Annotated in this window: 51 protein-coding genes, 1 pseudogene and 1 CRISPR repeat array; of the genes and pseudogenes, 32 read left to right on the top strand and 20 right to left on the bottom strand. The window is 38.0% G+C overall.

Features of this window, described 5'->3' with window-relative positions:
- Positions 1 to 527 precede the first annotated feature (527 nt).
- A complete protein-coding gene (locus VB713_RS09035; RefSeq protein WP_323311223.1) occupies positions 528 to 842 on the top strand; it encodes a hypothetical protein in 315 nt (104 codons plus the stop codon).
- Positions 843 to 987: 145 nt separating this feature from the next.
- On the opposite strand, the gene menB is transcribed toward VB713_RS09035, so the two are convergent.
- Complete coding sequence (gene menB, locus VB713_RS09030) at positions 988 to 1821, bottom strand: 1,4-dihydroxy-2-naphthoyl-CoA synthase (RefSeq protein WP_323311222.1); 834 nt, start codon at positions 1819 to 1821, stop codon at positions 988 to 990.
- 322 nt (positions 1822 to 2143) lie between these two features.
- On the opposite strand from menB, the gene VB713_RS09025 reads away from it, so the two are divergent.
- Together VB713_RS09025 and VB713_RS09020 are read left to right on the top strand one after the other, a co-directional pair.
- Positions 2144 to 2332: an RNA-binding S4 domain-containing protein gene (locus VB713_RS09025; protein ID WP_323311221.1), complete on the top strand. Its 189-nt coding sequence runs from the start codon at positions 2144 to 2146 to the stop codon at positions 2330 to 2332.
- A gap of 247 nt (positions 2333 to 2579) precedes the next feature.
- Positions 2580 to 2840 (top strand): hypothetical protein, encoded by a 261-nt coding sequence (locus tag VB713_RS09020; protein ID WP_323311220.1) that lies wholly within the window; start codon positions 2580 to 2582, stop codon positions 2838 to 2840.
- A 161-nt stretch (positions 2841 to 3001) separates the two neighbouring features.
- Here the strand turns inward: VB713_RS09020 and VB713_RS09015 are convergent, their stop codons facing one another.
- Together VB713_RS09015 and ctpB are read right to left on the bottom strand one after the other, a co-directional pair.
- Positions 3002 to 3970: a glycosyltransferase gene (locus VB713_RS09015; RefSeq protein ID WP_323311219.1), complete on the bottom strand. Its 969-nt coding sequence runs from the start codon at positions 3968 to 3970 to the stop codon at positions 3002 to 3004.
- Positions 3971 to 4169: 199 nt separating this feature from the next.
- Positions 4170 to 5507, bottom strand: coding sequence for a carboxyl-terminal processing protease CtpB (ctpB, locus tag VB713_RS09010; RefSeq protein WP_323311218.1), 1338 nt, complete (start codon positions 5505 to 5507; stop codon positions 4170 to 4172).
- A 308-nt stretch (positions 5508 to 5815) separates the two neighbouring features.
- Here ctpB and VB713_RS09005 point away from each other — a divergent pair, with 308 nt between their 5' ends.
- On the top strand, positions 5816 to 6550 hold the full coding sequence (locus VB713_RS09005) for a YdcF family protein (protein WP_323311217.1): 735 nt from the start codon (positions 5816 to 5818) through the stop codon (positions 6548 to 6550).
- Between the two features lie 507 nt (positions 6551 to 7057).
- A complete protein-coding gene (locus tag VB713_RS09000; RefSeq protein ID WP_323311226.1) occupies positions 7058 to 7798 on the top strand; it encodes an Rpn family recombination-promoting nuclease/putative transposase in 741 nt (246 codons plus the stop codon).
- A 288-nt stretch (positions 7799 to 8086) separates the two neighbouring features.
- Here VB713_RS09000 and recJ read toward each other — a convergent pair whose 3' ends face one another.
- The 4 genes from recJ to def form a co-directional block, all read right to left on the bottom strand.
- On the bottom strand, positions 8087 to 10390 hold the full coding sequence (recJ, locus tag VB713_RS08995; RefSeq protein ID WP_323311216.1) for a single-stranded-DNA-specific exonuclease RecJ: 2304 nt from the start codon (positions 10388 to 10390) through the stop codon (positions 8087 to 8089).
- A 60-nt stretch (positions 10391 to 10450) separates the two neighbouring features.
- The gene (locus VB713_RS08990; RefSeq protein ID WP_323311225.1) at positions 10451 to 11254 is read right to left on the bottom strand and encodes a PD-(D/E)XK nuclease family protein; all 804 of its coding nucleotides are present in this window, start codon (positions 11252 to 11254) and stop codon (positions 10451 to 10453) included.
- Positions 11255 to 11801: 547 nt separating this feature from the next.
- Entirely contained in the window at positions 11802 to 12008 is a 207-nt protein-coding gene (locus VB713_RS08985) for a hypothetical protein (protein ID WP_323311215.1), read from the bottom strand.
- Between the two features lie 12 nt (positions 12009 to 12020).
- Positions 12021 to 12584: a peptide deformylase gene (def, locus tag VB713_RS08980; RefSeq protein WP_323311214.1), complete on the bottom strand. Its 564-nt coding sequence runs from the start codon at positions 12582 to 12584 to the stop codon at positions 12021 to 12023.
- A gap of 179 nt (positions 12585 to 12763) precedes the next feature.
- Between def and VB713_RS08975 the strand changes: the two genes are divergently transcribed.
- Positions 12764 to 13666, top strand: a complete 903-nt coding sequence (locus VB713_RS08975) for an ABC transporter permease (RefSeq protein ID WP_323311213.1) — start codon at positions 12764 to 12766, stop codon at positions 13664 to 13666.
- A gap of 188 nt (positions 13667 to 13854) precedes the next feature.
- Positions 13855 to 14673 carry a DUF3598 family protein gene (locus VB713_RS08970; protein ID WP_323311212.1) on the top strand — a complete coding sequence of 273 codons (819 nt, stop codon included), beginning with the start codon at positions 13855 to 13857 and terminating at the stop codon, positions 14671 to 14673.
- 21 nt (positions 14674 to 14694) lie between these two features.
- Here the strand turns inward: VB713_RS08970 and aat are convergent, their stop codons facing one another.
- Positions 14695 to 15270, bottom strand: coding sequence for a leucyl/phenylalanyl-tRNA--protein transferase (aat, locus tag VB713_RS08965; protein WP_323311211.1), 576 nt, complete (start codon positions 15268 to 15270; stop codon positions 14695 to 14697).
- 115 nt (positions 15271 to 15385) lie between these two features.
- On the opposite strand from aat, the gene VB713_RS08960 reads away from it, so the two are divergent.
- Complete coding sequence (locus VB713_RS08960; protein WP_323311210.1) at positions 15386 to 15715, top strand: hypothetical protein; 330 nt, start codon at positions 15386 to 15388, stop codon at positions 15713 to 15715.
- Between the two features lie 72 nt (positions 15716 to 15787).
- Here VB713_RS08960 and rpsN read toward each other — a convergent pair whose 3' ends face one another.
- Positions 15788 to 16090: a 30S ribosomal protein S14 gene (rpsN, locus tag VB713_RS08955; protein ID WP_015213685.1), complete on the bottom strand. Its 303-nt coding sequence runs from the start codon at positions 16088 to 16090 to the stop codon at positions 15788 to 15790.
- Between the two features lie 431 nt (positions 16091 to 16521).
- On the opposite strand from rpsN, the gene VB713_RS08950 reads away from it, so the two are divergent.
- Both VB713_RS08950 and VB713_RS08945 read left to right on the top strand, forming a co-directional pair.
- Positions 16522 to 17046, top strand: coding sequence for a hypothetical protein (locus VB713_RS08950; RefSeq protein WP_323311209.1), 525 nt, complete (start codon positions 16522 to 16524; stop codon positions 17044 to 17046).
- Positions 17047 to 17069: 23 nt separating this feature from the next.
- Positions 17070 to 17891 carry a hypothetical protein gene (locus VB713_RS08945; protein WP_323311208.1) on the top strand — a complete coding sequence of 274 codons (822 nt, stop codon included), beginning with the start codon at positions 17070 to 17072 and terminating at the stop codon, positions 17889 to 17891.
- A 286-nt stretch (positions 17892 to 18177) separates the two neighbouring features.
- On the opposite strand, the gene nth is transcribed toward VB713_RS08945, so the two are convergent.
- A complete protein-coding gene (gene nth / locus VB713_RS08940; protein WP_323311207.1) occupies positions 18178 to 18858 on the bottom strand; it encodes an endonuclease III in 681 nt (226 codons plus the stop codon).
- A gap of 266 nt (positions 18859 to 19124) precedes the next feature.
- A complete protein-coding gene (rseP, locus tag VB713_RS08935; RefSeq protein ID WP_323311206.1) occupies positions 19125 to 20225 on the bottom strand; it encodes an RIP metalloprotease RseP in 1101 nt (366 codons plus the stop codon).
- Between the two features lie 210 nt (positions 20226 to 20435).
- On the opposite strand from rseP, the gene VB713_RS08930 reads away from it, so the two are divergent.
- The 3 genes from VB713_RS08930 to VB713_RS08920 all read left to right on the top strand — a co-directional run bounded on the left by VB713_RS08930 (position 20436) and on the right by VB713_RS08920 (position 22656).
- Entirely contained in the window at positions 20436 to 21842 is a 1407-nt protein-coding gene (locus tag VB713_RS08930; RefSeq protein WP_323311205.1) for an aspartate ammonia-lyase, read from the top strand.
- Positions 21843 to 22060: 218 nt separating this feature from the next.
- Positions 22061 to 22240 (top strand): DUF29 family protein, encoded by a 180-nt coding sequence (locus VB713_RS08925; protein ID WP_416242421.1) that lies wholly within the window; start codon positions 22061 to 22063, stop codon positions 22238 to 22240.
- 131 nt (positions 22241 to 22371) lie between these two features.
- Positions 22372 to 22656, top strand: a complete 285-nt coding sequence (locus VB713_RS08920; RefSeq protein WP_323311224.1) for a DUF29 domain-containing protein — start codon at positions 22372 to 22374, stop codon at positions 22654 to 22656.
- 50 nt (positions 22657 to 22706) lie between these two features.
- Here VB713_RS08920 and VB713_RS08915 read toward each other — a convergent pair whose 3' ends face one another.
- Positions 22707 to 23075: a DUF5615 family PIN-like protein gene (locus VB713_RS08915; protein ID WP_323311204.1), complete on the bottom strand. Its 369-nt coding sequence runs from the start codon at positions 23073 to 23075 to the stop codon at positions 22707 to 22709.
- Positions 23072 to 23368, bottom strand: a complete 297-nt coding sequence (locus tag VB713_RS08910) for a DUF433 domain-containing protein (RefSeq protein ID WP_015213678.1) — start codon at positions 23366 to 23368, stop codon at positions 23072 to 23074. The genes VB713_RS08915 and VB713_RS08910 overlap by 4 nt, the downstream gene beginning before the upstream one ends.
- Before the next feature lie 81 nt (positions 23369 to 23449).
- Between VB713_RS08910 and VB713_RS08905 the strand changes: the two genes are divergently transcribed.
- From VB713_RS08905 to VB713_RS08885, 5 genes are all read left to right on the top strand, one after another.
- The gene (locus tag VB713_RS08905) at positions 23450 to 24421 is read left to right on the top strand and encodes a DUF362 domain-containing protein (protein WP_323311203.1); all 972 of its coding nucleotides are present in this window, start codon (positions 23450 to 23452) and stop codon (positions 24419 to 24421) included.
- Positions 24422 to 25393: 972 nt separating this feature from the next.
- The gene (locus VB713_RS08900) at positions 25394 to 25582 is read left to right on the top strand and encodes a hypothetical protein (protein WP_323311202.1); all 189 of its coding nucleotides are present in this window, start codon (positions 25394 to 25396) and stop codon (positions 25580 to 25582) included.
- 359 nt (positions 25583 to 25941) lie between these two features.
- On the top strand, positions 25942 to 26454 hold the full coding sequence (locus VB713_RS08895; protein ID WP_323311201.1) for an inorganic diphosphatase: 513 nt from the start codon (positions 25942 to 25944) through the stop codon (positions 26452 to 26454).
- A 306-nt stretch (positions 26455 to 26760) separates the two neighbouring features.
- Positions 26761 to 27144, top strand: a complete 384-nt coding sequence (gene panD / locus VB713_RS08890) for an aspartate 1-decarboxylase (protein ID WP_323311200.1) — start codon at positions 26761 to 26763, stop codon at positions 27142 to 27144.
- An 11-nt stretch (positions 27145 to 27155) separates the two neighbouring features.
- The gene (locus VB713_RS08885) at positions 27156 to 28058 is read left to right on the top strand and encodes an MBL fold metallo-hydrolase (protein ID WP_323311199.1); all 903 of its coding nucleotides are present in this window, start codon (positions 27156 to 27158) and stop codon (positions 28056 to 28058) included.
- A 185-nt stretch (positions 28059 to 28243) separates the two neighbouring features.
- On the opposite strand, the gene VB713_RS08880 is transcribed toward VB713_RS08885, so the two are convergent.
- The gene (locus VB713_RS08880; RefSeq protein WP_323311198.1) at positions 28244 to 29104 is read right to left on the bottom strand and encodes a transcriptional regulator; all 861 of its coding nucleotides are present in this window, start codon (positions 29102 to 29104) and stop codon (positions 28244 to 28246) included.
- Positions 29105 to 29265: 161 nt separating this feature from the next.
- Between VB713_RS08880 and VB713_RS08870 the strand changes: the two genes are divergently transcribed.
- The 10 genes from VB713_RS08870 (at position 29266) to cas2 (ending at position 40192) form a co-directional block, all read left to right on the top strand.
- Positions 29266 to 29922, top strand: coding sequence for a PDDEXK nuclease domain-containing protein (locus VB713_RS08870; protein WP_416242420.1), 657 nt, complete (start codon positions 29266 to 29268; stop codon positions 29920 to 29922).
- Between the two features lie 109 nt (positions 29923 to 30031).
- The gene (locus VB713_RS08865; protein WP_323311197.1) at positions 30032 to 30271 is read left to right on the top strand and encodes a DUF433 domain-containing protein; all 240 of its coding nucleotides are present in this window, start codon (positions 30032 to 30034) and stop codon (positions 30269 to 30271) included.
- Between the two features lie 63 nt (positions 30272 to 30334).
- Complete coding sequence (locus tag VB713_RS08860) at positions 30335 to 32761, top strand: hypothetical protein (protein WP_323311196.1); 2427 nt, start codon at positions 30335 to 30337, stop codon at positions 32759 to 32761.
- A 2-nt stretch (positions 32762 to 32763) separates the two neighbouring features.
- Positions 32764 to 33687, top strand: a complete 924-nt coding sequence (locus VB713_RS08855; RefSeq protein ID WP_323311195.1) for a hypothetical protein — start codon at positions 32764 to 32766, stop codon at positions 33685 to 33687.
- Positions 33688 to 33753: 66 nt separating this feature from the next.
- On the top strand, positions 33754 to 34539 hold the full coding sequence (locus VB713_RS08850) for a hypothetical protein (protein WP_323311194.1): 786 nt from the start codon (positions 33754 to 33756) through the stop codon (positions 34537 to 34539).
- The gene (cas3, locus tag VB713_RS08845) at positions 34532 to 37228 is read left to right on the top strand and encodes a CRISPR-associated helicase Cas3' (RefSeq protein ID WP_323311193.1); all 2697 of its coding nucleotides are present in this window, start codon (positions 34532 to 34534) and stop codon (positions 37226 to 37228) included. Before VB713_RS08850 ends, cas3 begins: the two co-directional genes overlap by 8 nt.
- Before the next feature lie 9 nt (positions 37229 to 37237).
- Positions 37238 to 38059, top strand: a complete 822-nt coding sequence (gene cas6, locus VB713_RS08840; RefSeq protein WP_323311192.1) for a CRISPR-associated endoribonuclease Cas6 — start codon at positions 37238 to 37240, stop codon at positions 38057 to 38059.
- A gap of 133 nt (positions 38060 to 38192) precedes the next feature.
- The gene (cas4, locus tag VB713_RS08835) at positions 38193 to 38801 is read left to right on the top strand and encodes a CRISPR-associated protein Cas4 (protein WP_323311191.1); all 609 of its coding nucleotides are present in this window, start codon (positions 38193 to 38195) and stop codon (positions 38799 to 38801) included.
- Positions 38802 to 38884: 83 nt separating this feature from the next.
- Positions 38885 to 39886 carry a type I-D CRISPR-associated endonuclease Cas1d gene (gene cas1d / locus VB713_RS08830; protein WP_323311190.1) on the top strand — a complete coding sequence of 334 codons (1002 nt, stop codon included), beginning with the start codon at positions 38885 to 38887 and terminating at the stop codon, positions 39884 to 39886.
- 33 nt (positions 39887 to 39919) lie between these two features.
- Complete coding sequence (cas2, locus tag VB713_RS08825) at positions 39920 to 40192, top strand: CRISPR-associated endonuclease Cas2 (protein ID WP_015213660.1); 273 nt, start codon at positions 39920 to 39922, stop codon at positions 40190 to 40192.
- A gap of 226 nt (positions 40193 to 40418) precedes the next feature.
- Positions 40419 to 41404: direct repeats of the CRISPR family, unit length 37 nt; unit sequence ATTGCAATTTCTATTACTCCCTATTAGGGATTGAAAC.
- A gap of 48 nt (positions 41405 to 41452) precedes the next feature.
- Here cas2 and VB713_RS08820 read toward each other — a convergent pair.
- Entirely contained in the window at positions 41453 to 41893 is a 441-nt protein-coding gene (locus tag VB713_RS08820) for a ubiquinol-cytochrome c reductase iron-sulfur subunit (RefSeq protein WP_323311189.1), read from the bottom strand.
- Between the two features lie 511 nt (positions 41894 to 42404).
- Between VB713_RS08820 and VB713_RS08815 the strand changes: the two genes are divergently transcribed.
- The 3 genes and pseudogenes from VB713_RS08815 (at position 42405) to VB713_RS08805 (ending at position 44964) form a co-directional block, all read left to right on the top strand.
- Entirely contained in the window at positions 42405 to 42863 is a 459-nt protein-coding gene (locus VB713_RS08815; RefSeq protein WP_323311188.1) for a phosphate-starvation-inducible PsiE family protein, read from the top strand.
- 38 nt (positions 42864 to 42901) lie between these two features.
- Positions 42902 to 43312 (top strand): annotated as a pseudogene (locus VB713_RS08810) (nitrate reductase associated protein).
- 281 nt (positions 43313 to 43593) lie between these two features.
- Positions 43594 to 44964 carry a PrsW family glutamic-type intramembrane protease gene (locus tag VB713_RS08805; RefSeq protein ID WP_323311187.1) on the top strand — a complete coding sequence of 457 codons (1371 nt, stop codon included), beginning with the start codon at positions 43594 to 43596 and terminating at the stop codon, positions 44962 to 44964.
- 277 nt (positions 44965 to 45241) lie between these two features.
- Here VB713_RS08805 and VB713_RS08800 read toward each other — a convergent pair whose 3' ends face one another.
- From VB713_RS08800 to VB713_RS08785, 4 genes are all read right to left on the bottom strand, one after another.
- Positions 45242 to 45865 (bottom strand): hypothetical protein, encoded by a 624-nt coding sequence (locus tag VB713_RS08800; protein ID WP_323311186.1) that lies wholly within the window; start codon positions 45863 to 45865, stop codon positions 45242 to 45244.
- A gap of 136 nt (positions 45866 to 46001) precedes the next feature.
- Positions 46002 to 47579, bottom strand: a complete 1578-nt coding sequence (locus VB713_RS08795; protein WP_323311185.1) for a CHAT domain-containing protein — start codon at positions 47577 to 47579, stop codon at positions 46002 to 46004.
- Positions 47580 to 47782: 203 nt separating this feature from the next.
- Positions 47783 to 49750: a protein phosphatase 2C domain-containing protein gene (locus tag VB713_RS08790; RefSeq protein ID WP_323311184.1), complete on the bottom strand. Its 1968-nt coding sequence runs from the start codon at positions 49748 to 49750 to the stop codon at positions 47783 to 47785.
- Between the two features lie 89 nt (positions 49751 to 49839).
- Entirely contained in the window at positions 49840 to 50196 is a 357-nt protein-coding gene (locus VB713_RS08785; RefSeq protein WP_323311183.1) for an NAD(P)H-quinone oxidoreductase subunit M, read from the bottom strand.
- 1256 nt (positions 50197 to 51452) lie between these two features.
- On the opposite strand from VB713_RS08785, the gene VB713_RS08780 reads away from it, so the two are divergent.
- On the top strand, positions 51453 to 51731 hold the full coding sequence (locus VB713_RS08780) for an Npun_R1517 family heterocyst differentiation transcriptional regulator (RefSeq protein WP_323311182.1): 279 nt from the start codon (positions 51453 to 51455) through the stop codon (positions 51729 to 51731).
- A gap of 715 nt (positions 51732 to 52446) precedes the next feature.
- Here VB713_RS08780 and VB713_RS08775 read toward each other — a convergent pair.
- Entirely contained in the window at positions 52447 to 53142 is a 696-nt protein-coding gene (locus tag VB713_RS08775; RefSeq protein WP_323311181.1) for a response regulator transcription factor, read from the bottom strand.
- Between the last annotated feature and the right edge of the window lie 312 nt (positions 53143 to 53454).

Here is a 53454-nt window from a genome sequence, read left to right as displayed (position 1 = left end):
CAGGAGTTCAGGAGTCAGGAGTTCAGGAGTTCAGGAGTTCAGGAGTTCAGGAGTTTAGGAGTCAGGAGTTCAGGAGTCAGGAGTTCAGGAGTTCAGGAGTTTAGGAGTCAGGAGTTCAGGAGTTCAGGAGTCAGGAGTTCAGGAGTCAGGAGTTAGGAATTTTTTTTTAGAGATGAGAAAATTATCTGCTATCATATCCAGCCTTGAGCTATGAAACTGATGAATTATTCTCCTAAAGTGTGATTTAAGAGTATGTGAAGAAATAGTTTAAAAACCGGGCTAAATGTAAAGTTAAACTTTTAACTTTGATCCCCAATACGTTTTAGCCAAAAACAAGTATGTAAGCACTCCGGTAATTATTTACATATATAACAAGATTCTAAAGACATCCTAAAGTTTATTTTTTAATAAAAATAGCTAGAACCCAGATAAAATAATACGTTTTTGGCTCTTATACCTATTTTGTCATAGAAGGAAAATATTTAAGTGTGATAACCAGCCCTAAATGGCACTAAAGATGAACCCAAATGAAACCTAATAACCATTTAACATCTGCCTGTCGATATTGCCGTCATTACCAACCAGAGGGTCGTCGAGGTGGAATGTGTCAGAAATTGGGCGCACCAGTGCAAAGTACTTGGAAAGCCTGTCATTTAGCACTACCAGCCTTTGCACCTCCTTGGGAAACTTTAGAAGATTCTTGGAGTTTACCAGTAGCAAAACCAGTTTTACCTGTTGCTCAAACCTTAAATTCAGATTTAGAAGTTCTAGCACTTGCTCCTGTGGAAGAAACATCAGTTTCCTCACCACAAGAGGTCAAGACGACAGCAATCCTAATTTAGTTGCCCTTTATTACTGTAATTACTGTAATCAATTTTTTCTTTGTTCAAAATAAAATTTGACTTTAAAATTTTAAGTTTTGCCAATTTTTACTTCTCAAAAATCGCACTTTGCTGTCAGCAAGGTGCGATTTTGCCTTTATTTGATTTAAGGCAACCAAGGAAATTCACGAAAATTCGGGGGACGTTTTTCGAGAAAAGCTTGTTTTCCCTCAGATCCTTCCTCTGTCATGTAATAGAGTAGGGTCGCATTCCCAGCAAGTTCTTGTAAACCAGCTTGTCCGTCACAGTCGGCATTAAAGGCAGCTTTGAGACAACGAATGGCAATGGGGCTTTTTTCTAAGATTTCTTGCGCCCATTGCACACCTTCAGCTTCTAGTTGTTCTATGGGGACAACAGTATTAACTAAACCCATTTCTAAAGCTTGTTCGGCATTATATTGACGACAAAGAAACCAGATTTCTCGTGCTTTTTTTTGTCCTACTATCCGCGCTAGATAACTCGCACCAAAACCACCATCAAAACTGCCAACTTTTGGGCCTGTTTGTCCAAAAATGGCATTATCAGCTGCAATTGTGAGGTCACAAATTAAATGTAAAACGTGACCACCACCAATGGCATATCCAGCAACTAACGCGATTACTACTTTTGGCATGGAACGAATGAGACGTTGCAAGTCCAAAACGTTTAAACGGGGGATACCTGCATCATCAACATAACCTGCTTGTCCACGTACACTTTGATCACCACCAGAACAGAAAGCATATTTACCATCAGTGTGGGGGCCTGCACCCATAAATAGAACTACGCCAATGTTAGTATCCTCACGGGCATCACAAAAAGCTTCGTATAGTTCAAAAACTGTCTTAGGGCGGAAAGCATTACGTTTATGGGGACGGTTGATGGTGATTTTAGCAATGCCGTCGGTTTTTTGATACAGGATATCTTCGTAGATTTTAACGGTTTTCCAGTCTATTTGCATGGGTATTAAGTGCGTTATTGTGCTAGAGAATTTTATCGCGGAGTTAAGAAAAAAGATAATTTAAGTTGGTATCTCTAGCTTGATAATAAACGTCTTTTAAGGTGCGTCAAACTCTATAATTCGGTAACAATCAAGCAGTTTTCCGCATTTGACACATCCTAATAACTTTTCTCAGACAATATTCCGTAAGTAAGAACGAAAAATAATGTATTTAAGATAGAATGATCTGCGATCGCCCCTAATGCGGTGTAACTTATCTCTGTTCATAACACTTTTCTTAAAAGTAAAAAAGCAATGACAATTATTTTCAACCAGTTTTAACATGATTAAGCTCGACCAGTTTTTAAAGTTGATAGGTATAGCCCCAACGGGAGGACAAGCCAAATTGATGATTATTGATGGTGATATTAAAGTCAATGGCACAATTGAAACCCGACGTGGGCGGAAATTAGAGCCTAACGACCAAGTAACAGTAGCAGGGAAAACTTTCAATGTTGGGGATGTAATTTAAGGCAGGAGGTAGGATAGGAAAGGGTTTGAGCTTTTTTATTAAAAAATCTTGAGTAGACCACTCGTATTTTCTGTAAATTTGTTGTATCCTAGTTCTCCGCAGGTAGTTTTTTACAACTCTATTTCATAAGAGCTTTTTGCTGATCTTTCTGACTGTTATTGAAAGACTATATTGGTCTGGCTTAAAATCAGTCTGGAAATTTTTTTTCCCTTAATGTCCACTTGTCAAAATTTTAAATACAGAAACTATGAAACTGATTAAAAAATCCGAAAAACTCCTTCTCGATAAAATCAAGAATATGGAGGAAGAAGAGCAAAATCTGCAAAAGGAATCTCTGTATTCTCCAGAAGAATTAATTGATGAAAGAGCATTCACAAGTGAGGCAAATCAAGAACCTCAATATATACCTTTGCGAGATAATCCTGTGGTTTACTCTATTGGTAACACAGGGTGGCAGGTTTCTGAAATTTGGAAAGATGTGAGATTAGATGATTTTTGTGGTGGTTGATCGGATGTTTTAAGCATCTCCAAACTGAAGGTACGGAGAGTGGCAGACAATCTTGGATTTTAGATTTTAGCCCACAGATAAATTTGGGAGCTTGGGAATTTTCGATTTTCGAGTGATTCCACAAATAAATCTGGGGGCTTTTACCATCAAGGAATCATTGGTCACAACCATTCAATTATTTTGGCATTTTCTGGCAATTTCGCCGCTCTTTGCCCCTCAGAACGCGCTCTAGCGGTAAATAAACCAATGGGAGTCTCTAATAAATCTACAAGATTTGCTTTACCAATGATGTTGTTGAAACTTGCTTTTGGTACTTCTTTGAGTAACCAACGCAATAGACGATAGCTGTAGTTTTGGGGTGTCATTTCACGCATCAAATCTACGCCATGTAGTTCATGTAAATAGCGATTAGAACGTCCATAACGTCGCCATTGACTAGCTAATTCTTTAATTGTCAATCGGTGACGGTGTTGGACAATGGCATCTGGAGCAAATTCTAAACTGCCAAGATTAGCTTTGAGAATACGCCAACAAATATCAGCATCTCCTCCAGTGGTGAGATAGGGACGAAATAAACCTGCTGTGGTGAAGATGTGACGACGAATTGCTAAATTTGCAGTTTGACCATAAGGACAAAATTTATGGGCTAGGGTATGTTTTTGGGATAGGGTTTCTTGCTTGTCTGCGTGTTGTTCAAGTAGGCTTTTGCCTGGTAGTGCCAAAATCTCACCAGCGACAATTGCGACTTTTGGGTTAATGAAAGGCTGAATTAATGAATTTAGCCATTGGGGTTGGGGACGACAATCTGCATCGGTAAAAGCGATGATTTCACCTACTGCGGTTCTAATACCTGTGTTGCGGGCGGCATAAGAACTTTGAATTTTGTTTTCACTTAAGGGCAGGATAGTGATGGGGGAATGTTCAGCAGTTGCTTTGATAATGGAGAGAGTGCGATCGCTACTATTATTATCCACTAGCAGATACTCTACTTGGTCTTGAGGATAATTTTGCGACAACAGACAATTAAGCAAGTCTGGTAAATCTGCCTCACCATTATAAATAGGTATTACCACCGAAACCTTTGGGAGTAAGCTTTGGCTGGTATTTGCCTCAACTGGCTGATGATTCATAAATCTGAATTTTTCTGGCTGATATCAATAAATATACAGCAGAATCTAGGAGTCAGGAGTCAGGAGTTCAGGATTCAGGAGTCAAGAGTTCAGGAGTCAAGAGTTCAGGAGTCAGAATTCAGAACTCAGGACTCAGAATTCAGGACTCAGAACTCAGAACTCAGGACTCAGAACTCAGAACTCAGGACTCATAATAAGCTTAACGTTTCAAGTCTTCGGCACGAACGCTCAGTGGCTGTGAGTTAGGAATTACCAGGGGTTGAGCAAATTTGCTATTAGAGAGAGCTGCGATCGCACGGGCATATTGTGGATCACTCAAAGTCCCGATTAAATCTGGATTAGAAGCCAATTGGCGCTCTTGTGCTTCTGTCAAATCTAGTTGAATATCAGGAGTAATACCCTTATGGTTAATATCTGTACCTTTAGGGGTGTAGTAGTGAGCAATGGTAACTGCTAATCCAGAACCATTTGTCAGTTCATGGACTGATTGCACCAAAGCTTTACCGAAGGTTTGACTACCAACAACAACTGCCCGTTTATTATCCTTAAGTGCGCCGGTGAGAATCTCGCTGGCACTAGCAGAATTCCCGTCTACTAACACCGCTAAGGGTCGATTTGTCAAGGCTGTACGATTAGCTTTAGTTTCTTCACTACCTCCCACACGGTCTACAGTCTTGACAATTGCACCATTGTCATACCACATCCGCGCAATTTCTATGCTTGCTTGCAACAAACCACCAGGATTTCCTCGCAAATCCAAAACATAGGAATCCACTTTTTGACTGTTCAAGTCACGAATAGCCCGACGCATTTGATCAGCTGCATGGGAGCTAAACTCTCTTAAACGAATATAGCCGACCCGACGACCACCTTCTTGCTTGAGGGTATAACGCACTGTGGGGACTTCTATAGTTGCCCTTGTCAGCTTCAAATCAAATTCATTTTTCCCCGTTCTTCCCAATCGCAAGGTGATAGCAGTACCAGCTTTCCCTCGAATCAGGTTAGATGCATCATCTACCTTCATCTTCAGAGTTGGTTTGCCGTCAATTGCCAAAATCTCATCGCCTGATTTTATACCTGCTCTGAGTGCGGGGGAATTTTCTATAGCTTCAACAACGGTCAATCGCTTGGTTTTTTCGTTAACTTCCATGCGAATACCAATACCTGAAACTTCCCCTGATGTTTGACTGGTCAGGGTTTCAAATTGCTTGGGGTCCATAAACCGCGTGTAGGGATCTCCCAGTTTTTGCAGGGCTTCGCGGATGGCTACATAAGCTTGTTCATTGGAAGTATAGTCTTTATTTAACAGGCTCTGCCTAGTTGCAAGCCAATCTTGTTGATTAAATTTGCCATCAACATATTCACGATTCACTAGTTGCCATACTTGGTCAACTAACGCCTTGGGACTATCTTGTAGAGCCGCGTGAACGCATCTCGTCCAAGCTTGACCAAATACGGATAGAGTAGCAGTCGTAGCGATCGCTCCACCAATCAAGGCTACTTGGAGCGGTGAGTGATGTTTCGCAGATTGGTTCATGTATATTCAGATGGAATAGTTGGGTTATTGACAGTTTAGCAATCAGGCTTTCCTGATATTTTTAAGTTTTTATATCCTCATCTTCAGCTATGCTTAATTCATCATTTTTTTCCTTGTAAATGATGTGGAAATTACTGTCTTTTTATTAAGAAAAATCGCTTAGTTTTTTCGTTTTTTCCGTAAAAACAACTACAGTACTAGTAACAGCACGATCTTTACACCCTAAATTCTTTTTCTAAGATAGCACTTTGTTGACTTGATGGCAGGATTTATCAATATTAGACAACAAAGCTTTTTTTTTCTATGTTATGAAGCACAAATTTATCATCAATTCATCAATTTACTTGAAGAACAGATTGAGAAAATTCAGGCGGTTGTTACAAAATATTGCTATTGCTTTGTGCTTTATCTTGGGTATTTGGTTGACTTTCACTACTATAACCTTAGTTTCTGCCTCCTCACAGCCGATAGATGCCTTTTTGGTGCTGGGGGGCAGCATTCGCAGAGAGATTTATGTAGCCAAACTAGCAAAACAGTATCCCCAGATCCCGATTTTAATTTCTCATGGTTCGCTAGATCCCTGTATTTTGCTAATTTTTCAGCGGGAAGCAGCAGATTTAGAACAAGTCTGGTTAGAGAATTGCGCTAATTCCACCTTTGAGAATTTTTATTATGGGATACCAATTTTGAGAAGTTGGGGAGTAAAAAAAGTCAAATTAATTACTTCTGGTACGCATATTTTCCGAGCCAAGTTGATGGCACAGATTATCTTAGGCGCTCATGGCATTTGGGTGGAACCAGAGATAGCTAAGGAAATGGGTATTCCTGGTAATCGAGAATCTGGGATAAAAACCATATTAGATATTCTACGTAGTTTATTTTGGGCGCTGTTCAGTCAAGTAATTCAGCCCCAATGCTTACAGGTAACAAAACTAGTAGATGTAGATTTACAAGCTTGGCAGCAGCGTGGTTTTCAGTGTGAACATCAGGGGGGTGTGGGGAAAAAGGGTCAGCCCCAGAGGGCAGTTAAAAATTCAAAATAGAGCCAGCTGACAGCACTCAGCACTGAGTTTGCTCAAAACCCTAAAGCGATTCCTACGGAATGCCTTGCGAGCTGCTTACAGCAGCGCTTCGCTATCGCACTTTTGCAATAAAAAACCCACTTTATTACCTATAATAAAGACATAGGATGCAGCAGACATGATTTAAACATGACATCCCGTTACCTTAAAGGTCGAGGAATTCCGGTAAAGACGTTCTGAATACCAAAAATAAATTTTTGGCGGAGACTCCTTTAGGAGTCTTTGTTATTGATGGACTCGGTAATTGTTAGCAACTAAAATAAATCTCAATTGCTAAAATTTCAAATCTGCAACTTATCCATCAATCTTTGTGGCTTATGGAACTGCATAGAATAAGATTTCAAGAATAATTGACCGCAGATGAACACAGATAAACGCAGATAAATACGGATGATTATTATTCTATGTAGGCTCGCATAAAATTGGCATAACCAAATAATGAAGACAGACACGATATTTTAGACTCTCCTGCAAAATCTCCCAGGCGTTTTATTTGAACTGCTGGAAAAACCACCCCAACTAGCTGCACACTACGAATTTTCATCAGTAGAAATCAAAGAACTAGCACGTCGCATAGATGGTGTATTTCTACCCAAAGCCGAGTACCCAGATGATCCGATTTATTTTGTTGAAGTCCAATTTCAAGATGATGATAACTTATACTGGCGATTAATTACCGAAGTATTTTTGTATTTAAACCAGTATAAACCTGATAAAAAATGGCAAGCTGTAGTATTGTGGGCTAAACGGAGTATTGATCCTGGTATACCCTTTGCATATCAAACTTCACTAGCTGCTGGACAAATTCATGTAGTTTATTTAGATGAATTAACTGATACATCATCTTCAATTGGTTTAGGAATTATTCAATTAGTAGTTGCACCAGAAGATGAGGCTGTACAAACAGCAAGAAGTTTAATTAATTTAGTACAACAAGCAGATGCGGCCAACGGTCGTTATCTTTTAGAATTAGTAGAAAGAATGCTGATTTACAAGTTTTCCACCTATAGCCGACAGGAGTTAGAAACGATGTTTGGATTAACAGAATGGCGACAAACTCGATTTTATCAAGAAGTGCAGCAAGAAACTGAGCTAAAAACTAAGCTAGAAACAATACCTCGTCTTTTGAAAATGGGGTTGAGTGTAGAACAAATTGCGGAAGCACTAGAATTAAAAATCGAAGTAGTACAACAAGCTATGGAAAAGTAAAGTCCAGAAGAATATCAATACCGCTATTCAAGCGATTGCCACTTTCCAAATCGGAATGTATACTGCAAACGGGTGAAATCTGGACTTATGTCATACTGAGCGTAACGTAGTGCAGCGTTCGCGTAGCGTGCCGTAGGCTCTAGTATCTCGGAGATTCTTCACTGCGTTCAGAATGACACTTTTAACCCGTTTTTAGTATAGTTAGGGTAATTACTAGCGATTTTCAAAGAAATGTTAACCATAATTGTAAATAGTACAGGCAGGTGAATTTATTGTATCTTGCTATTCTCAAAGGAGACTATCAAAGGTGATCATCCCTTGAATAATAGATAGAGGTACGTTGGCAAAATATTCTTGTTGAAATTGTTCTTCGCGGACGGCTGCTAGAAATTGGTTAATCACAGTATCAGCATTGGTTTCGTTACTCGTTTCTGCATTCCAGGTAATTTGCAAAGAACGATCTTGTCGTTGAACTGTAAATCCTAAATATTTTAAAGCTTGAAATCCTAAATGTAAACTCTTATCGCTGATACCCAGTTTCTCTAAAAGTTGGATGCGAGTAACAGGTTGATTTGTACGACTGAGGTATTTAGCAACTCCTACCAGAATGAGCCAAATGTCTATGGGTGGAATGTTTTGAGGTTTTGACCAAGCTAAGGCTAGTTGTTGTTGATTATAAAGCGATTTTCTAAACCATGCGCGTAAATCATCCCAACTCGTTGGAATATTGGGAATCATCAGGACTGAATTTTTCTCTGAATAGTCCTGATTTCGCCAGTCTAGAATCATCGCTAAGTTTTGAGTTTTTACTTCTGCTTCAACACTGGGACGGACAGCAACTAATCTAATTTCATAGCGTTTTTTATAGCTGTTGTAATCTATTTCAGCAATACAATCACATCTACCTAGAGGTAATTCATCTTTATAGTGTCCCCACCAAATACCAGGAAAAGGGTTGTGAGTAGAATCATCCCGAATATCAAACTCTGTTTTAATATACTGTATTTTATTGCCTTGTAAATCTTGTTGATTGCGATGCCAAGAGTTTTCAAACCAACAATCTTTAATTAATAGTTTGGGAATTGGATTTCCCATTCCGCATGGTTCTAAAACTTTGAGTTCTAAAAATAATTCTTTTCCCAAATCTGCAACTTTAACTTCTAAATCTGCTGTGACTGTAGGTGCGAGATTCATTCCTCCTAAAGATTGCCGCAATTTTTGGTTAATTGCATCTGTAAATAAGGGAATATTCTCAACTAATAAACTCAAACCAGCCGCAAAAGGATGTCCCCCAAAACGATGCAATAAATGTGCTTGTTCTTTAACTAATTGATATAAATCAACTGAATTAATAGAACGAGCCGAACCTCGTGCAAAAATTGGCTGGGATTCTCCACTTTCTGTACTTAATAAAATCGTGGGACGACCAGTTTCTTGGGCAACTTGACCTGCGACTAAACCTAAAACCCCACTAGGCCATTGAGGGTCTTCTAAAACAATTACACTAGTAGTTGATAAATCTAATTGGGAGAGTTTTTTAAATACTTGATTCTGAACATCTTTTTGTAATGATTTGCGTCGGCTGTTAGCTAATTCTGTTTCTTCTGCCAGTTGCTGACAACGTTTAATGTCTCGACTTGTTAGTAATTCTACGCAGAAACTAGCATCACCGTGAATGCGACTAACGGCGTTAATACGGGGACCAAGACCGAAAGAAATATCTGTGGGGCGATCGCCATTTTTCTGGCATAATTCCAATAATCGCCCTACTCCTGGTCGTCTTCGTTCTGTAACTGGTTTTTTATAATCTGCTTGTAGTTGTTGAATACCTAACTGGGCTAAATAACGACAATCTCCACTTAACTGTACTAAATCGGCAATTAATCCCACTGCAACTAAATCTAATAAATCAGTTAATGGATTTTGTGGGATATCAGGTAAAGTTTCATACAGTGCTTCTATCAATTTATAAGCCACTGCAACCCCAGAAAGATGAAATAATGGATGTTCTTTTGGTAAATAACGTGGGTTGATAATTGCACTGACTGGAGGACGTTCGGGGGGTAAAGTATGATGGTCTGTAACGATAACATCTATACCTAATTGTTGAGCATAAATAATTTCATCAATGTTTGTGCTGCCAGTATCGCAAGTTACGATTAATTTGCAACCTTGTTTAGCTAAATTATCAATTCCTGGTTGATTAAGTCCGTGAGATTCTTTTAAGCGATTAGGAATGTAATAAATTAATTGCTGATTGTGAATAAAAAATTGTCCTAAACCATCCCACAATACAGAAGTTGAGGTAATACCGTCTGCGTCAAAGTCTCCCCAAATAGCAACTTTTTCACTTTTTTCTCCTGCATCTTTAAGGCGTTTTACTGCCAAATGCATTTCTGTTCCAAATTCAAAGGGACTAGCTGGTTGATATTTTTGAAAATTAACAAATGCGGCTAATTGTAATTCATTTTTTATATCTCTTTGCCAAAGTAATTGGGCGGCAAAAGTTCCATTTGATAGAGGTGTGTAGTTTTTTACTATTTGAATAAACCACTCAGGAGGTTGTTCAGTTGCTGCTAAAATCCACTGCATTTAATTAATAAAAAAGGTAAGGTATGGTTCATTTTCAAAAACTTTAATTTTTCAATTTTTTCAAAGTGATACTTCTTGGATATTATCAATATTTGGTAAGTTTTGAGATGTTGTTACTAATGGATTATTTATTTGATTGTAACAAAGGAAAGCATATTGACAATATTCACAAGATTTTTTGGATGTTGGTTTTTGGGGAAATGGTTGATTTTGGTGATATTGTTCTAACCAATTAGTTAAGTTATTCAATAGTTGATTTAATTCTTTTTGTGTTTGTTGGTGTTGTTGAGTATCGTATTTAAAATGAATATTTTTAGGTTTATCTTGAGCTTGAACAAACCAATAAGTCATGGATATATTTTCGGGCAAATATTCGCTGGTTTCTGCCAGGATATACATATAAAGAAGTGTTTGCCAATTTTTAGCTAAATATTTTTTATTTGGTGGTTGGGGATAGGTTTTCCAGTCGAGAATTTGTGCTTTTTGATGATCTGCAATTAATAAATCATAGATAACTGTAAGTAGGTAATCTTGAATTTGCAAAGTTCGATAGTGTTCACTGTCGTGGAAAGTTTGTTTATCAGTATCAGGTGTTAATATTTCTGGTGCAACCTTGGCAAAAGATGTCATCCATTGTTGCAGTTGAGCATCTGTTTGGAGAAAGCTATTAATTGGTAAACCCATTTCTTGCTGCTGCATGAGCAAGTGAAAACGACTCCCTAAGGTTTGATATTCTTCCTGTTGGGGGTCAGTGGGTGCGGTAAGCTGTTCTAAATAGGTATGCTGGAATTTACGAGGACAAGTTGCGAGTAGGTTTAGATGTCCTTGAGAGAGTCTGAGTAGGTGAGTAGAAGTCGGTAGCATCATGTATCTGTTATAACAATTTCCATTCAAGTGAGGTACAGGCAGTGATAATTAAACGTAGATGGACGCAGATATAGGTTGCTTCCCGCAGGGTACGCAGATGATTTTGTACTTCATTAGACTAGGAAATGATATATCTGTTGTGAATTAATTAATACAAAGGCAAAAAATAAAAGGCAAAAGGGTGAAGTTTACATTTTTCTTTCATCCTCTTACCTTTTTTATGTACCTGATGCTTATTTAATGTTAGCCGTTCTACAGCAATTGCACAAAACCAAACAAAGTGTGACATTGCTAGGATTTCTTTCTGCTTCATTCTAGTATTCTAGATAACTAATAGTTATCGTAATTATACTGTTGAAATTATGAGCAACTTCGCTATTCTATTCCATTATTTTCAGCACTATTAAGGTTTTTGGATTTCTCAACCGCCTGGAAATAGGTGGGCTAATCTGAAAAGTTTTGTACTGGATTTCAAGCCTTGAATTTATTTGCTTGGTTTTCGCACTTATCACAAGTTTGACAATTTTTGTGTTGGCCTAACTATTTAGTTGGAGTTGTTAGCCCGCGCATCCCTGACTGCGGCAACAAAAAATAATACGGTGAGAGGAATGCTCAAAGCTAGGATAATGGCTGTGGTTGGGACACCTAAATCTGGTTGTCCAGAACTGAGTTCAAACACAGAACCGACAGCTGCGATCGCTGTAAAACAAGAACCGCCTAAAAATAAACCGCTTTTTGGAGTTAAATACACAACTAGACCACCCTATGCTACTGGTTTCACCGTTTGATACGAGAAGCCATTTTTAGATAGCTCCTGTGCTAAAGTCAAGGAATTTTCTACCCTGTCTACAAATACCACACCGTTGAGGTGATCCATCTCGTGTAAAATACATCTTCCGAGTAAGTCACCGACTTTTAATGTTTTGGGACGACCATATTCGTCTTTATAGGCGATTTCTACCACTTGGGGGCGTTTGACATCTAAATACACTTTAGGGATGCTCAAACAACCTTCTTGAGCTACGCAGAGTTCACTACTAACCTGCTTAATAACGGGATTAATCAATACCAGTGGAGGTGCTTCTGGTTTGTCTGGTTCACAGTCAATTACAATGAGTTGTTTATTAATTCCCACTTGGGGGGCTGCCAAACCGATGCCATCTTCGCTGTACATAGTTTGCAGCATTTCCCGCACCAGTTGACGAAGTTCATCATCTATTTTTGTCACACGCTTTGCGGGTTGACGCAGGACGCGATCGCCTAAATAATGAAGCTTCAAAGGTGGATTTTTTAATTTTTTCTTCTCTACAGCTATATCAGAGGGCATGATTCTCGTGGCTTAATGGTGAATGTCTTACTATTCAATTCTATCGTTAGGTGACAGGAAATAGGTGACAGTTAAGAGGGAATAGAGAACAGGTAATAGGAAATAATGATTTCATTACCAATCACCAATCACCAATCACCAATCACCAATTACCCATTACCCATTACCAATCGCCAATAATGTTTAAATTCTTCACCAAACTAGACTATCTGCTCAAAGAAACTTTCCTAGGGCTGCTGCGGGGGGGATGGATGAATTGGGCAGCGGTGAGTACTGTAACAGTGTTACTATTTTTATTCGGCTTAAGTCTGCAAACTTCTTGGCAAGTAGAAAGACTTCTCAATCAGTTCGGTAGTCAGTTGGAATTATCGGTTTATCTAGAATCGGGTATTCAAGCGGTTAATATTGAACCATTGGTGGTGCAAATGCCGGAAGTAGCGACGGTGCAGGTAATTAGCAAAGAACAAGCTTGGACGAAGTTAGTTAAAGACTTGGGAATTGCTGATATTGATGGTGCTACCCAGCAATTAGGAGATAATCCGCTGGTTGATGAAATGAAGGTAAAAGCTTTGAATCCCCAAGTTGTGCCGAGTTTAGCAACACAGTTAGCTAAGTTGCGGGGAGTTGATGTGGTGCAGTATGTAGACGAAGCTGTGAAACGCATTGCCCAGTTGCATCGGGGGCTAAATTGGATTACTTTAACAATTACCATAATTTTGACTTCGACTGCGATCGCTGTGACAACAACCACAATTGGTTTAATTGTCATGGCACGACGACGAGAAATTGAGATTATGCAACTAGTAGGTGCAACTTCAGCATGGATTTACCTACCATTTATTTTACAGGGAATTTCCTTTGGTTTAGTTGGTGGTGCGATCGCTTGGAGTTTTATCTCTCTCACTCAACAATTCATTAACCGCCTACTAGCTAACCAACCTGAATTTATCCAATTTATCAGCAACGGGTTACAGCTAACTGTTTCTCAAACCTTACTATTACCTTTGATTCTCTTAGGATTCGGTGCAACTGTCGGCTTAATGGGTAGCTTATTCGCTGTCCGACGGTTTGCGAAGAGTTAAAATAATGTAAGAATTCAGGAGTCAGGAGGAAGAATATTTTTCTCTTCTGTTCCCTGCTATATCAAATATTCTGTATCTTGAATCCTTACAAAATAATAAATCACATTTTTTGTTTCATGTAGAGGAGGACGCTTGCTTGGGCAGGTTTCCCTACTGGTGCAAAGTGTCCGTCGCGCAGAGAGGAATTAATGACATCACAATGGCAATGCTTGCTGCAAAATCTCGGTGAATGGCAGGGTTCATTCGCTCGTTACTCACCGCAAGGGGAACTATTGGCAGATATCCCCAGTGTAGTTTCCTTGGCAGGGTTAAACAATAACCAGACTATTCGCCAGGTTGTCAGTCGTCAAGGACAAGAAAATTTAATTTTAGAATACAGTTCCCTGGCACGGAGTACTTTGTTTTTTGAAAATGGCGCTTTTTCCCAAGGTTCAATTCAACTAGCACCATTTACAGAATTTGGGGCTGAACTCGGTTTAATTTATAAAAATCGCCGTTTACGTCTGGTGCAATTATTTGATAAAAATGGCCAGTTAGATAAAATAACCTTGATTCGTGAATATCTAAGGGGAACTCAACCACCAGTAGAAAACCCCACCTCACAAATAGATGACTTGTTGGGAGAATGGCAAGGTGAAGCCGTAACTATTTATCCAGATTTGCAAAAGCCCAATATCTACTCTACAACCCTGCAACTACAATTGGATGCCGCAGGAAAATTAGTTCAAAATATCAGTTTTAATGGTCGCACAATCACCTCCACCGCTACTATCAAAGATGCAATGATCATCTTTGATCAAAATCCCCAAAAGCAAGTACAAGTCTTACTTTTACCTGATGGTGCTTCTGCAACTTCCCCCCTACAAGTGCAGTTACGTCAACCTTTATTTTTAGAGGTAGGGTGGCTAATCAAACCAAATTTGCGCCAACGTCTAATTCGTAGCTATGACGATAAAGGCGCATGGGTTAGCCTTACCCTAGTCACAGAAAATCGCTCAAAGTTATGAGTTCACAGAATTCTCCCCACCTCACTCCAGAGAACAAGGAAGTTGTAAAGCCTGCTGAAGCAAAGTCTCATATTCTTTATTATTGATAGGATAAGCGCCAAATCTGGCTAAATGGGGATTCATCATTTGCGCGTCAAACAGCATAAATTTCTGTTGACGCAACCTTTCTACTAATTTCACCATTGCTACTTTAGAACCTTCAGGAATGCGGTAGAACATTGATTCACCAATGAAAGCACCACCAATCACAATTCCTAAAATTCCCCCTGCAAGTCGATCACCTTGCCAAGTTTCAAAACTATAAGCATAACCTGTCTGGTAAAGTAGCCAGTAAATCTTTTGTAATTCTGGAGAAATCCAAGTTGTTTCGCGTTTAGCACAACCAGCAACCACGCCGAGAAAGTCGCGGTTAATAGCTACTGTAAACTTGTTTTGGTTGAGAACACGCTGTAATGACTTGGGGTAGCGAAATTTCTCATCCAAAGGGATTAAAGTTCTTTCCTTGCTTCCATACCATCCCAGTCCATTGCTCTCATCAGCCATGAGAAAATAACCTTGAGCATAACCTCGAATAATAGCGGCGACATCATATTGCATAATTCAGCAAACTATCAAAAAAAGCCCCAGACGGCAGCAATTTGCTGTTATCAGCAAAATTTGGCGTTCCTCTGAGATTACCTTGGTAAACAAAATCTATTTAAAATATACAAAGATGACTGAGCCAATTTCGTCCATTACTTTACCACCGTCTGAAAATCCTCAGCTAGAAGGCGAATGGTTGCAAAAGCGGCTGCTGCGGTGGCTCGATGCAGAATTTCTTCCTGAATTAATCAATCAAAAAATTTCTCAACGCGCTGCACAAATCTTTGTGCGACAACGTATGGAAGGAGAAAACGACTTAGGATCTCTGGTAATTGCTATTGTCACAGAGATGCAGGCATTCGATTTTTCCAAAAGCTTTTATGGAGAGTTTGCGATCGCCAACGCCGTTAGCGATCTACTCTTAGAAAGCCTGGGAATTGATCGTTGTTGTGGTCAATGATTATCTTGGTCATTGGTCATTGGTCATTGGTCATTGGTTTAGAGTAAATGACTAATGACTACTGACCATTGATTACCAGCTAGACTTAACAACGCCAGGTAAAAGTCCTTGGTGCGCCCATTCCCGCAGTACGTTCCGAGACAGTCCAAAATCACGGTATACAGCTCTAGGACGACCTGTAACCCAGCAACGATTACGGCGACGGCTAGGCGCACTGTTCCGAGGTAATTGTTGAATTTTGCGGTGGATTTCCAGCTTATCTAGGGGAGATTCCGCACTTTTGAACTCGTCTAATAGTGCTTCCCGTTTGTCAGCATACTTTTCCACCATCTTGGCGCGTTTTTTCTCGCGCTCAATCATGCTCTTTTTTGCCATGAATTCCCTAATCTAGTTAAAGACACCATTCCCCATCATACAATGTCTATCACAATTATAGGGAAAATGAGTTTAGCAAAGACAGATAGAAACCGCATTCACATAAATGCTACACTTATCTGCCGACTTCAACCCTTCATTTTGCACTACTTTAATAAAGTACATTCATTAGTACGCTTGACGAAATAGTCTACATTTGGTTATATTCGCAAAAAGTAAGAAATTTAACTATACTGCCAACGGGTGAAATTTGGACTTATGTCATACTGAGCGTAACGTAGTGCAGCGAAGTATCTCGGAGATTCTAGAGCCTACGGCACGCTACGCGAACACTTCGTTCAGAATGACACTTTTAACCCGTTTTTAGTATAATGAAAATACGATTATTAGAAAATACTTGCCTATCTTTATTTAGCAGTATAACAATTGTCATGATATTGAGCCAAGGTTTTTTACCAATTCAAGCTCAAGAAATTACAAACAAGAAACCCAGTCCTGATTTAGTAAAACAAATAATTGCCAAAATTTCAAAGGATTATTCTGACATCAACTCAGATGATAAATTTCCCTTCTCTTTTGCAGAAATAGATCTAAATAGTGATAAACAAAAGGAAACAATTGTTCTTTTTAAACGAGGAAGACTCTGTAATAATCGTCATTGTCCTGTATCTATTTTTAATAATGACAAAAATAAACAATCCTCTAATTTAATTTCAGAAATATTTACATCGCGTCATGGGCTAGAAATTGCAGTGCTTCCTACTAAAAGTTATGGATGGTATGACATCGCTGCTTATGTATTTACTTATGAACCAAGGGACGAAACTTGGCGAGTATTTAGATTTAATGGTCAAGAATATGAACTAACAGAAAAAAAATTGAATTCAAAACCAAAAAATATTCTTTTGAATGAATATAGTCGTGAATTTAATTTAAGTGATTTCCAGAACAAGTAAGAAACCTATTTAAAAAAAACATCATGAAATCATTCAAGACTATCCTATTTATTAGTACAATACTAGTAACCCAGATAATTGCCACGAAAACATTAGCACAAAAAGTGGAAAAAGATAGCATAGTTCCCTCTCAAAAAGATGCTATCGCGCTGGCAAAAAATATTTGTGGTGAGGGCAATATTACTCAACAGAAAGGGCAAGTATCTTGTAAAACCTGCCCATCATTTACTGAATCCAGTGATGAAACTGGTGCTAGTATAACATCAGTAATCTATGGCAGTTTTACCAAAGCTGGCACTCGTGAAGCATTAGTTGACTTAAATGGTTGTCAACCCCATGCAGGTAATTGGGGAGGTAGCGTATTACTCCGTCGAACTAATCAAGGTTGGTCTAGAATCAGATATGAAATTGCATTTCGTTCAACTAGTTGTCTAAAAATCCTTAACTCGACAGATCGTCATTCCCTTATTTGTGAAAGTTCTTACGTTGGCATGGGTCATTTAATAACATCGCTTAACCAATTAGAAGTAGGTTTAACTAAAACTAAAACTACTAATCTATTAACAGTTAATGATAACACCGGAACTTGTCAACCACCATACTATGCAATGCTGATTGAAGATTTTACACTGCGAGATACTAACAAAGATAGCCGTGCTGACCTAGTTGTGAAAGTTAGTGAAACAAGAGAAACTAAAAATAATAGCACCTCAAATAACAGACAATGTGAAGACCGTTCTTCCCTACCAAAACCTATATTTCACCAGCTAATATTTTTGTCTAATGGTCAATCTTTCAGTGCTACTCCTGCAACTACTAAGTTGATAGAAAAGTTAAAACCATAGTAATATAGCATTTCCTAGTCTAATGAAGTACAAAATTACCTGCGTCCATCTGCGTTTAATTATTACTGCCTGTACCTTACTTGAATGGAAATACTGCTCGGTTAAGGCTCAAAATTCATTATATGGTAGGTTGGGTTGAGGCACGTATCCCTGACGGGAGGCGAAGCCATAACCCAACATTATCAAGGATTTTGTTGGGTTTCGCTGTCGCTCAACCCAACCTACATTTCCTTAACCGACAAGTATTGACTTGAATGGGAATTGCTATAAATACTTGTTTATGCTTTTAGTATTTTTTTTTGCTATTCTTAGATTCTGCCTGAGGCAAATTCATTGCACATAAATCAGCTAACTCACAAACATTGCAACCAGGAGAACGCGCTTTACACACAGCCCGACCATGATAAATTAAACGAATTGACCAATTTTCCCAATCTGGTTGGGGTAATAACTTCATTAAATCTTTTTCAATACCCACAGGTTCAGTATTTGTAGTTACTCCCAAACGCTGACTTAATCGCTTAACGTGAGTATCTACTGTCACACCAGCATTGATTCCATAAGCATGAGCTAAAACTACATTTGCGGTTTTCCGTGCTACTCCTGGAAGCTTTAAAAGTTGTTCCATTTGATTAGGAACAATAGAGTTAAAATCATTCACAATCATTCGACAAGCGCCTTGAATATTCTTGGCTTTATTGTGATAAAATCCTGTCGAACGCACTAATTCTTCTAATTCTAATAAATCAGCTTTGGCTAAATTTTCCGCATCAGGAAATCTCTCAAATAATGCTGGAGTAACTTTATTTACGCGTTCATCTGTACATTGAGCGGAGAGAATAGTTGCTACTAATAATTGTACAGGAGTTGAATAGTCTAAAGAGCAAGTGGCATCTGGATAAAGATGCTGGAGACGAGAGAGAATTTCTAAAGCGCGTTGCTTTTTTGATAATGATTTACGAGTCAAGTAATTTTAGATTTTAAATTGATAATTTTGGATTTATTTTCTAGTTTTTCTCGTTCTCTTATTCTAGAATCTGCATGGTAGGCAGAGCCTCAGTTATGGCATTCCCAGCCGGAGACTGAGAAGGAGATATACGAGAGGTTGAGAATTGCTGAAATCACTGTTACTGGAACAATTTAGGATAGTTGAGGCAGAGCCTCAGTTATGGCATTCCCAGCCGGAGACTGGGAACGAGATATACGAGAGGTTGAGAATTGCTGGAATCACTGTTACTGGAACAATTTTTGTACCCAATCTAACTGGGATGTTAACTGAGTTGTTTCTTTAACAATTAAGAAAATACCTAATCCTAAGAGTAACACCAAACCAGTTTGCATTACACTTTCTTGAATCTTCATGGGTAAGGGCTTACCGCGTAAACCTTCAATGAGCAGAAAAGCTAGTTGTCCACCGTCTAAGGCTGGTAGGGGTAAGATATTGATAACTGCTAGGTTAATGCTGATAATTGCTGCAAAAGAAAACAAATTAGCAAGATTGTCAGCAGCTAATTTTGCGCCTATTTTGACAATATTCACTGGGCCGGAAACTTGTCCAACGGTTTGTTGAAAGTTGGTAACTAATTGTCCAAAGCCTTTGAGTGTACCCACAAATAACTGTTGAAACCGATTAGCCGCAACGGTGAAAATCTCCCCAGGATTTTGAGGACGACGATAAACTGCTTTGCCATTGGGGCCTAGTTCAATACCAACTAAGCCTTTACCGTCAGCACTTTCTTGAGGAGTTAATTTCAGGGGGATTTGTTGGTTTTGTTGCTGAACTTTCAGATCGATTTGCTGATTTGGATGGGTTTGAATCTCTTTGGTGAGCAACAAAGTTGAACTGCTATCAGCGGGGAGTTCCTGACCATTAACTGCCAGTATAATGTCTCCTTCTCTCAGACCAGCTTGATAAGCAACTGATTGTTCATTGACTGGTTTGACAATTACACCTGGTTGATATTTAAATTCTTGTGGTATGCCAACGATACCCAATTGCAGAGCCAACATTAAATAGGCAAATATGAGATTTGCTATTACTCCAGCACTAATGACGATTGCTCGGTCTAAAACTGGACGGTTCCGCAGCAGATTTGGGTCGTTGGGTGGAATTTGGCTATCAGGATCGTCATCAGGGAAGCCGACAAAGCCACCTAGAGGGAAAGCGCGGATAGTATATTCCGTTTGTGATCCTTGGTACTTTAAAAGAATCGGACCAAAACCCAAGGAAAAGCGGTTAACGTAAATGCCTTGAGAACGGGCAGCTATAAAGTGTCCAAACTCATGTACCAAAATCAAAATAGCCAAAACTGCGATCGCTGCTAAAACTGACATAGAGCAAATTAATCAAAATACTGACATATATCTTCTTATTGTAGTTTGGGAATGGGCGTAGGGGTATGAATTATCGGACAATATCAGCGATGTCTGGGTTGCTTTGGAGTCTGCGACAACCTCTGGAAGTGAAATAAATAATTTCTAGATTAGGCTTTTAGTGTACTTGCATGGGATGATCTCTATTTTGAGATTATTCAAACCAGACTTATGACTGACAATACAGATTTTCGCATTGAACGGGACTCGATGGGCGATCGCACAATCCCAAACAATGTTTACTACGGTATCCAAACCCAACGCGCGATCGAAAACTTCCCTATTAGCGGTTTAAAGCCTTTACCTAGTTACGTTGATGCTTGTTTATATATTAAAAAAGCTACTGCAATTGTCAATGGTGAACTGGGTTGTATTCCCGCAGATATAAGTGAAGTTATTATCAAAGCTGTTGATGAAATCCTTGCTGGTAAATTACGAAATCAGTTTGTTGTGGATGTTTACCAAGCCGGTGCGGGAACTTCTCACCACATGAACGTTAACGAAGTTCTCGCAAATCGGGCTTTAGAAATTCTTGGTGATGAAAAAGGCAACTACAAACGGGTTAGTCCTAATGATCATGTCAACTATGGCCAGTCTACCAATGATGTTATCCCTACAGCTATTCGCATTGGTGCTTTATTGGCGCTTACCCAGACTCTACAGCCAGCCTTAGAACAGGCAATTTCGATTTTGGAAGCAAAAGCAGAAGAATTTCAAGATATCGTCAAATCTGGCAGAACACACCTGCAAGACGCTGTACCTGTGCGGTTGGGTGAAAATTTCCGCGCTTGGGCTTATATTCTCGCAGAACATCAAAACCGTCTTTATATCGCTTCTGGTGATTTGATGGTTTTGGGTTTAGGTGGTAGTGCTGCGGGAACAGGTATGAATACTCACTCAGAATATCGCCGACGGGTGGTAGATGTCCTTTCGCAATTATTAGAATTTCCCCTAGAACCTGCACCCCATTTAATGGCTGCTATGCAAAGTATGGGTGCGTTTGTGAATGTTTCCGGGGCATTACGGAATTTAGCCCAGGACTTGGTGAAAATCTCCCATGACTTGCGGTTAATGGATTCAGGCCCCAAAACAGGGTTTAAGGAAATTCAACTACCTCCAGTCCAACCTGGTTCTTCGATTATGCCAGGGAAATATAATCCGGTGATGGCAGAGATGACTTCGATGGTCTGTTTTCAGGTAATGGGATATGATAATGCGATCGCACTCGCTGCCCAAGCTGGACAATTAGAATTAAATGTGATGATGCCCCTCATTGCTTATAATTTGATCCACAGCATCGAAATTTTAGGTAATACTATTTCTTCTCTCACCTCAAGCTGTATTCAAGGTATTACGGCTAATAAAGAACGTTGTTTAGCTTACGCCGAAGGTAGTTTAGCATTAGTTACCGCCTTAAATCCTCACATCGGTTATTTAAATGCTGCTGCTGTGGCTAAAGAGTCTTTGGAAACAGGTAAATCTCTACGTCAGATAGTTATAGAAAAAGGCTTAATGACAGAAGCGGAATTAGCCACTGTCTTAGATTTAGAGCAAATGAGTGCGATAGTACCTTTATAAAGATGTAGGGGTTTAGCAATAAACATCTCTGAAAAAGAATGTAGAGACGTTCCATGGAACGTCTCTACAATGGTTCTAGGATACGCATATTTAATTTCTGGAGAGGTCTAATGCTAAACCCTCAAAAAATGTTTAATTCTTATAATTTATAGCAATCATCTCCACAAAAATTAATTCATATTACTATATAATTAAAATACTCTCACTAGTTCAGAGTTATGAAAAGTATTACCGATTTGAAACAACTCTACGAAATTGATGATTCTCAATGGCTAGAAGAAACAATCAAATTGCTTAAAAATCACCAATTTCAAGAATTAGACTTAGATAATTTGATTGAGGAGTTAGAGGATTTGGGAAAAAGAGATAAAAGTGCTGTAGCCAGTCTTCTATACTAAAAACGGGTTAAAAGTGTCATTCTGAACGAAGTGTTCGCGTAGCGTGCCGTAGGCTCTAGAATCTCCGAGATACTTCCCTGCACTACGTTACGGTCAGTATGACATAAGTCCAAGTTTGACCCGTTTGCAGTATAGAACAGATTATCCGTCATTTATTACTACTTCAATATTGGACAAGTGAATATGAAAATAATTCAGTTCACTGGCAAGGAGAAATTTATACTTTTAGAACTCAATTAAAACGCAAAATTACTAATAATCTTCGTAATTATTTAGAGGCAGAATTAAATTCTATTTATAAGGATGCGTTAGGTTTTGTGAAAATTAAAACTCAAAATTCCGTTAAATTTCCACCAGAATGCCCTTACTCCCTTGATCAATTACTTGATATCAACAATACCTGTGCCAATTGTTAGAATACCCACTGAATGAGGGTCTTTGACTAGTTATTTAAACTGATCATCATTTATCCTTCAATCCAATCACTCAAAAACTCAACTTGATTTTCCATATCCTCGGCTGACTTAGCTGCAATCAATCTTAAAATACCCCGTGCAATTTCCCCAATTGAGTAACGTTGCTGCTGTACCAATATCATCCCCGCATGAGGCTCTTCTTGGTTTAAAAAAGCTGTATGTAAGCGATAGAAATCCCGAATATTAGAACTGTACAAAACACGATTTTGGGACTTTGCCCATACAAGTTGTTCTTCATCCGAATATTGGAGCCGATTTACTTCCAAAGTCGTGATTATATCTACACCCCGATTTCGCAAAGACAGCATTAGAGAACGTCCAGTGGAATCTTCATCCATATACAAGCAAATCTGGCTCATTGCAACTTTCTAGCTTTATGTAATGCTTCTATACGGTTAGCTTCTGCCTCTTCTGCTGCAATATCAGCATCAATTTCTTCTCGGTTTGTATGATAATAAGTTAAGGCTGCATAAACCTGTGATAGAGTTAAATGACTTATTTGGTCAGAAATTTCTTCCGCACTGTAACCTTGTTTGTACCAGATAGCAATTCTTCTCACTGTTACGCCAGTACCAGCAATAATAGGGCAACCTCCGTGAATTTTGGGATTGCTATCAATTAGAGCGCCAATGTCAGTAATTGTAGTTGACATAGTTCTATATATTATTTATCTCTTACCCTGCTTACTTAATAAATTTGTTTATATTGTTATAGTATAACGCAATTATTAACCATGCAAACACAAAAACCATCTGTCAGCTTGATTCGTGCTAAATCTTACGAACAAGACGCTTTAAAAGAATCCTTGGAAACCCTGCTAGAACCCTACGGGGGAATGGCTGCTTTTGTGAAAAAGGGCGATCGCGTTTTACTCAAACCCAACCTACTCACAGGTTCTCGTCCTACTAAAGAGTGTACCACGCGCCCGGAATTAGTTCGCGCCGTTGCTGAAATGGTAATTGCTGTTGGTGGTAAGCCATTTTTAGGAGATAGTCCCGCTTTTGGTAGTGCTAAAGGTGTCGCTATTGCTAATGGTTTATTACCAATTTTAGAAGCATTAAATTTACCAATTGTGGAGTTTCATGGGAAACGTTATCAAACAGTAAACGAAGATTTTAACCACTTGCTACTATCAAAAGAAGCAATGGAAGCAGATGTGATTATTAACTTACCCAAAGTTAAATCTCATATGCAATTGACATTAACTTTAGGAGTCAAAAATCTTTTTGGTTGTGTTCCTGGTAAAATGAAAGCCTGGTGGCACATGGAAGCAGGAAAAGATGCGGAAAGATTTGGAGAAATGTTGGTAGAAACTGCCAGGGCTATTAATCCTACTTTAACTATTTTAGATGGTATTATCGGTCATGAAGGCAATGGACCGAGTGGCGGAGAACCTCGTCAATTAGAAGTTTTAGCAGCTTCGACAAATGTGTTTGCTTTAGATAGAGCAATGTTAGAAGTTCTCCAAGTTTTACCTGCACAAGTTCCCACTGTTGCAGCTTCCCAAAGATTAGGAGTTTGTCCTGAATTAGATGATATTGAGTTTCCTCATTTATCACCAGATTTACTCCAAATTGCAGATTGGCAATTACCAGAAAAATTAATGCCCATTGATTTTGCCATGCCTCGTGTGATTAAGTCCACATTTAGACATCTTTATATCCGATTTATCAAAGAACCCATGAGTGCTTATGGTAAAGGTTAATCTACTTATAATGTGTTGGAAAAGTCTGCGTTTGTATCGAGGTAATTGATTTTTTGGTGTTCCCTTAACCTTTAAAAGCATTAACTACAAACGGGTTAAAAGTGTCATTCTGTAGCTTGCTTCCCGTAGGGTACGAAGTGTGCCACGTCGTGGAGCTTTGCTAACGCGTAGCGTGCCGTAGGCTCTAGAATCTCCGAGATACTTCCCTGCACTACGTTACGGTCAGTATGACATAAGTCCAAGTTTGACCCGTTTGCAGTATAACTAAACCTAAGCACCTTAGCCTCCTTCTTTGCTAGGAAAGGGGGCTAATTTGTTTAATATACCGATATACAGATTGACAGAAAATTAGTCATAAGTACTAAGATATACAATTTTCAGTTGTTCATAGTTTTAGTGAATATTGCTGAATATTAGTAGCAAATTTTTATCACAGTAACTTTATTTTCAGCGCAGAAATATTTTGTCAAAAAATAATGGCAGTGATTTTCCGGAATGCTGGTAGCTGTTAGTGTATCTACATCTGAGCGATCGAAAATACCAAATATGCTTTAAGTGGGTTTAGCTAACTTTTTGGTGTATCAAACCCCAAAAAATCGGCTCAATTAACCTAAATACAAGTATTTTAAGGTGTTGGACTGATAGAGTATTCGGGTAATCTCCCTAGATTCTCAAATCTCGATTTAAATACACAGGGTAATTAATCATGCTGTGATCATAATCACTAAGTCAAGTAATCCTGATATGAAGTAAGGGATTTTATGAAAGAATTAGTCAACAAATAAAGCATTAAATCTTTGACGTTTAATTTGTAACAAAACAGCCATGTATAAAAACAGAGTGTGCCACTTTTGAAACTGGATGAAATTCTTTAAAGATACAGATTTTACCGAAGAAAAATAGCTAAAATAGTATTGAGACTCTCTTTTTTGGAGAGCAAAACTACAGTGATATGAAGAACCACAATTTTGTATGAATTCAAATAGCCCGTCTGCCAATTCTCCCGACACATATTCCCAACGTTTGGCAGACATTGTGGGAACTGCGATCGCTCTCATTACCCTTATCCTACCTGTGTTTATAATTTCACACTATTCTTCACCTGATGTTCAGAATAATCAGCAACAGCTAACCTATCATCTGGCCAGAGGTAAAGAATAAACATAAACTCCAGAAAATATCACCAGCGAGAAATTAGCTGGTATTGACTAAAATTACCCCCAAAGGTGAATAAGTCCCAGCGAAATCTCAAATAATGACTGAAAAAAGCGTTGCTAGAAATTGGCAGCGCTTTTTTATGGAAATGATTAAATTTAACGTGAGTTAGACAAAATTGATGGAAACCCTCATTTTTCAAGGCTATTCCCTGTTCCCTATTCCCTACTTAAATAGTATTAAAGTACTATAAACTGCGGTTTATGATGAATAGCTTGGGAAGAGATCCACTATTGCCCTAAAATTTGATACGGGGAGCCGAACTGCGTGCTACCTTGATTCACTGTTAGCGAAGGAGTTTTGTTGTGGATTTATCTCTTATTCCTGCCCAACCGAAACCGGGTGTGATCAATGTTCTGATTGAAATTGCTGGCGGGAGTAAAAATAAATACGAATTTGATAAGGATTTGCAAGCTTTTGCCCTAGACCGGGTACTTTATTCTTCCGTACAATATCCTTACGACTATGGTTTTATACCCAACACCTTAGCTGATGATGGCGATCCGCTAGATGGTATGGTCATAATGGATGAACCAACCTTTCCTGGTTGCGTCATTCCGGCAAGACCGATTGGTTATTTAGAAATGATTGATGGTGGCGATCGCGACGAAAAAATTCTTTGTGTTCCCGACAAAGATCCACGCTACGCCCATGTAAAATCTTTGAAAGATATAGCTCCCCACCGTCTGGACGAAATTGCCGAATTTTTCCGTAGTTATAAAAATTTGGAAAAAAAGGTGACAGAAATTCTCGGTTGGCAAGATGTAGACAAGGTTGCACCCTTAGTAGAGAAATTCATCAAAGCTGCTAAAAAATAGATAGTGGGTAATGGGTAATGGGTAACTGTAAAAGGGAAACGAGGAATAGGTGCTATTCTGTGTTACCTATAACCTACTGTTTACTTAATTACCAATTACCTTTCAAATTTCTCAGTTGCACCCCGGTGGGGAAGCCAGCTACATGGGGAAACCGATCCTTAGGGGTTTGGCAGTAGCTTGAAGCGGAAGAACCCACCCAATCGCGCTGACTAACAGATTACTGATGTTACAATTTCAACAACCACCCATAAATCAACTCAAGAGACTTAAACTACTCGCGGTTGTTACGGAAAAACCCAAAACGAAATGCAGCGCACTCTCCTTTTGGCTAAGATTCATAACTGTACCCTCACGGGGGCAAATCTTCACTATGTAGGTAGTATCAGCATAGATGAAATTCTTTTAGATAAAGCTGGTATTTTACCTTACGAACAAGTACAAGTAGTAAATAATGCTAATGGTAAGCGTTTTATTACTTATGCTATTCCTGCCCCTGCTAACTCAGGAACAATTGAGTTAAATGGAGCGGCCTCACGTCTAGGCATTATTGGTGATCGTTTGATTATAATGACTTACGGGCAGTTTACTTTAGAAGAGTTAAAAAATTACTCTCCTACGGTCGTCATTGTGGATGAAATAAACAGGATGCTAGAAGTAAGAAACTACGATGATCTGCTCAGTAAGCTCTAATTTCAAGAAAAATGCCAAATTTTGAGCTATCTGATTCTCAAACCTATGTCGATCAAGAAATAACTCCCATGCTAAATAACCTTGCTGGGGAGTTTTGGGTTAAATTCTGGGGGGTACGCGGTTTAATTCCTACCCCAAATAGTCATACCTGCGGCTATGGTAGTAATACTGCTTGTGTAGAGATATATGTAGCAGGAAAACGCTTGGTTTTTGATGGAGGTACTGGTTTACGCGTACTAGGTAAAACTTGGCAACAACAGCAAAAACCACTGGAAGCGCATTTATTTTTTACCAACTGCCAGTCAAATCGTATCCAAGGATTTCCTTTTTTTGCTCCTGCATTTATTACTGAAAATAGCTTTCATATTTACGGTACTGCTGCCTCTAATGGTGCATCAATTAAACAATGTTTATGTGATCAGATGCTCCAACCTCACTTTCCTTATCCTTTGCAGGTGATGCAGTCGGAGTTACTTTTTTATAATTTGACTCCTGGTAATCCGGTAGAGTTAGGTGAGGTAACAATTACAACGGCATTAATCAATAGAAATCAGAGGTCTATTGGTTATCGTATAAGTTGGGGGGACTATAGTGTTGCCTACGCGACAGATTTACATCAAAGTCTGGATTTAGAAGAACAAAAACAAATTTTACAAATTATTGACGGTGTTGATTTACTAGTTACTAATGCTACCTACACTCCACCAACGGATAAAAACCATGAATATGCTGAATTACTCTGGAAAACTCCGGTGGATTTAGCACAAAATGCTGGTGTCAAACGCTTGGTGATTTCACACCATCACCCAGATGATGATGATGTTTTTCTTGACCAAATTCAAAACCAACTTAAAGCTGCTTTTCCCAATGTGTTATTAGCTTCTGAAGGTATGGTGTTGCCTGTAAATCAGTAATTTTAAATTACCTAAAATGGTAGAATCAGCTTAAATAGTGACATTTAAGTACTTTTATTTGTGTGTTTCTAAATGGAGTTGGATGAAATTTAGAAATAAATTCAGGAGTTAAGTTGACGTTTTATTCTGTAGCTTGCTTTGACGCTGCGACAGATGATAACTCCTGAATCGTTTTTTGATGGATTTTAGGAATGAAGGTTCAAGTCATAATGTTGAGATAGGGTGATGAGTTTGGCTTTGATGAGCGATCGCACATTTTCCGGTGAGACTATCACACACTCGTCCCCATAACGCAATACTTCCCGAATTAGCCAGAAGGTATTTGATACTTTTCTAACGACTTGACGCACCTCTCCAATAACTTCGTTGCTGATGTCGTTAGTTTTTGGTTCATAAGCTTTAATCAGACCCCCGTATAAGTGTAAGTACACTTTTAGAGAATCTAGCCCTTGATGCCGCCATTGTCCGTTGATTGGGACAACACCTTTGATTCGATCCAGACGCAAACAGCGATTGTGGATGAGTTCTGGAAAGCCAGTATTGGCGATATCTTCAGTTTCGTCGCACCAAATATTTAAGTAAAAACGCTTCTCTTCAAAAGCAATTTCAGAGTAACGCACTGTAAACGATAAGTCTCCCACTTGAGGATTGGCATAGAGTAAGTGAAATGGTTGTTGATTTTGGCGGAATTGGTCTGTAAGAATGCGCCATGCTTCTGTAGGTTGGCTAACTTGCTGGAGTAGCGATTGACGTATGGGAGGCTCAAGTTTGCCTCGTTCTAGTAACAAACTAGAGGTAGTTTGCGCCTGTTCAATAAAACCAGAGTCCTTCAATAGTCCTATGGCTTGCTGGAGTGCTGCTACTTGGGCTGAATTGAGGGTGAAAGGTTCACCGACTTCAAACTCTTGTTGTGCGATCGCTACCAGCAATCCAGACACACTGGGGGACTTACCCCAGAAGATACTCAATTTTCGGGCTATTTCTTCCAGTTGTTCTTTTGTCCCAGAGGGAATTGAAAGTGTAATTGTCTCTTTTTTCCTAGACATTTAAAAAATGTAATTACAGTCTTGACATATAGTGGTATTTACAGTTATTGTATCTGTATTAAGGATTTCGGAAAGAAAAAATCAGCCAAAAGCCTTTGTAATTGCCAATCTAGAATTTACAAGCCAGATTAAAAATAGATGCTAAATGAGGGTCTACAACTATGGAAAGAGATAATTTGCTGTCCAGAATTTCCATTGATCCAAATATTTGTTTTGGTAAACCTTGTATTAAAGGTCATCGTATATGGGTATCACTAGTTTTAGACCTGCTTGCAGGTGGAGAAACAATTGAGGAGATTTTAGAAGCATATCCTAGTTTAGAAAGAGATGATATTTTAGCTTGTATTGCTTATGGTGAAGATAAACAGGATGAAACACCGCTAGAAAAAGTGATTTTAGCAAGGCTTTTTCCATTTTTACAAGAAATGGGAGGTTTCTTTGCCTTTGTTGATAGTCAGTATCACTTGAAAGTCAATGATGAGGATTTTTTTATTGATTTATTATTGTATCACCGTCAATTAAAGTGTTTAGTTGCTATTGAGTTAAAAACCGGAGAGTTTTTACTTGAGTATGTGGAAAAAATGCAGTTTTATTTAGCAGCTTTAGATGATGTATCTCGGCTGCCAGACGAAAATTCATCAATTGGAATTATTCTTTGTAAATCTCAACATAACACAATTGTTAAGTATGTACTGAGAGAGTCTAATAAACCTGCTGATATAGCAACCTATAAAATTGTTTCCACATTACCACAAGAATTTAAAAATCATCTTCCTGAACCAGAGCAAGTTGCTAAGTTATTAGATGGAATTGAGTAAACATCTAGATTTTTAAAGAAAATGAAATTCATTGATAGTTCCTACCTTTTTAAGCACTAAAATTAGTACTATCTACTCCAAATAACTTTTTTTACTAGATAGGTAAACCATGAACGAACAAACATTATTAGACAGAATCATATTTAATCCCCAAATATTTGGTGGTAAACCAATAATTCGTGGTCGTCGTCTAGCTGTTGAACATATTTTAGGAATGTTAGCAGCAGGAGATACTATTGAAACTTTGCTAGAAGCATATCCCTGGTTAGAACGGGAAGATGTGCAAGCTTGTTTAGTTTATGCACGGAGATTAGTTGGACATGAACATTACTATAGAGGAAGTTGTTAGGTGATTAGATGGAATTGAGTAAATATTTAAGCGAATATAAACCTTGCAAAATAGAAGTAAAAAATGATTACTAATCAAACCAATATATTGAAAATTTATTTAAGTGCCTTAGCTGCCAAAGTTATTGACTATCAGATAAATGCTGACTTATTAGCAGCCTTAGCAAACTACAGTAATACTCAGGAAATAGCCCGATCATTTGGTGACTCTAGATTAGTCAGACAATTGAATCTAAAGCGCAATAGAACTACTCAATTACCAGACCTTAAGTTCATAAATAACAATGTTGTTATTTATGAAAATCAAGAGATTGGTCAAATAAAAACATTGTATAAAAAACCATTGCCAGGAGAATTGCAAGCAAAATTAGCTATTGAGAGTGCAATTGATAGATTTTTAGAATATTTGCAGAAAATACATCATATAGTAGTATTGCATGAAAGCGACTCTCATGTAATTGTTTTCCAACCGCCTAAAAAAGAAACCATAGATTTTAGTACATTATGGAATAAATTTTTAGAGGATATAGCTTTTTCAAAAAATGGTTTCAGTGAATCTCATCTAAGAGATTTAACACAGACATTTATTCTTTTGCTGAATAGTGTTACTTTATCTGGTCGTGGTTTTAGTACCTTAGAAGTTCCAATTATATGTAAGGAACAAGCTGATATTTTAGCTGCTTGTTATTTAGCAATTATTTATAAAGTCCAAGACCGTCAAATTGAGCGTCAAAGAAAAATAGATGATTTGAAAAATAAACCAGCTACGGAGAAGAAACTACAAGAATTACAAGATATGCAGGATAAGGAAGCTAAAAAGTATAGTGAATATTTTCAAAAATCCTTTGATTCTGTTTTAAAGGAACAAGAATCTATCTGGATAGAATTAGAAGATATCGAATATCAATTGAAATCCGCAGGTTTAACCAAGTCACAAATTAATAAGTTAAATAAGCAAAAAGAAAAACTATCATCGCAGGTGATATTTAGTCAGGAATCTGTAGCACAAAAAATATCATTACTGGATACTTCTTGTGGTATTCCATTTGAATTTATTAAACTAGACAGTCAACAAAATCCTGAAAAATTCAAAGATATTATTGATATTTATAAAAGGTTTAATAAAACAGCCACAGACCAAATAAATTCTACTCGTGGCGACATTTTTACTCAATGTATTTTAGAGATGTATCGCTTATTGGAAAAGCAGCAACCCTATGATCCTAAACCGGAGGCTTTATTAAGTGAAAAACCAATACAAATGGAGGTAAGATCGCCTGGAGATGATGGTAAAGAATTTTGCTATTCTTGTGGAGTTAAACTTGATCCAAAAACTGCTAAATGGAAAGTTGCTAGATTCATGTTTGAGCGACCTTCCCAACGTCGTCAATCTTCATCAAGCGAAGACCGTCCATATATTTGCGCTTCCTGTTCTACTCTTGCTTTTGCCTCCCCCCTAAAAGTAACAGACGAAAGCATTATTTTGAAACTGAAAGATGTGAATAAAAATAATGAATCTGTTAATTTCAAGTTAAAAGAGTATATCCGAATGCTGACTACTAAAGAATTGAATTTAAGTTCTGGTCAGTATCTACTCTTAACCTCTGAAAAAACTACTAGTGGTGATATAGCATCTGACAAGTTAGGACAAGTGCAATATGCACTAGCTAAAGTCGCTTCTATTTTTCCTACAGAAGTATTAACAGATTTTGGATTTTATCTTGTTCCCCAAGGAAGTAAAGAGATAAAGTTAGCTAATAGACACTTAGTATTTATCAAAGGATTAATGGAATGTTATGGACAGTCAATAATAGTTTCTGGCAAAGATATAAATAATGATTTAGGAGAAGCTGTTCGTTATGTAGAACAAGATTTACCTTTATTAGCTGACTATTCTCTAGTTAAATCAGCAAATGTTAGTAATAAATTGCAACTAGAACAAATTCGGGAACTTTATTATAAGATACTTGAGGGGGATATGAATTCATCAAAACAGCTTTCTAAAAGAGCGCAATTATACCGAGATGTCGCAGCGTTGACTGGCTTAACCTATGCCTTTGTTCAATCTCTGGAAAGCACAGCTAGAAAATCCATGAAAATAGAGGATGCTGAAAGAGAAATGAGCAAAATCATAGAACAAGTAAATGATGCTGTCGCTTTCTGCTATTACGCTACTCTTGGCGACCAAGACAAGAAAACTGTGCAAGCAAGACTTTATCACAACAGTGATAATTACTTTATTTATGACCAAGCAAAAGATTTTTTAGAAACCAAATTACAAATTTTGGAACGAGAAGAAAAAGACGAAGCTAAACAACAATTGTGGCTAACTTTTTATGCAGATGATGTGATTAAAGCATATACCTATTTTGCGGAAAATGGCTATGGACAAGACCGAGAATGGAATGAATTAACCTATAACCTTAAACTTTCACTTTATACCCGCTTTCCTGAATTAGTACGCAAACTTAAAACTACAAGTGAGAAATAATTATGACAACTGGATTAAATGCAACTGACTCCAAAAATCCCCGCTTTCATTTTGATATCTATGCCATTTTAGAAGGTTCACAAGAACTCTACTTTGGGGATGAAGTACAAGTAAACGTCAACGTCGTAGAAACTGTAAAATTAAGCACAAAAGATGGTCAATCTCTAGAAAAATGCTATCTTTCACCTACTAAACGTAGAGGTGTAGAAAGACGTTGTTTATTATGGTCGCCGGTAAAAACTGGTGAACTTTTAGGAGATAAATATAAATGTGGCATTCCTCAAACTTGTGCTAAACAAGACTGTCCTATTTGCGCTCCCTATGGCGCACTTATCCCAGGTAAAAGCACTTTAATTGGTCGTGTGACTCATGGTGGTGGCGTTGCAGTTCAAGACTTGTACCCAGTCGATAAACAACGTGCAATGCACCCTTCACGTTTGGTAAACCAAAAAGATGAAACACCAATACCATTCAAACGCCAATATAATCAACCTGGTATTCTCTACCCAGTTTCTAACCATGCCTTGAGTGTAACCGATCAGGAATTTTCATCTGTTGCCTATGCCTTTCTAGATGCTTTGCCTCGCATTGGTTCTGGTAATCCCAAAGGTATTTTTATTGCTGAGACAGAAGACAAAATTGTTTTGATTGAAAGTAAAGTGATAGAGCTATCTGAGATTGATCAACAAATGCCATTGTTAGTAATAGATCGTTATCTTTCTCCTAGAGGTAAACGTCCAATTATATCGCCGTCAGAAACAGATCCAGGAAAAGCTATCCAAAAATTTATGCAATTAGCCAGAACTCCAGAAGCTAATTCTAACTACATTAGCACAGATAATTTTGAACGATGGATAGGAGATAAAGCTTTAGAAAAGTTGCAAGAATACGCTGGTAATTTCGTTAAGACAGTTTTACAAGCATAAATCTACAGGCACAATCAGGCATAATTTATGTATTGCCTCAAATTGAAAATTATACCTACGGCAGCAATGACTTTTCGCATTCTGCCTGGTTCTATCTTGAACATTGCTACCTATCCGTTTGTTCCACCCACAACTTTATCAGGATTTTTGCGAAGATTAGGAATGCTAAGTGCTGGTTTAGATATTCCTGAAACTTCCATTAATAAAGATAATCCCCCTGTTTACGTCTTACCACCTCTTTATATTGCTTTGGGCGCTTATCCTTCTTCAAATTCATTACGTATAGTACATAAAACCTATCGTAAAGGGATGCGAGAATTTAACCACTATAGCTTTTCTAAGTTGTACGCTGAAAAGGACAAAGCAAATTTTCAACTACATACCTGGGAATATTTCATAGCAGAAGAACTTATAGGCTATGTTGTCAGTGAATCTTTGGAAGGTTTAGCACAATTTAAGCAATTAGAAGGTTATGGATGCAAGCTAGGGAAAGAAGGCTTTGCTGTATTACAAGAAGTTTCTGAAGCAATTAAGTTAACACTAGATACACTAGCTGCTTTTCCCTCAACTCTTGTACCAATGGAAGCAATTTTACAAAGTAATCAATTTGTCGGCAGTTGCGATATTTACAATCTTTATCGCTACAACTGGAAAATAAACTCTAACAACTCTTCTATCACAGCAGGATTTTTAGATAATCAACCAACTCAAGTAGAAGGTTTTATTCCTTTTGTTACTGGTTACTATCCCAATGAAGGAAATTTACCTCCAACTCTTAATTACTACACTAATGAGGAAATTTATATTCCCTTATCTCTTGTAAATTTGTTAAAAGGTGAAGTAAATGTCTAAAGCAAAACGTCAACGTCCTTATATATTTGGTAGAGTCTTCTTTCCTGAAATAGTTAATGATGAATCTCTACCTATTCCTAATAAAGTTTATTTTCAACCTCTTGGTAATCATGTTGGTAATGTAGTTAAATTAGTAGAATTTTGGTCTGAAAAAGACCTTCCTTGTGAATCATCGTTGGATAGAGTTAAAGAAGCTGCAAAAATTCACGATACAGGAAAACCACAAAAATTTGAACTACGAGTAGAAACTAACAAAAAAAATGTGTTCAAAAAATATATCTACTCTTTTAGTGGACATAGATATTTAGCAGAAAGTAAAAATGCGTGGGTGCAAAGTTTAGCTAGAGGTCATCATGACTTTTCGGTAGGTGATATTAGTCGAGATACTTATCAGTTAAAAAAGAATCCAGAATATACAGAAATTCTTTTAAAAGATTCCTTAGCCTATGCCAAAGAACTGTACATTTTAGAAATGTGTGACCAAATTGAAGCAGAATTAGCTTGTAGAGTTATTGGTGATGATAAACAAGCTGAATCTCGTACTTTTATGGAATACACAATCTATCAGGATGAAAAAGAATCTAATGTATATCGAATAGAGCCTTGGATTTTCAAACAAGAAGAGATTAAATTAGATTTAAAATACTGGGCTTATATCTTATCAGAACAAGACAAGAAAATTTTAGAAGATTGTCGAGAAAACAATAGAGATTTTGACTTAGGAAAAAAGCTAGATAAATTAGCTAAAGATTGGTGGAATAAACAGCCTGAGAAGCCGGAAATAGAGGACACTATACAAATAAAGCTCAAACCTTTTGCATTAGAGAATAATCATGATGATAAAGATTGTGATTTTTGGTATAAACAATTAGCTAATTTTTTACCTAATCCCCTACAAAGGGAGATGTATCAAAAAATAACCATTTCAGAAGCACCAGATTATTTAATTAAAGCGCCCACAGGTTCAGGTAAATTTGAAACTGTTTTATTTCCTGCTTTAGCAAAACGTCATCGTCTGATTTTACCATTACCTGCTCGTAGCTTAATTGAAGACCAAAAGCAACGTTTAGAACAATACCTGAAAAAGTTTTCACAAATATATCCTCAACGCGAATTTTCCTTGGTTATAGATACAGGTTCACAAATGCAACGTTGGGTATATGTTGATGGAAAAGTAGAAGAGAGAACGATTAACCCCAGACGACATCTTTATAAAGGAGATGTAATTTTAACGACTCTGGATAAATTCATGTATCGTTATTTTGCTTTTGGAGATAAGCAGAAATCATTTATATTTCCTTTAAGGATTCATAAAGAAAAAACAATTATCTGTTTTGATGAAGCACACACTTATGATGAAATCTCCTTTACTAATTTTCACGGTTTGGTCACTTCACTCTATGAAGCTGGTCGCTCTATAGTCTTAATGACTGCGACAATGCCAAAAGAATATGTTCAGAGGTTTGATTATTTAGAAGTTATTGACTATGTTGATGATAAAGAAAACCTCTTAAAATTAGAAAAGCATCAAAATAGAACTCAGTATAGAGCTTTTGAATGGATAAATGATATCCAACGTAATTTCCAACAACCAGAAGTTTTTCAAAACCGCATTGTTGAACTAATAAAAACAGAACTGGAAATAAAACCTGAACGCAGAATTATTTCTGTTGTAGAAACTGTCAAAGATGCAGTAGGGATATACCAGAAATTAGAATTATCTTTGGACAAAAAACAATTACTACTTTATCATGGGCGGCTAAATAGTAAACAACGTGAAAAAGTTTATCAAAATCTCAAAAATCGTGATGATAATAATCAGCCTTATATTTTAATTACAACAAGTGCTATTGAGGTTGGTTGTGATTTAAACAGTGAGGTATTGATTTCTCAAATTTGTTTACCAGAAAACTTAATTCAAAGAGCCGGACGTTGTAACCGTAAGGGTAATATACCAGATGCTAAAGTAATTGTTGTAGGAAAATTAGAAGGTGAGCGAATTCCATTTTATGCCCAAAGCTTAGATGAATATGGCTGGAAAAAATATCAAGACACTTTATCATCTCTATCAATATTTAATGCTCAGAAAATAGGTGAGTGCATATCACGTCCTAATCATATTGATGATTATCGTGTAGTCGAACTTTTTTCAATGCTGCATGAATATGTTTATAACGCGGATTTAACTTGTCAGCCAACTCATGAAAAAGGTTTAGTAGTAACTCGTAGTTGGACACCATCTGCAACTTTAATATATGACGACGGTAAACATGGAGACAATTGGATAAATAAATTATCTGAAATTCCTCATATTACTGTACCACTTGACCGTTTAATTATAAAGAAAGATGAAGAAGGTAATTCAATTAATCAATATACTAATACTTATGTGTATGAGCGATATTATGACCAGGAAGAAACTAGATATAGAGAAAGAAATTTACGCTGGGGCTGTGCATATCAAAAAGATATTTTTGTCAAAATCAGCCCCGAAGTTGATGGTGCATCTATGTTTGATGGAAAACTTGGATATCATTACGACGAAGAACTAGGATTTGTAGAATTACCAGGTATTTTTCAAAAGTGGAGAACACAAGGGTTTGAGGAGAAATTACAGTATAAGTCTAATGAAACAGATAAAAAAATATCAGCAGTTCTAACCTACATAAAATCAATAGAAAATTCCTGATCACTCATTATGCCTCACAGTCTCATTCTCAATCTTACCCCCCAATCTCCCATTTACCCCAATTTTCTCACGGGCAGACATTATCATGCGTTATTCCTTAACCTGGTGAGTTCTGTTGATAGAAAATTAGGTGACTATCTACACGAATCAAATGCTGATAAAGCTTTTACTCTGTCACCATTGCAGGTACAAAGCAGACATAAAATTCAATCTCATACTTTGCAATATGCCCATCAAAATCCTATTTCCGCAGGTACTTCTTGTTGGTGGCGTGTTTCTTTATTAGATGACAATTTATTTAGCCAACTCACTCCTTTATGGTTGAATCTTAATCCTGAACAACCTTGGCATTTGGGTTCAGCTAATTTATATATTACTAGCATTCAAGGGACACCTCAATCTACTCAACCTTGGGCTAATGCTTGTAGTTACAAGCAACTTTATGAACAAGCCAGTGAGCAGGAACGTACATTTAATTTCATTTTTTCTACACCTGTAGCTTTTCGTCAAGGTGGATTTGATAATCTTTTACCAACTAGGGAATCTGTTTTTAATAGTCTTCTCAATCGGTGGAATAAATATAGTGGAATTGAGTTAAATAATATTCCTCTAGAAGCCATTTATCCTAGTGTTTTTAATATCAATACTGAAGTTATTAGCAATTATGAGAATAAGTTTATTGGTTGTTTGGGTGAAATTAGCTATCGCATTCTTGGCAATGTGGAAGCAATAGGAATTAAGCAAGTTAACGCTTTGGCTAATTTTGCTTTGTATGCAGGAATAGGACGCAAAACAACAATGGGAATGGGAATGGTAAGAAGAAAATTGTAGGTTGGGTTGACGCAAGGAAACCCAACATTATTTTGTCACATTATCAATGCTTTTGTTGGGTTGCGCTGTCGCTTAACCCAACCTACAGATGAATTGTTTTTTATTGTTTGGAAAATCTAACCGTGAATACTCTATGCTGCCTCAAAATATAAACTCTGACGACTATGTAAATATTGCATCTTTAAATCAATATTCCTACTGTCCTCATCGTTGTTGGCGGATTCATTGTGCTGGCGAGTTTATTGATAATCAATACACTATTGAAGGTACAAGTTTACATGAAAGAGTTCATACTGTTGGGGAAGTAAATCGTGATGATACTTGGCAGATACGGGCTATTTATCTGAAGTCTGACAAATATCAACTTGTTGGTAAATCTGATTTAATTGAGTTTGAGAATGGTGAATTTTACCCAATTGAATATAAACGCGGACGTAAGGGAGAATGGGATAATGATGAGTTACAAGTTTGCGCTCAAGCTTTGTGTTTGGAGGAAATGACGGGAAAAAATATCAATTCTGGTTATATCTATTATGCTCAAACTCATCAACGTAAGTTAGTAGAAATTACGCCGGAATTACGAATAAATACGATCGCAACTATTGAAGCTGTGCAAATGTTGTTATTTACGGGTGCTATGCCAAAACCTGTGAAAACAAAACGCTGTAATGGTTGTAGTCTTTATTCTCAGTGTTTGCCTCAGGCTGCTGATAAGGTGGGGCGGTATAAAGAGGGAAATTGATTATTTAGGGAGGCGGAGCCTCTTGATTGCATTCCCAGCCGGAGTCTGGGAACGAGAAATACATACAAGTTAAGGATTTAATTATGGGGACTCTTTACGTTACACAAAATGATTCTTTTGTTGGTAAGGTTGATGAGCGGATTCATGTGAAGTTTGAGAGGAAAGTTCTTCAAGATATTCCGTTTATTCACCTTAAAGATGTGGTTGTGTTGGGACGTGCGACTGTTTCGCCTGCTGTTGTTTTTGAATTGATGAATCGTCATATTCCGCTTTCTTTTATTGATGAAAGGGGTCATTATTTGGGACGTTTAGAACCGGAAATGACTGGGAATATTTTCGTTCGCAAGGCTCAATGGCAAGCTGCGGGTGAGTCTCTTCAAGCTGTTCATGTTGTGCAAGGTTTTATTCGGGGGAAGTTAAAAAATTACCGTCAAGTTTTGATGCGTTGTCAACGGGAATCTGATGTTGATTTGTCTAAATATATTACTCGGATTGAACAAACGATCGCACCAATTGACACAACTCACAACGTCAACTCCTTGCGAGGCTTGGAAGGTGCGGGGAGTGCTGCTTATTTTGGTTGTTTTAATCAGTTGATTCGTAACCCGGATTTTACTTTTACTAAGCGTGTGCGTCGTCCAGCTACTGATCCGGTGAACTCTTTATTGAGTTTTGGTTATTCTTTGTTGCGTCATGATGTGCAAGGTGCTGTGAATATTGTGGGCTTTGATCCATATTTAGGATATTTGCATTGCGATCGCTATAATAAACCTTCTTTGCCCCTAGATTTAATGGAGGAGTTTCGTCCTTTGGTGGTTGATGCTGTGGTGTTATCTATTTTGAATAAGCAATTATTAACACCAGTCGATTTTATCTCTGAACCTCTCAGCGGTGCTGTTACTCTGACTCCTGAAGGACGCAAAATCTTTTTAACACAGTACGAAAAGAAAAAGCAATCGGAGTTTAAGCATCCGGTGATGGGGCGTAAATGTACTTACAGACAAGCTTTTGAATGGCAAGCTAGATTACTCGCTAAATACTTAATGGGTGAAACTGATAAATATCCACCTTTGGTTTTGAAATAGAGAAGAAGGTGATAGTAAAGAGGGAATTAGGTGATGAATGTTGTTGTTTCTTACGATATTTCTGAGGATAAACGGCGGACTAAAATCCATAATATTCTCAAGTCTTATGGACAATGGGTGCAGTATAGTATTTTTGAATGTCAGTTGACTGATACTCAGTATGCTAAACTGCGATCGCGCCTCAATAAGCTAATTAAGCCGAATACTGATAGCATTCGCTTTTATTTTCTTTGTGCTTGTTGCTTTGGTAAGGTGGAACGAATCGGTGGTGAACAACCCCTTGATACGACGATTTTCTTCGCTTAATGCGCGAGGAGGTGGGTGTAAAAAATCTGGTTTCTCAAAAAATGGCTGAATTCATATCTATACAAGGCTTTGATTGATTTTTTTGATTCATCCGCCCGCGCACCTTACACAGCAAGGGTTTCAGCCATTTTCTCTCTTGACACATTTTCTGAAATGGACTATGATGAGAGCGATCGCGCAATCGAACCTTGAAAACTACATATATATAGGCTTTCAGCCTCCCGCTATTGCAATTTCTATTACTCCCTATTAGGGATTGAAACTACTATTCAAATTTTTGGTAGACCCGGCAGTAATAAATTGCAATTTCTATTACTCCCTATTAGGGATTGAAACTTATATTGTTTCCAATCACGAGCTTATTGGTCCTCATATTGCAATTTCTATTACTCCCTATTAGGGATTGAAACGAATATATCGAAGCTGAAATTGTCCCCGTGATTGATTGGGCATTGCAATTTCTATTACTCCCTATTAGGGATTGAAACGAAATCCTATTAAGACTATGATTATGCGTAATAAAATTGCAATTTCTATTACTCCCTATTAGGGATTGAAACCCTGCACAATTATTCCTTCTGGTACGCCTATCGAGATTGCAATTTCTATTACTCCCTATTAGGGATTGAAACTACACAAGAGTTCGTGAAGGGGAATGGACTTGTCATTGCAATTTCTATTACTCCCTATTAGGGATTGAAACAGTGACATCTCTGATGTAGGATAAAAGCTCAATGAATTGCAATTTCTATTACTCCCTATTAGGGATTGAAACCAAATAAATTTCGTAGCCGCAAGAATTGTTTTCTTGATTGCAATTTCTATTACTCCCTATTAGGGATTGAAACTTCTGCATTTACCAATAGTACCAATATACTAACAGAATTGCAATTTCTATTACTCCCTATTAGGGATTGAAACCTTCTCTCCAACTAGTTTAGCTAGTATTCCGACCAAATTGCAATTTCTATTACTCCCTATTAGGGATTGAAACACTGCCAACCTTGCGATCGGGACTGATGCCTATGATGGTAATTGCAATTTCTATTACTCCCTATTAGGGATTGAAACCGAGCGCAAGCGAGCAGTGCTATGGTGTATTTGTATTGCAATTTCTATTACTCCCTATTAGGGATTGAAACGATGGATTCAATTGAAGCTTACGAGATTTGATAATTGCAATTTCTATTACTCCCTATTAGGGATTGAAACAGTTGAGGTACGATCGCCAAAAAAGCTTGCAACTACTCTAAATGCATTTTAAGTTGTTGTCACAAAAATAGAACCGCTTTCAATCTTAGTTAAATAGGTTCTTAGCGGTTTTTCGGCTGGACTTTTCTGAACTTTACCATCAAGGGCAAATTCAGCATCATGACAAGGACAAACAAATTTATTTTTATCAGTTTTCCATTCAACTGTACAACCTTTGTGAGTGCAGGTAGGGTTAACAGCAATCAAATTTTGGGCAGCTTTAGATGTACCGACTACCAATACTGCACCCACTGGGGAATCTGGTACTAATAATTGTCCAGTCTTGTCTAATTCTGCCACAGTACCGACTTTTTGCCAGTTCTGAGTAGCTCCACCAGATGTGGAAGATGCTGTTGTGGTGGTTTCAGCAGAACAGGCTGCAAGTGCTACAGGTAAAGAACTGGCTAAAAAACCTAAACCCACCCAATTGATAAACTCACGACGTTTCATAGTTGTTGTAATTAATCTCTGATTTTCCACTAATATATATTATTACTTCTGGATCTTGTGTCTCTTTTATGATGATTGAGGATTAATTATCACAAAACCCTTACAAAGCAAGGGTTATAAACAATTAGATGCTGCTGCTTGGGGTATTATTGATCATCAGTGGCTAGAAGTGCGATCGCGTCGTGGTAAAACTAATAGGACTTATGCAAAGCAAAAAACCTTGTGCTGTGCAGCTAGTCCCAATTACTGTAGAAATTTCTGTTTAAAATTATCAGCTTCAGTCTTCAAAATGGTAAGCTTCTAAGTGAATTCCTCAACAAGGAATTGGTAATAGAGTCAATAATCTATAGTTACGATTATTTTTTTTGATTCTTGATTTGGAGAAATAAACACCTGAATGCTTGTTTTTTCTTGACTTTTGGCACTTAAATCGGCTTAAGTCCTATTACCAAACAGGCAATTGCCTTCATGAGGATTTCTAACTGTTGATTGAAGCATGGGACACTACCTAATGAAAAAAATATTTAAGCAAATTAAAGCTTTGACTTGCGATGATAACTTCATGTACCTCATTGAAAACATCGTAGTCGTGGTTTCTAAAATTCTCTCTATCTTGATGATAGTGGTAATTTTTGTAGCTATTGGAGATTTGAGTTTCTTTCTGTTTAACGAGTTATTCAGTGTATCTTATGGTAAATTTAATACCATTTTATTTAAGGTATTTGGGTTATTTTTAAATATTCTCATTGCTTTGGAAATTTTAGAAAATATCACAGCTTATATACAAAAACACGTCTTGCACGTAGAATTAGTAATTGTGACTTCTTTGATTGCTGTCGCCCGAAAAATTATTATTTTAGATTTAGGGAAAGTCTCAGGAATTGATATTATTGGCTTAGGAACTGCTGTACTTGCCCTTTCAATTAGTTATTTCATAATTCGTGTTAGCAGACCTTATAATAGAAATTAAGTTCATTCTTAAATGATATCTGCAATTTTAAAGTTTATATGAAAACCGATTTGTTTGAATTTGAAGCAGATTTTGTTGAAGCTCTCCGTTGTATACCGATGCTGGTACGTTACAAGTTAGATACTACAGGTATCTAACTCAAACTGTCTGATGGGAATCAGATGACTTGATCAAAATGTGCTACTTTAGTTGAATTACCCTGCACCACAGAAACAGAAATTCAGCCTGATCAAGAGTATCCACAAAAATTTGTTTTAGACCATACAGGTATACCCGCTACCCGATTACCAATTGTCCCTCTTCCCCCTTGGATGGATGCTACAAATGTACCACTTAGTATTCAGGACAAAGCAAAGGAAATAGGCATTACCATCACGTTACAACAGTGCTTGGGTTTAACACCCTGACAACATTTTGTTCTGATTAAACTTAGCCGTTCAGGAAATTAAAACAGAAACTTTTCCAGGGCAATAACAGAATTTAATCTGATTTAGTCAGTGCTTAGTGGTCAGTTTTTAGTAATAAAATAACTGTGAATCGACATTTGTTGGTTTCTGGAGTTTAAATTTGGTATTTTGTATTTTAAATTGGAGCAAAGCAACGGTTGGTGAGGCTATAGTGTATTTATCAATGGTGCTGCTGTTAATATGGCTAAAGTTAAGTCTACTACCAATACATTTGATAGCTCGGCGTAAGCCATAGAATTTGTTTAGACACACTCACTAACTCGATGACAGGCAAAAACGCAAGACATAATGCATTTCTGCGGCTAGTGTCTAGTAAGGTCGTAGCTTCTGGTTTAGAATCTCGCTACTCGCTGCTTCCTAGTCAAGAGATGGTCATTGGACGCGACCCCAGCTGCCAAGTTGTCTTGGATGCCATGATGTACCGGATGGTATCTCGTCGTCATGCAGTGGTTCGTCCTCTATCTTTATCTCCAGATAGTAGATTCAGTTGGGTAATTTGCGATTTAAATAGCGCCAATGGCACTTTTTTAAATGGACAACAGTTGCAAGGTTCTCAGGAATTGCACCAAGGCGATCGCATTTCCTTGGGTGCTGATGGGCCGCAATTTATTTTTGAATATGAATTCATCCCCCAACCAACAGTAATGACCGCTAACCAAGGTACAGTAATTGCATCGGGAAATAATCGGCAACGGCAATCACAGCACGATTCGGTCAGCTTCACACAACTGTTTCCCATTATTTCCACTGGTAAAGATCTAACTCGCAAAGCTTACCTTGTACCGGGAATATTAACAGTTATCTTTGTCGTGTTGATGTTTGGGACTGTCGGTAATCCCCAAGCCAATCAAGTGATTGTTGGGTCTTATATCGCCTCTGCGGCTTACTACTTTGTTTATCAACTATGTGGTAAACCTAAGCCTTGGTGGGTACTTATCGCTATGGCGTTGAGTACAGCGCTGATTTTGCTCAGTCCTTTATTAGATTTTTTTATCTTTGTCTTTCGCGTTATTCTTCCTGGTAGTTTACCCTCGTCTCAAGATTCGATCACCTTTACAGAATTACTGGTGCGGATGTTTTTTGGCGCTGGTTTGATGGAAGAATTGCTTAAGGCTCTACCAGTATTGGGTGCATATTTTATCGGTAACTCTTTACCATCACCTTGGCGAGAACGGATAGGAGTCTGGGAACCTCTAGATGGTATTTTGCTGGGAACTGCTTCGGCTGTGGGTTTCACTTTGCTAGAAACTCTTGGTCAATATGTACCTGTAATTACGCAAAATGTTACTCAACAAGCAGGGGTGGGGGCTGGTCAACTGGTGGGTTTGCAGTTACTGATTCCGCGCATTTTAGGCTCTGTAGCTGGACACATGGCTTACAGCGGTTATTTGGGGTATTTTATCGGGTTAGCTGTCCTCAAGCCGATGATGGGTTGGCAGATTCTCTCAGTTGGTTATTTGAGTGCCTCTGCACTTCATGCTTTGTGGAATGCTACGGGTTCTATTAATGCTTTGTTGTTGGTGGTCGTAGGTGTTTTATCTTACGCTTTTTTGATGGCGGCAATTCTGAAAGCACGGGTTTTATCACCAACGCGATCGCAAAATTTCGCAACTCGCTTTCTTGAACCCAAATAATTCTTAGGGACTGGGGAGAGGGGGAGATGGGGATTAATATCTATCTTCTGCCTCCTATCACCTAATTCCCTAGATTTTTTATGTCTAAGGATAGATGGTTTAATTTTTCTAATTAGTCTATACGTAGTTTATGCTGAGGCAATTATGACTAAAAAATGAAAATTCAGCAAGTAATTTTGAGACACAGAAGAACAGATCCACAAAAAATTAAAAAGTAATTACCACCCTAATTCAATATCAGCCCGTGAATGAGGGTATAAAATTAAAATTAGGTTTGTCAGCTAGAAAGTTGTTTAAGAGCATAGTCTGCGATCGCTAAACTAACTTTGGCCTGTTCTATTTCTGATAAACTAGTCCATTCTCGATTTTCAATATTGCTGATGACAGATGTCAAATGTTGTTGTTCGCTACTTCGCATAGAGTATGCAAAAGGACGGGCTAAAACTAATAGATCATCTGTTCCCCAAGTTGGGAGTAAAGCTTGAACGCATTCTACTAGTTTCTCACTAGCTGATTGTTCTAAACTAATAATCTCTGCTGCTTTTTGAGCGATCGCATTTAGCCAACTGGAAGGAACAGAGGCAGCAAAAGCACTATGCAAGGATGCTTGTAGACCTTTAGCTGGCTGTTCATCATGATCAGTTTTAGAATGGTAAACTTGAGACCAAATGGTATCGAGATTGTGATAAAAATCTTGCGTTTGTGTACCCAGGTCTTCTTCTAATAAATCCTGCCACCCAAGCTGCTGCTCTAGTTTGTTGAAATACGCTTCTGATTCCTGATCATCGGGATTCCAGGGATAAGCAGCATCTTCAGGTTGTAGCAGTATTTCTAATAACTCTAGATCTACCGAAGATTTTAAATCGTGACAAGTATGTAAATCGTTAATTTTATTAATCATGTTTCACCTCATAATTAATTAGCCTTGTTGACAGCTACAACTGGAAGGATCAGATTTCCGCAAAAAATAATTAGACTTGTCTTGTGTTCAGAGTAAATTGTTAAAGTCCAAAAATTTGACTGTGGTCATTTCTCCGCTAGGGTTCTTCAATCAGAAACTCCCATGTTTCAGCTTTAGCGCTACCAAATTTTAAATGCATTCCCGATGTTAGAGGTACTTCCTCGCGGAGAATTTGTTGCCAACCATTTGGGCCTAGACACCAAGTTGTACCATAGGTAGAGAAATCTTGTAGGTAGTATGTTTGAACTGATTTAGTCCCAGTGAGCATACTTCGGCATAAGATTTCGGCATGGCGTTTAGAAACATAGAGTTCGGGGATGATAATATCATTGTCCTTTGTGCGACCAATACGAGTGACACCAGAACGCAGTAACCAAGTTTTACCTTCTGGGGAGAGCGATCGCAAGGAAGCCGTAGATAGTGGAGAACCTAGTTCAGAAATAGCCGTATCTGGTAATTCTGTAACTCCTTCATCAATACCTTTAATCAGATCACCATGAAAATCTGGATGCAGGTAGAGAACCGGTAATGTCCAAGCAGGTTGATTGAACTTATAGATTGTTAACAGTTCTTGTCTAGCTGCTGCTACTGCCTCATCAATTGGTTTACGCGATCGCAGCGCTTCTGCAAAAGCTTGAATAAAACTGTGACTTTCTTGGTCTGCAATTTCATCTCGCATTGCCAAGACCGCAGGTACACCATGACGAATGAGTACTTCTGCTAAACTACTAGCTGGTATCGCTTGTTGATTAATTGTCGCTGGTTGCGCTCCCCAGCAAGCATTAAACACCCCAAGTTTTACACCTGTGCGGGTTAGTACTTGGGCTAATTCTATACCATTTAGGGTCATATCTGTCCCCAAAAATAATAACCCACCATCTGGAGCAGGCAGACCGTGGCCAGCGAAAAAAAACACATTATAAACTTTGGTTTCCAACTCTTGAATTAACTGTTGTGGAGTGGGTTGCAAGAGTGTCTTCACCATACAGGCTGATACAGAATTTTTACCAGATGAACTACATTCTGATAAAATTTTCTCCAGAATAGCAGCTTCTTTTTCCAATTCTAGATTGTCATCATGTCCTAAAACCAATAAGACATTTAAAGCTGGATCTGCTCGCAAATTTGGTAGAGGTTCAACTTCACTGGTAGTGCGACTAAATAAAATATCTTGGGAAAGAGATATTGCTGACTGTCCGGGTTCGCGCTGCATAATTTCCCAAGGTAGAGCAATTAGATCAGGGTCACGAATTTCTAAGCGAAAGCGCAAACGTTTATTTTGACCCATAGCCATGCCGCGACTACGTTCTAAACTACCTAGAATTTGCCCATCAAACACCCAACTCCATAAGCTTATGCCCAAATATTGCATTAAACGACTACTGTAAGGACTTGTTGTTTGACCAACCAAGGGTGAACTCAAATCAATTGGTAATGTATTTACTCCGGGAGATGTCGATAATGAACCAATATCTATGGGGCTATGACCAGCAAACATCTGTTGCCATTCTTGCCAAATTTGACTAAGTTCAGTAGCAAAAACACAGTCACGCAAAACATAACCACTGGGATAGGGAGCCTTAACCACCCAAATAGCGAAGTTATCAGTGCCAGTATTTACCAGACGGGCGATCGCCAGATTCAGGCAGGACATGGATTTGTGGAAACTCAACTCTAAGAACAAATAATTGACAATAAACTTTTTTGTCCAGCAGGAAGAAATTTGTACCTAGTGAATTTTTGATTTTGTTTATTACCTGCATTATCATATCCCATGACGGTGATGATAATCACTAATGCAGTGTGGCGGAAATAACTATCCAGTTAAAAAGCTTTATTTCCTAATACCTCCAATCACTAAGGCGCGGGTGGTTGAGTAACTGGTGCGGGTGAAAAATCTGCCGGTTTCTCCAAGGTTTCTGGTGTAGGTGTTTCAGTTATTGTTGGTTGTGGACTGGAAAATGGAATTAGGGGGTCTGTAATTCTAGAAGGTAGCTGCCGTTGGATTTTGAGCCAATATCCCAATGAACCTGCTGCTAAAAGTACTCCGAAAAGAATTAGTAATTGGAGTGGTAGTTGAGAAGCACGCACCGACTTAGTTTCGGGAATTACCTGAGTTTGCTGGTGGGAATTGCCTAAAATTGTGCTGTTTGTTGTTCTTGGTGTCAAATCTACCGTTTTGCTGAATGAAATAGTACTACCAATGTCTGCTTTGAGTACCACTTCTGGTTCAGAGTATTTGACTTGAGAATGTACTAAAGCGATCGTGACATTATCATGTCCATTTTTTGTATTAGCGATTTCTATCAGTCGCTGGGCAGCATTTTCTATATTTGTGTCACCAGAAATAATTGGTAAAATTTCTGTTTCCCAATACTCTTCCACTCGGTCAAAATCACTTAAACCATCGGATGTGAGGAGAAAAACTGCATCTTCGTCAATGATAAACCGTTGGGATGTAGGATGCAATGAGGCGCTTTTGCTCATCCCTAAAGCTTGAACTAAAGAACCTGAACCACTATGTTGTAATGCTTCACGATAAATAGCATAGCCTAAACGTACCTCGCGGGAAGCCACATCATCATCCAGGGTAACTTGATAACAACCGTGGCGTGTAATCCAGTAGGCACGACTATCACCAATATGGGTGATGTACATTTCATAGGCAATGGGTAATGCCATTACCAAGGTCGTTCCCATCCGTTGTCTTCCTTGGCGATGTTCAGTGTCATTGCGTTGACTGATTTTATCATTCACAAGTGCTACAGACTGTTCCAAATCATTTAACAGCAGTAAGGGGTCTATGTTTTCATAAGGAACAGAAGTTAGTTCTTTGACCTGCTGCTGAATGGTTTCAATGGCTAAACTTGATGCTATATTGCCTCCTTCATGCCCACCAATACCATCGCAGACGATAGCTAAGGCAGTTTGTTGGGGCGGCTTACTCACAACTACACCACTAGAAGGGTAACAAGCATCTTCGTTCCGTTGACGACTAGGTCCTGTGTCTGTTTGCGTGACAATTTTAATGGTGGTTTGGATAGGTGAATTCCGTCCCGATGAGGTTTGCCCTAATCCTGCTAGTCCTTGATCTAAAACTTTAATTAATAACTCAGATGTGTTAATTTCGCCGTGAATGAGAGAATTGCTAATTTGCTTGACAAATTCAGCTATGGCTGGCTTGGCTTCTTTGAGCAGTTGTTGCCAAAATTCTCCTAATTGCGATAATGTTGGTGCTGTTTGTGAATCAAAATGTAATTCTAGTAACCTCACTAAAGACCCTTCAACTCGTAATAAATTGGGATCTAATAAGCTAGAGGCTACTCCTTCGGTCAAAAGGGGTTGCCACAAATGAGCTAACTGCCATAGCCAATTCATTTGCCGCATTGATGAGGCATCACCCCAAGCCGTTGTTAGCTTGTTGCACAGATGGATTTGAGAGTCTGTACTATCAACTACCAGGGGTGGTTGTTCTAGGAGTAATAGAGATTGCCCCTCGTTAATAGAGAGCATCCCATATATTTGCGGGATGTGTAAGCGGTAAGGAATTAGCTTAAGATAAGCTTTAATCTGCTGTAGGTTATCTAATTCAGGTATTTGGGGTAATAAACCAGGCTTGAGATCAAAGATGATTGATTGATTAATGACTAAATAGCGATCGGCTAAAATTTCTCCAGGAATACCCAAGTTCAAACTATCTCCCACTGCCCAGAGGTAACGCTTGGGTAAGGGTGTGGAACATCTCTGACAAAACTTGTAGTTCAGAGGGTTAGCAGCTTGACAATATTCATTTGGGCAGTAGAGCGTTGCCGCGTCATTTTCCATATTTGTCGAACCGATCAGCGATTGGCAATTTATTTAACATTATTTATTGGTGAGTTATAAATTTTGTAACTCACCAATAATTCATAACCTTATTGATTTGCGTTGGCTACAACTTGAGGTAATCCCATGCTGTAGTTAGTCACACGGCTAGAGAGATTGTAGCTAATTTCGCCTTTTTGTAGGAGCGATCGCAGATAATGCTCTAGATCTGACCCGATTCGGCGTAAGTTATAATCTGTGAGATCTACACCACTAGAAGCCTCTACCAGTTCATCAAACTTGCGATAAACTTTTTGCAGAGTATCTTCATTCCAGTTAAATTCGTTGTCTGGGTCAATATCTAACGTCAATACATGATTACTAGGAACTAGTTCATCCTTGTCCATTTCCGCCGCAAAAATGCGAATATGACGGGTTGTGGACTTGAGCAGCATCGGGTTATCCATAAAAATGTGTAAGATTTTGGTTAATTACACTGCAATTATTTTAACTGCTGTGCCTGAGCTTCATTCTCTCAACTTACAAGCTTTTAGCTTCCTGTGGAATATATTTTGTGAGCTTTAACCAGCATACTGTCTCGTTAGGTTACTGCTACTACTAAAATTTTAGGGTTTGAAGCGGATTCGGCGGCTATAGCCGAGCGAGCAGATGCGGTTTGATTTTGTCACACCACACATAATTAAAATAATTATACTCTAACATTTTCCTAACCTTGCAGAAAATTTGTCAGCAGGACAGTGAGCAGACAAGAAAAGAGGTGCAACCTCAAAAAGCAGGATGTTTTTGTATTAACTTTAGCTTTTTGGTACTGAGAATCGTTAATTTTTACTTGTACTAACTCCGGTTTTTCACATCAGTTATTTCTTAGTCATTAAGGGTTAAAATCAGTTTCTTTATCTTATATCCATACTTTAAAATACCCCAAGTAGCGGTATTATATTGTAGCAAGACCTAAAAAACTTATCACTTATCGCGTCACTGAAGCAGAAAAAGAATTGCTCAAGCAATATTATGAGCAAGAGTCAAAAAATCAACCTAATGTTGTGTGGGAGTTGATGGGATGATTGAGACAGATGCTCAAACCTGTAATTTCAATATCTTTTTCAGTATGGCTAGTAATATTTAAAACTCGCTATACTTTTTTGTAAAATTCTGGGCTAAAATATTCTGGTTTAGTCTGTGTAATACTCCAGAACAAAATTTTTACAGTTCATAATTTTACTGATTAACTCCTTCTAACCTCACTGATAAAAAAGCGCACATTTAGTAATGTCACTTAAATTGTTCACTATGTTACCTAGCTTTAATCAAAGACAAAAGGCGGCATTACTGCAATCTAAGTAAAAATACTTAGATTGCAGTAAAAAGAAAACAGGTTATTGACGTTTAGATAAAGTTGATGTAAAAACTTTTAACAAGGTTTAGAAAGTTTTTACAGAAACTTTATTGTATGGAATCTTAAAAACTGAATAATAGTTTATGACTCACATATGCCATAACTAACACAGGATCATTAAAAACTAGACAGTAAAAATCTAGATAGCACACAATAGGAGAGTGAAAAATGGAATGTAAATTTGATGGATGAGGAAAAAGTCTTAATTCAAACACATCTTTATATTCACAAGAAATATAAAGAATTTTTTTCTGAATCTTTAGCACCTCAACTGCATGAACACCAAGTAAAGGAATCTTCAAGACTATGAACTCTAAAGCATTACCTCGCCAAATAAATAATCTCGAAGTGGGTGTTTATGAGTGCGAAATTCATCTCAAATTCCGTTTGATTGAGGAAAAAAGTCTATTGGGCGATCGCGAACAACTTTTACAGGTGCTACTAGACGCACTAACTGAGGGTTCTGATGACTTTTTGGAGACACTACAAGCATCTGTGAAGGCGCAAGAGGTTTCTGAATTTAAAGCCTCACCTCAAATGAGGCGTCAACTAATGCGCTTACGGAATTTTGCTGAAAATAGCTAATAATCACAAGGTGTAATTTTGATTTGATAGAATTTGGCTTGTGTAATGTGAATCTACAATTCCAAGCAAGAATATCAACTAAGAAAACTTCGAGCAAGCATCTACATTAGCCCTTACCCCTTGCACTACCAAGAGACCTGGATGTTTAATCAATACAGTCATCCATTGCTTCAAATTTAGGTTTGGGTAGTCAAAAATTTATACTCAGGGAAATTCAAAAAAACAGGGGTCAATTTCAATTAGAAAAACTAATTTAATATAGTTTGGTCGCAAACTATATCAGGTGCATTTTACCAATTTTTTGCTCGCAGTTAAAGATGAAACCCATTTTAATTACACCTTCATGAATCTAGTGACTATGAATATGAACAGAAATTAACCTTCAAATGTGTATACCAACTTATTCCGTTCAAGCGCACTGTAAAGATATAGCAGTTGCCAAATCTACACTATATCTTTGACAGGAAATGCAGGTTATGAGTGACACCACATGACGCAAATATAAAACTCAGACATGGATAAATTTTCAACCCTGTTTCCTGTTATATCAAGGGTTAAATAGCAAGACCATTGCTCATCTGTTAGTAGAAGTCAAACAGAATTTATACAAATTAAAAAATAATTGCGACAAATTGAAAGCTGGAAAGCTTCTGTAATAAGTACTTTGTGAGCCGATACTAAAAAAGTAGCTTATTCGTGCAGTTTTTTATTCATACTATTGAGCTAGTCCATGTTCTAAAGCAAAACGAACCAATTCTGTACGGCTATTAGTACCAGTTTTACTAAATAAACGACTGACGTATTTTTCAACATTGCGGACGCTGGTTTCCAAGCGTCGGGCGATTTCTTTGTTCATCAGTCCTTCCGCTACCAAGTTTAAAACACTTTGCTCTCTAGGAGTCAAATCGATTTTAAATGGAGGTGGGGAGTGAGAGATTGCATTTCGTGGGCTTAATAAATCCTTTATTTTAGAAATTTCGTGGGCTAGTTTGGCAATATCCATGTTTTCGCCATCTTCACTCATCTGTGGTGCTTGAGCAGTCCGACGGATGAGCAAGTTTTCAATAATTGCCACTAATTCATCAGGATCAAAAGGTTTAGGTAGATAGGCATCAACACCAGCTTGGTAGCCTTGAATGCGATCGCCTGTCATGCCTTTAGCCGTTAAAAATACCACTGGCAATGCTTGAAACCGAGGATCTTCGCGCAGTTGCTTTAAGAACTGATAGCCATCCACCTGGGGCATCATAATATCAGAAATCACTAAATCAGGTGTACTTTGCTGCATCAAGTCCCAACCTTCACGGGCGTTACTGGCAGTTTGAACGCTAAAACCGCTTTCTTGTAAGTATTCTTTAACGGCTTCCCGCAATCCAGGCTCATCATCTACCAGTAACAGTTGTGCTGACATTGAACATTCCTAATAAGTGTACATTTTTCTAATTTAGCGAAACTTGGTTAGTATTGGCTACTAGAGAAGGAGGAGATTAGATACAAATTTAGTAAATAAACCCCGTCTAAGTTAAAACCTATAGTTTTTTATGGCGAAAACTCAACTTTTCAAGATGGATAGGGTATAAGTTTATTGATATAATTAATATTATTTCATAAAATGTACAAATATTTTTGTATGCATACTTAAGTAAATTAAATAGAAAAAGCAGAAAGCCCCCTCAAATGTATTGAAGGAGGCTTTAGTAAATGATAGACCTGGCACCGAGCT

The sequence above is a fragment of the Anabaena cylindrica UHCC 0172 genome, from assembly GCF_034931625.1.
Classification (GTDB): domain Bacteria; phylum Cyanobacteriota; class Cyanobacteriia; order Cyanobacteriales; family Nostocaceae; genus Anabaena; species Anabaena cylindrica_A.
Note: the sequence above shows the minus strand (reverse complement) of the source record. Positions and strands in the feature narration are given on the sequence as shown.

Bases quoted from the DNA above. Each gene is read 5' to 3' on its own strand.
- VB713_RS08790 (WP_323311184.1), bottom strand. From the start codon at position 49,750: ATGGAAAATGACGCGGCAACGCTCTACTGCCCAAATGAATATTGTCAA.
- cas3 (WP_323311193.1), top strand. From the start codon at position 34,532: ATGTCTAAAGCAAAACGTCAACGTCCTTATATATTTGGTAGAGTCTTC.
- cas2 (WP_015213660.1), top strand. From the start codon at position 39,920: ATGAATGTTGTTGTTTCTTACGATATTTCTGAGGATAAACGGCGGACT.
- VB713_RS08860 (WP_323311196.1), top strand. From the start codon at position 30,335: ATGATTACTAATCAAACCAATATATTGAAAATTTATTTAAGTGCCTTA.
- VB713_RS08950 (WP_323311209.1), top strand. From the start codon at position 16,522: ATGATATTGAGCCAAGGTTTTTTACCAATTCAAGCTCAAGAAATTACA.
- VB713_RS09005 (WP_323311217.1), top strand. From the start codon at position 5,816: ATGAAGCACAAATTTATCATCAATTCATCAATTTACTTGAAGAACAGA.
- VB713_RS08885 (WP_323311199.1), top strand. From the start codon at position 27,156: ATGCCAAATTTTGAGCTATCTGATTCTCAAACCTATGTCGATCAAGAA.
- VB713_RS09020 (WP_323311220.1), top strand. From the start codon at position 2,580: ATGAAACTGATTAAAAAATCCGAAAAACTCCTTCTCGATAAAATCAAG.
- cas6 (WP_323311192.1), top strand. From the start codon at position 37,238: ATGCCTCACAGTCTCATTCTCAATCTTACCCCCCAATCTCCCATTTAC.
- VB713_RS08925 (WP_416242421.1), top strand. From the start codon at position 22,061: ATGAAAAGTATTACCGATTTGAAACAACTCTACGAAATTGATGATTCT.
- recJ (WP_323311216.1), bottom strand. From the start codon at position 10,390: ATGCAGTGGATTTTAGCAGCAACTGAACAACCTCCTGAGTGGTTTATT.
- VB713_RS08880 (WP_323311198.1), bottom strand. From the start codon at position 29,104: ATGTCTAGGAAAAAAGAGACAATTACACTTTCAATTCCCTCTGGGACA.
- VB713_RS08905 (WP_323311203.1), top strand. From the start codon at position 23,450: ATGCAAACACAAAAACCATCTGTCAGCTTGATTCGTGCTAAATCTTAC.
- VB713_RS08805 (WP_323311187.1), top strand. From the start codon at position 43,594: ATGACAGGCAAAAACGCAAGACATAATGCATTTCTGCGGCTAGTGTCT.
- VB713_RS08960 (WP_323311210.1), top strand. From the start codon at position 15,386: ATGACTGAGCCAATTTCGTCCATTACTTTACCACCGTCTGAAAATCCT.
- VB713_RS08990 (WP_323311225.1), bottom strand. From the start codon at position 11,254: ATGCTACCGACTTCTACTCACCTACTCAGACTCTCTCAAGGACATCTA.
- VB713_RS08795 (WP_323311185.1), bottom strand. From the start codon at position 47,579: ATGTCCTGCCTGAATCTGGCGATCGCCCGTCTGGTAAATACTGGCACT.
- VB713_RS08780 (WP_323311182.1), top strand. From the start codon at position 51,453: ATGAACTCTAAAGCATTACCTCGCCAAATAAATAATCTCGAAGTGGGT.
- rseP (WP_323311206.1), bottom strand. From the start codon at position 20,225: ATGTCAGTTTTAGCAGCGATCGCAGTTTTGGCTATTTTGATTTTGGTA.
- VB713_RS08900 (WP_323311202.1), top strand. From the start codon at position 25,394: ATGAATTCAAATAGCCCGTCTGCCAATTCTCCCGACACATATTCCCAA.
- VB713_RS08775 (WP_323311181.1), bottom strand. From the start codon at position 53,142: ATGTCAGCACAACTGTTACTGGTAGATGATGAGCCTGGATTGCGGGAA.
- VB713_RS09035 (WP_323311223.1), top strand. From the start codon at position 528: ATGAAACCTAATAACCATTTAACATCTGCCTGTCGATATTGCCGTCAT.
- VB713_RS08975 (WP_323311213.1), top strand. From the start codon at position 12,764: ATGTTTAAATTCTTCACCAAACTAGACTATCTGCTCAAAGAAACTTTC.
- VB713_RS08785 (WP_323311183.1), bottom strand. From the start codon at position 50,196: ATGGATAACCCGATGCTGCTCAAGTCCACAACCCGTCATATTCGCATT.
- VB713_RS09025 (WP_323311221.1), top strand. From the start codon at position 2,144: ATGATTAAGCTCGACCAGTTTTTAAAGTTGATAGGTATAGCCCCAACG.
- VB713_RS08970 (WP_323311212.1), top strand. From the start codon at position 13,855: ATGACATCACAATGGCAATGCTTGCTGCAAAATCTCGGTGAATGGCAG.
- menB (WP_323311222.1), bottom strand. From the start codon at position 1,821: ATGCAAATAGACTGGAAAACCGTTAAAATCTACGAAGATATCCTGTAT.
- VB713_RS08850 (WP_323311194.1), top strand. From the start codon at position 33,754: ATGACTTTTCGCATTCTGCCTGGTTCTATCTTGAACATTGCTACCTAT.
- cas1d (WP_323311190.1), top strand. From the start codon at position 38,885: ATGGGGACTCTTTACGTTACACAAAATGATTCTTTTGTTGGTAAGGTT.
- VB713_RS08930 (WP_323311205.1), top strand. From the start codon at position 20,436: ATGACTGACAATACAGATTTTCGCATTGAACGGGACTCGATGGGCGAT.
- VB713_RS08945 (WP_323311208.1), top strand. From the start codon at position 17,070: ATGAAATCATTCAAGACTATCCTATTTATTAGTACAATACTAGTAACC.
- panD (WP_323311200.1), top strand. From the start codon at position 26,761: ATGCAGCGCACTCTCCTTTTGGCTAAGATTCATAACTGTACCCTCACG.
- VB713_RS08815 (WP_323311188.1), top strand. From the start codon at position 42,405: ATGAAAAAAATATTTAAGCAAATTAAAGCTTTGACTTGCGATGATAAC.
- VB713_RS08910 (WP_015213678.1), bottom strand. From the start codon at position 23,368: ATGTCAACTACAATTACTGACATTGGCGCTCTAATTGATAGCAATCCC.
- VB713_RS08865 (WP_323311197.1), top strand. From the start codon at position 30,032: ATGAACGAACAAACATTATTAGACAGAATCATATTTAATCCCCAAATA.
- VB713_RS09015 (WP_323311219.1), bottom strand. From the start codon at position 3,970: ATGAATCATCAGCCAGTTGAGGCAAATACCAGCCAAAGCTTACTCCCA.
- def (WP_323311214.1), bottom strand. From the start codon at position 12,584: ATGCCCTCTGATATAGCTGTAGAGAAGAAAAAATTAAAAAATCCACCT.
- VB713_RS08870 (WP_416242420.1), top strand. From the start codon at position 29,266: ATGGAAAGAGATAATTTGCTGTCCAGAATTTCCATTGATCCAAATATT.
- ctpB (WP_323311218.1), bottom strand. From the start codon at position 5,507: ATGAACCAATCTGCGAAACATCACTCACCGCTCCAAGTAGCCTTGATT.
- cas4 (WP_323311191.1), top strand. From the start codon at position 38,193: ATGCTGCCTCAAAATATAAACTCTGACGACTATGTAAATATTGCATCT.
- VB713_RS08820 (WP_323311189.1), bottom strand. From the start codon at position 41,893: ATGAAACGTCGTGAGTTTATCAATTGGGTGGGTTTAGGTTTTTTAGCC.
- rpsN (WP_015213685.1), bottom strand. From the start codon at position 16,090: ATGGCAAAAAAGAGCATGATTGAGCGCGAGAAAAAACGCGCCAAGATG.
- VB713_RS08855 (WP_323311195.1), top strand. From the start codon at position 32,764: ATGACAACTGGATTAAATGCAACTGACTCCAAAAATCCCCGCTTTCAT.
- VB713_RS08800 (WP_323311186.1), bottom strand. From the start codon at position 45,865: ATGATTAATAAAATTAACGATTTACATACTTGTCACGATTTAAAATCT.
- aat (WP_323311211.1), bottom strand. From the start codon at position 15,270: ATGCAATATGATGTCGCCGCTATTATTCGAGGTTATGCTCAAGGTTAT.
- VB713_RS08915 (WP_323311204.1), bottom strand. From the start codon at position 23,075: ATGAGCCAGATTTGCTTGTATATGGATGAAGATTCCACTGGACGTTCT.